At 54.8% G+C, this 57,671-nt stretch carries 47 protein-coding genes, 1 CRISPR repeat array and 1 riboswitch (1 of these 49 cut by a window edge); of the genes, 25 read left to right on the top strand and 22 right to left on the bottom strand.

Features of this window, described 5'->3' with window-relative positions; all coding sequences use genetic code 11:
• The 5 genes from metG to C814_RS07265 all read right to left on the bottom strand — a co-directional run.
• Positions 1–1,746, bottom strand: partial view of a methionine--tRNA ligase gene (gene metG, locus C814_RS07285; protein WP_016314988.1) — the 5' portion only. Its footprint begins 243 nt before the window's first position; 1,746 of the gene's 1,989 nt are visible here — the first part of the coding sequence; it begins with the start codon at positions 1,744–1,746; its stop codon lies beyond the left edge, outside the window.
• An 86-nt stretch (positions 1,747–1,832) separates the two neighbouring features.
• Positions 1,833–2,294 (bottom strand): ribosomal protein S18-alanine N-acetyltransferase, encoded by a 462-nt coding sequence (gene rimI, locus C814_RS07280; protein ID WP_016314987.1) that lies wholly within the window; start codon positions 2,292–2,294, stop codon positions 1,833–1,835.
• 39 nt (positions 2,295–2,333) lie between these two features.
• Positions 2,334–4,910, bottom strand: coding sequence for a DNA polymerase I (polA, locus tag C814_RS07275; protein ID WP_016314986.1), 2,577 nt, complete (start codon positions 4,908–4,910; stop codon positions 2,334–2,336).
• 453 nt (positions 4,911–5,363) lie between these two features.
• The gene (locus C814_RS07270) at positions 5,364–6,965 is read right to left on the bottom strand and encodes an ABC-F family ATP-binding cassette domain-containing protein (protein ID WP_016314985.1); all 1,602 of its coding nucleotides are present in this window, start codon (positions 6,963–6,965) and stop codon (positions 5,364–5,366) included.
• 241 nt (positions 6,966–7,206) lie between these two features.
• A complete protein-coding gene (locus tag C814_RS07265; RefSeq protein WP_016314984.1) occupies positions 7,207–7,680 on the bottom strand; it encodes a YfcE family phosphodiesterase in 474 nt (157 codons plus the stop codon).
• A 127-nt stretch (positions 7,681–7,807) separates the two neighbouring features.
• Here C814_RS07265 and C814_RS07260 point away from each other — a divergent pair, with 127 nt between their 5' ends.
• The 16 genes from C814_RS07260 (at position 7,808) to rfbC (ending at position 25,079) form a co-directional block, all read left to right on the top strand.
• Positions 7,808–8,059, top strand: coding sequence for a hypothetical protein (locus tag C814_RS07260; RefSeq protein WP_016314983.1), 252 nt, complete (start codon positions 7,808–7,810; stop codon positions 8,057–8,059).
• Positions 8,060–8,084: 25 nt separating this feature from the next.
• Positions 8,085–8,573, top strand: coding sequence for a hypothetical protein (locus C814_RS22010; RefSeq protein ID WP_016314982.1), 489 nt, complete (start codon positions 8,085–8,087; stop codon positions 8,571–8,573).
• Entirely contained in the window at positions 8,570–9,007 is a 438-nt protein-coding gene (locus C814_RS07255) for a hypothetical protein (protein ID WP_016314981.1), read from the top strand. The genes C814_RS22010 and C814_RS07255 overlap by 4 nt, the downstream gene beginning before the upstream one ends.
• A gap of 502 nt (positions 9,008–9,509) precedes the next feature.
• Positions 9,510–11,024, top strand: coding sequence for a flagellin N-terminal helical domain-containing protein (locus C814_RS07250; RefSeq protein WP_016314980.1), 1,515 nt, complete (start codon positions 9,510–9,512; stop codon positions 11,022–11,024).
• Between the two features lie 156 nt (positions 11,025–11,180).
• A complete protein-coding gene (locus C814_RS07245) occupies positions 11,181–13,061 on the top strand; it encodes a glycosyltransferase family 2 protein (protein WP_016314979.1) in 1,881 nt (626 codons plus the stop codon).
• Positions 13,058–13,837, top strand: coding sequence for a glucose-1-phosphate cytidylyltransferase (rfbF, locus tag C814_RS07240; RefSeq protein ID WP_016314978.1), 780 nt, complete (start codon positions 13,058–13,060; stop codon positions 13,835–13,837). Before C814_RS07245 ends, rfbF begins: the two co-directional genes overlap by 4 nt.
• A 15-nt stretch (positions 13,838–13,852) precedes the next feature.
• Positions 13,853–14,929 carry an NAD-dependent epimerase/dehydratase family protein gene (locus tag C814_RS07235; protein WP_016314977.1) on the top strand — a complete coding sequence of 359 codons (1,077 nt, stop codon included), beginning with the start codon at positions 13,853–13,855 and terminating at the stop codon, positions 14,927–14,929.
• Complete coding sequence (locus tag C814_RS07230) at positions 14,926–16,164, top strand: UDP-glucose dehydrogenase family protein (protein ID WP_016314976.1); 1,239 nt, start codon at positions 14,926–14,928, stop codon at positions 16,162–16,164. The genes C814_RS07235 and C814_RS07230 overlap by 4 nt, the downstream gene beginning before the upstream one ends.
• 19 nt (positions 16,165–16,183) lie before the next feature.
• Entirely contained in the window at positions 16,184–17,497 is a 1,314-nt protein-coding gene (locus C814_RS07225; RefSeq protein ID WP_016314975.1) for a glycosyltransferase, read from the top strand.
• 43 nt (positions 17,498–17,540) lie between these two features.
• Entirely contained in the window at positions 17,541–18,956 is a 1,416-nt protein-coding gene (locus C814_RS07220; RefSeq protein ID WP_161910027.1) for a glycosyltransferase family 2 protein, read from the top strand.
• A gap of 26 nt (positions 18,957–18,982) precedes the next feature.
• Entirely contained in the window at positions 18,983–19,927 is a 945-nt protein-coding gene (locus C814_RS07215; RefSeq protein ID WP_016314973.1) for a glycosyltransferase family 2 protein, read from the top strand.
• Positions 19,928–19,938: 11 nt separating this feature from the next.
• Positions 19,939–21,099, top strand: a complete 1,161-nt coding sequence (locus tag C814_RS07210; RefSeq protein ID WP_016314972.1) for an FkbM family methyltransferase — start codon at positions 19,939–19,941, stop codon at positions 21,097–21,099.
• Between the two features lie 14 nt (positions 21,100–21,113).
• Complete coding sequence (locus C814_RS22005; RefSeq protein WP_016314971.1) at positions 21,114–22,499, top strand: radical SAM protein; 1,386 nt, start codon at positions 21,114–21,116, stop codon at positions 22,497–22,499.
• On the top strand, positions 22,496–23,566 hold the full coding sequence (gene rfbG / locus C814_RS07205; RefSeq protein ID WP_016314970.1) for a CDP-glucose 4,6-dehydratase: 1,071 nt from the start codon (positions 22,496–22,498) through the stop codon (positions 23,564–23,566). Before C814_RS22005 ends, rfbG begins: the two co-directional genes overlap by 4 nt.
• A 2-nt stretch (positions 23,567–23,568) precedes the next feature.
• A complete protein-coding gene (locus tag C814_RS07200; protein WP_016314969.1) occupies positions 23,569–24,504 on the top strand; it encodes an NAD-dependent epimerase/dehydratase family protein in 936 nt (311 codons plus the stop codon).
• Positions 24,501–25,079: a dTDP-4-dehydrorhamnose 3,5-epimerase gene (gene rfbC, locus C814_RS07195; protein ID WP_016314968.1), complete on the top strand. Its 579-nt coding sequence runs from the start codon at positions 24,501–24,503 to the stop codon at positions 25,077–25,079. The genes C814_RS07200 and rfbC overlap by 4 nt, the downstream gene beginning before the upstream one ends.
• 105 nt (positions 25,080–25,184) lie before the next feature.
• Here rfbC and C814_RS22000 read toward each other — a convergent pair whose 3' ends face one another.
• The 8 genes from C814_RS22000 to C814_RS07155 all read right to left on the bottom strand — a co-directional run bounded on the left by C814_RS22000 (position 25,185) and on the right by C814_RS07155 (position 35,616).
• Positions 25,185–26,141, bottom strand: coding sequence for a DUF975 family protein (locus C814_RS22000; protein WP_016314967.1), 957 nt, complete (start codon positions 26,139–26,141; stop codon positions 25,185–25,187).
• Positions 26,142–26,279: 138 nt separating this feature from the next.
• Complete coding sequence (locus C814_RS07185) at positions 26,280–28,052, bottom strand: aminopeptidase P family protein (protein ID WP_016314966.1); 1,773 nt, start codon at positions 28,050–28,052, stop codon at positions 26,280–26,282.
• A 72-nt stretch (positions 28,053–28,124) separates the two neighbouring features.
• The gene (locus C814_RS07180; RefSeq protein WP_016314965.1) at positions 28,125–29,591 is read right to left on the bottom strand and encodes an ABC transporter permease subunit; all 1,467 of its coding nucleotides are present in this window, start codon (positions 29,589–29,591) and stop codon (positions 28,125–28,127) included.
• Positions 29,584–30,684, bottom strand: coding sequence for an ABC transporter permease subunit (locus tag C814_RS07175; protein WP_016314964.1), 1,101 nt, complete (start codon positions 30,682–30,684; stop codon positions 29,584–29,586). The genes C814_RS07180 and C814_RS07175 overlap by 8 nt, the downstream gene beginning before the upstream one ends.
• On the bottom strand, positions 30,677–32,290 hold the full coding sequence (locus C814_RS07170; RefSeq protein WP_016314963.1) for a sugar ABC transporter ATP-binding protein: 1,614 nt from the start codon (positions 32,288–32,290) through the stop codon (positions 30,677–30,679). Before C814_RS07170 ends, C814_RS07175 begins: the two co-directional genes overlap by 8 nt.
• Before the next feature lie 215 nt (positions 32,291–32,505).
• The gene (locus tag C814_RS07165) at positions 32,506–33,729 is read right to left on the bottom strand and encodes a DUF3798 domain-containing protein (protein WP_016314962.1); all 1,224 of its coding nucleotides are present in this window, start codon (positions 33,727–33,729) and stop codon (positions 32,506–32,508) included.
• A gap of 95 nt (positions 33,730–33,824) precedes the next feature.
• Positions 33,825–34,922, bottom strand: a complete 1,098-nt coding sequence (locus tag C814_RS07160) for a M20/M25/M40 family metallo-hydrolase (RefSeq protein ID WP_016314961.1) — start codon at positions 34,920–34,922, stop codon at positions 33,825–33,827.
• Positions 34,923–35,238: 316 nt separating this feature from the next.
• Positions 35,239–35,616 (bottom strand): MmcQ/YjbR family DNA-binding protein, encoded by a 378-nt coding sequence (locus C814_RS07155; RefSeq protein WP_016314960.1) that lies wholly within the window; start codon positions 35,614–35,616, stop codon positions 35,239–35,241.
• A gap of 245 nt (positions 35,617–35,861) precedes the next feature.
• On the opposite strand from C814_RS07155, the gene C814_RS07150 reads away from it, so the two are divergent.
• Together C814_RS07150 and C814_RS07145 are read left to right on the top strand one after the other, a co-directional pair.
• Complete coding sequence (locus C814_RS07150; RefSeq protein ID WP_016314959.1) at positions 35,862–36,917, top strand: FIST N-terminal domain-containing protein; 1,056 nt, start codon at positions 35,862–35,864, stop codon at positions 36,915–36,917.
• Between the two features lie 13 nt (positions 36,918–36,930).
• Positions 36,931–37,869 carry a methyl-accepting chemotaxis protein gene (locus C814_RS07145; RefSeq protein WP_016314958.1) on the top strand — a complete coding sequence of 313 codons (939 nt, stop codon included), beginning with the start codon at positions 36,931–36,933 and terminating at the stop codon, positions 37,867–37,869.
• A 149-nt stretch (positions 37,870–38,018) separates the two neighbouring features.
• Here C814_RS07145 and glyA read toward each other — a convergent pair whose 3' ends face one another.
• From glyA to C814_RS07100, 9 genes are all read right to left on the bottom strand, one after another.
• On the bottom strand, positions 38,019–39,269 hold the full coding sequence (gene glyA / locus C814_RS07140) for a serine hydroxymethyltransferase (RefSeq protein ID WP_016314957.1): 1,251 nt from the start codon (positions 39,267–39,269) through the stop codon (positions 38,019–38,021).
• A 109-nt stretch (positions 39,270–39,378) separates the two neighbouring features.
• Entirely contained in the window at positions 39,379–40,776 is a 1,398-nt protein-coding gene (gene lpdA, locus C814_RS07135; protein WP_016314956.1) for a dihydrolipoyl dehydrogenase, read from the bottom strand.
• Between the two features lie 176 nt (positions 40,777–40,952).
• Positions 40,953–41,954 carry a lipoate--protein ligase gene (locus C814_RS07130; RefSeq protein ID WP_016314955.1) on the bottom strand — a complete coding sequence of 334 codons (1,002 nt, stop codon included), beginning with the start codon at positions 41,952–41,954 and terminating at the stop codon, positions 40,953–40,955.
• A 249-nt stretch (positions 41,955–42,203) separates the two neighbouring features.
• Positions 42,204–43,640, bottom strand: coding sequence for an aminomethyl-transferring glycine dehydrogenase subunit GcvPB (gcvPB, locus tag C814_RS07125; RefSeq protein WP_016314954.1), 1,437 nt, complete (start codon positions 43,638–43,640; stop codon positions 42,204–42,206).
• Complete coding sequence (gene gcvPA, locus C814_RS07120) at positions 43,631–44,953, bottom strand: aminomethyl-transferring glycine dehydrogenase subunit GcvPA (protein WP_016314953.1); 1,323 nt, start codon at positions 44,951–44,953, stop codon at positions 43,631–43,633. Before gcvPA ends, gcvPB begins: the two co-directional genes overlap by 10 nt.
• A gap of 4 nt (positions 44,954–44,957) precedes the next feature.
• Positions 44,958–45,335: a glycine cleavage system protein GcvH gene (gene gcvH, locus C814_RS07115; protein ID WP_016314952.1), complete on the bottom strand. Its 378-nt coding sequence runs from the start codon at positions 45,333–45,335 to the stop codon at positions 44,958–44,960.
• Positions 45,336–45,387: 52 nt separating this feature from the next.
• A complete protein-coding gene (gene gcvT, locus C814_RS07110; protein ID WP_022788193.1) occupies positions 45,388–46,473 on the bottom strand; it encodes a glycine cleavage system aminomethyltransferase GcvT in 1,086 nt (361 codons plus the stop codon).
• A 163-nt stretch (positions 46,474–46,636) separates the two neighbouring features.
• A riboswitch (glycine riboswitch) is annotated at positions 46,637–46,722 on the bottom strand.
• A 142-nt stretch (positions 46,723–46,864) separates the two neighbouring features.
• On the bottom strand, positions 46,865–47,875 hold the full coding sequence (gene yiaK, locus C814_RS07105; protein ID WP_016314950.1) for a 3-dehydro-L-gulonate 2-dehydrogenase: 1,011 nt from the start codon (positions 47,873–47,875) through the stop codon (positions 46,865–46,867).
• A gap of 247 nt (positions 47,876–48,122) precedes the next feature.
• The gene (locus C814_RS07100) at positions 48,123–49,109 is read right to left on the bottom strand and encodes a LacI family DNA-binding transcriptional regulator (RefSeq protein WP_016314949.1); all 987 of its coding nucleotides are present in this window, start codon (positions 49,107–49,109) and stop codon (positions 48,123–48,125) included.
• A 262-nt stretch (positions 49,110–49,371) separates the two neighbouring features.
• Between C814_RS07100 and C814_RS07095 the strand changes: the two genes are divergently transcribed.
• The 7 genes from C814_RS07095 to cas2 all read left to right on the top strand — a co-directional run bounded on the left by C814_RS07095 (position 49,372) and on the right by cas2 (position 57,038).
• Positions 49,372–51,531 (top strand): CRISPR-associated helicase/endonuclease Cas3, encoded by a 2,160-nt coding sequence (locus C814_RS07095; protein WP_016314948.1) that lies wholly within the window; start codon positions 49,372–49,374, stop codon positions 51,529–51,531.
• Positions 51,532–51,545: 14 nt separating this feature from the next.
• Positions 51,546–52,199, top strand: coding sequence for a type I-C CRISPR-associated protein Cas5c (gene cas5c / locus C814_RS07090; protein WP_016314947.1), 654 nt, complete (start codon positions 51,546–51,548; stop codon positions 52,197–52,199).
• On the top strand, positions 52,196–53,986 hold the full coding sequence (cas8c, locus tag C814_RS07085) for a type I-C CRISPR-associated protein Cas8c/Csd1 (RefSeq protein ID WP_016314946.1): 1,791 nt from the start codon (positions 52,196–52,198) through the stop codon (positions 53,984–53,986). Before cas5c ends, cas8c begins: the two co-directional genes overlap by 4 nt.
• Entirely contained in the window at positions 53,983–54,873 is an 891-nt protein-coding gene (gene cas7c / locus C814_RS07080) for a type I-C CRISPR-associated protein Cas7/Csd2 (RefSeq protein ID WP_016314945.1), read from the top strand. Before cas8c ends, cas7c begins: the two co-directional genes overlap by 4 nt.
• A gap of 1 nt (position 54,874) precedes the next feature.
• Positions 54,875–55,525, top strand: coding sequence for a CRISPR-associated protein Cas4 (gene cas4 / locus C814_RS07075; RefSeq protein ID WP_022788192.1), 651 nt, complete (start codon positions 54,875–54,877; stop codon positions 55,523–55,525).
• A gap of 180 nt (positions 55,526–55,705) precedes the next feature.
• Positions 55,706–56,737, top strand: coding sequence for a type I-C CRISPR-associated endonuclease Cas1c (gene cas1c / locus C814_RS07070; RefSeq protein WP_016314943.1), 1,032 nt, complete (start codon positions 55,706–55,708; stop codon positions 56,735–56,737).
• A gap of 10 nt (positions 56,738–56,747) precedes the next feature.
• The gene (cas2, locus tag C814_RS22750; protein ID WP_016314942.1) at positions 56,748–57,038 is read left to right on the top strand and encodes a CRISPR-associated endonuclease Cas2; all 291 of its coding nucleotides are present in this window, start codon (positions 56,748–56,750) and stop codon (positions 57,036–57,038) included.
• Positions 57,039–57,230: 192 nt separating this feature from the next.
• Positions 57,231–57,670: direct repeats of the CRISPR family, unit length 33 nt; unit sequence GTCGCGCTCCTCGCGGAGCGCGTGGATTGAAAT.
• Position 57,671: the final 1 nt, after the last annotated feature.

Raw genomic sequence — 57,671 nt, 5'->3', positions numbered from 1 at the left:
TTTGTCCGCCTTGGGCACCGGCTCACAGGCGGTCACCTTCGCTACCCGCAGCTGCACCTTGGCAAAGTCGTCGATTGTAATGAGCGATGCCACCCCTTCGGCCGGCTGGGGCTGCTCCTTTTTGGCAGGAACAGATTTTTTCTCCCCTTTCGGCGCTTTCTCCACTGCCTTTTCTTTGGAGGCTTCCAGCGCGGCAAGCTCTTTGGCCACGTCGATCCGCGGGAACAGTCCTTCGCCCTTGTGGACGGCCACATCCGCGGGCAGCAAACCATAGGTCCCCGCCGACTCATAATTTGTGATTCCTGCATCCGCACCGATCTGCTCGAAGATTTTCGGCGCAGTGGAAGGCATAAACGGGGTGAGCAGGATGCCCGCGATCCGGACACACTCGAGCAGATTGTAAAGCACCGACGCGAGCCGTGGGCGGTTGGCCTCGTCCTTGGCGAGCACCCAGGGCGCGGTTTCATCAATATACTTGTTGGTGCGGGACACCAGCTTGAAAATCTCGATCAGTGCGTTCTGGAACGCAAATGCTTCCATCTGGGTTTCATAATTCTGTTTGAGGGATTTTGCAATCGCGATCACCTCATCGTCGAGCGGTTCCGCATGACGCTCGGCGGGCAAGGTCCCATCAAAATATTTCCCAACCATCGCAGCCGAACGGGAAACCAGATTCCCCAGGTCGTTGGCAAGGTCGGCGTTGATCCGGGTAATCAGGCTTTCATTGGAGAACAGTCCGTCCGAGCCGAACGGGAACTCCCGCAACAGGAAATAGCGGATCGCGTCCACCCCGTACCGCTCAACCAGCACCACCGGATCGACCACATTGCCCTTGGATTTGGACATTTTGCCCCCCTCGAGCAGCAGCCATCCATGCCCATAGACCTTTTTCGGCAGCGGCAGATCGAGTGCCATCAGCATCGCCGGCCAGATGATCGTGTGGAACCGCATGATCTCCTTGCCGACAAAGTGCACATCGGCGGGCCAGTACTTCTCAAAATCGTGGTACTGCTCATTGCCATAGCCGAGCGCAGTGATATAGTTGGAGAGTGCGTCCACCCAGACATAGACAACATGCTTCGGATCAAAAGTGACCGGGATCCCCCATTTAAAAGAGGTGCGGGAGACGCACAGGTCTTCCAGACCCGGCTTGATGAAGTTGTTCACCATCTCGTTCAGGCGGCTCTGCGGCTCCATAAAGAGCGGGTTTTCTTCGTAGAGTTTGACCAGCCGGTCGGCAAATGCAGACAGCTTGAAGAAGTACGCTTCCTCTTCCGCATCGATAACCTCCCGCCCGCAGTCGGGGCATTTCCCGTCCTTGAGCTGGCTCTCGGTCCAGAACGACTCGCAGGGGGTGCAGTATTTACCCTTGTAGGAGCCTTTATAAATATAACCCTTGTCGTAAAGCGTTTTGAAGATTTTCTGCACCGACTCCTGATGGTAGCTGTCGGTCGTGCGGATAAACCGGTCGTTCGAAATGTTCAGCAGCTTCCAAAGCTCCTTGATGCCCGCAACCACCTGATCTACATACTGCTGTGGGGTGACGCCGGCAGCTTCTGCCTTCTGTTCGATCTTCTGCCCATGCTCGTCGGTACCGGTGAGGAACAGGACGTCAAACCCCTGCATCCTTTTATAGCGCGCCATGACATCTGTTGCAACGGTGCAGTAGCTATGCCCGATGTGCAGCTTGTCCGACGGATAATAGATCGGTGTTGTAATATAAAATGTTTTTCCCTGACCATTCATCTGGAAAGTCCTCCTTAGCAGGCTTTTTGAACGCCGCTGAAATAGAATAATTTAGTATACCATAGTTTTCCGAAAAAGAACATACCCTATCGCGCGGAATCTGCCGAATTTCCCGACAGGAACAGGGTCATCAGCACCGCGTCCTCCTGCGGCGCTGTGTAAAACCCTTTCCGCCTGCCGACCTCCTGAAACCCGAGCTTCCGATAGAATGAAATCGCGGCAAGGTTTCCTTCCCGCACCTCCAGTGTTACAAACGAGAGCCCGTGTATCTGCGCATCTTCCAGAAGGGTCCGCAGCAGGGCGGTCGCCACGCCCTGACGACGGAACGCCGCATCCACCGCCACATTCGCGATATATCCTTCGTCCAGCACTCGATGCATCCCGGCATATCCGGCCAGCCGCCCCCCTTCGGATGCGGCCCAGAAAGCCGCGCGCGGGTTTTCCAGTTCCTGCGCCAAGGTGCGTTCGCTCCACGGCTCGGAAAAGCACTGCCGTTCGAGCGCGGCAACAGCCGAAACCTGTCCGGCCTCCATCCGGGCGATCTCCATCCTATCCCCCTCTTTCTCATCAGCTCTCCGAAAAAAACGCTATTTCGCAGCCAGCCAGTTGTCGCCCACGTTGGTATCCGCCTCGAGCGGCACCTTGAGCTGGATCGCATGTTCCATCTCCTCCTTGAGGATGATCGTAGCCAGTGTGATCTCTTCCTCAGGCGCCTCGACCAACAGTTCGTCGTGCACCTGAAGGATCAGCCGGGCGCGCATCTGTTCCTTTTTCAGCCGCTCAAACACCCGGATCATCGCGATTTTGATGATGTCTGCCGCGGTTCCCTGAATGGGTGTGTTCATCGCGACCCGCTCCCCAAATGCCTGCGTCACCTTATTGGACGCGGCCAGCTCGGGCAGATACCGCCTCCGTCCAAACAGCGTTTTGACGTAGCCGGTTTCCCGCGCGGAGCGGATCGTCTCTTCCATATAGCGTTTTACCCCGGCGTAGGTTTCCAGGTATCCTTTGATATACCGGTCGGCCTCGGCGACCGTCACCCCGATGTCCTGCGAGAGGGAGAACGCCCCGATTCCATAAACAATACCGAAGTTAACCGCCTTGGCCCGTGAACGCATCTCGGGCGTGACCATCAGTTCGGGAAGCCCCATCACCTGCGCAGCAGTGCGGGTATGGATGTCCTCCCCACTGCGGAATGCCTCGATCATCTGCGGGTCGCCCGAGATATCCGCCAGCACCCGCAGCTCGATCTGCGAATAGTCCGCGTCGATCAGCCGCCAGCCTTCCCGCGCTTTGAAGAACGCCCGCAGGCGGCTGCCCTCTTTGGTGCGCACCGGGATGTTTTGCAGGTTGGGTTCGGTCGAACTGATCCGTCCGGTACGGGTTTCAGTCTGTTGGAAGGTGGAGCGCACCCGTCCATCCGGGCCGACCACCTTGAGCAGTCCGTCCACATAGGTCGATTTCAACTTGGACAGTTTCCGGTATTCCAGAATCAGCTCAATGATCGGATGTTTTCCCCGCAGCGATTCCAGCACATCCGCATTGGTTGAATAGCCGGTTTTGGTCTTTTTTTTGGCGGGCAGACCGAGATCCACGAACAGCACATCCCCGAGCTGCCGGGGGGAATTCAGGTTGAACCGGCTTCCCGCATGTTGGAAAATCCCTTCCTGAAGCGACTCGATCCGCCCATCCAGTTCTTCGCCATACGCCCGCAGCGCATCACTGTCAAGCGAAAAGCCTTCACACTCCATCACCGCTAAAACCTGTGCAAGCGGCATCTCAATTTCATGCAGCAGCTTCCCCTGCTCATGTGCGGCAACCTCCGCTTCCATACGGTCAAAAAGTGTGGGGATTGCTGCGGCCTGCGGCGCAAGTTCTGCATAGTCCCCCAGCAGTACCCCTTCAACCGGCGGTGCAGGGGTTCCGTACTGCGCCGCCAGCCGGAGCGGATCATAAGCTGTACTGGTCGGACTGAGCAGATATGCGGCGAGTTCCCCGTCAAAGGCGATCCCGGCCGGCTCGATCTGGTTCCGGTATCCAAATTTGTAGAGCGGCTTGCTGCTCCAAACCCGAAGCGGCAGGCCCGACCGCAGCAGTTCCGGCAGCTCGGTTCCCCGTGTCAGATAGAGCGTTCCGCCGCACCATGCCGCCAGCGCGGATGGCTCCCCGTCTGCATCCATCCGGACCAGCAGATCCGCCTTTCCATCCTGCGTGATGATCTCCAGAAGGTTATCCGGGTCACAAACCGCCCGCACCGGCTCCAACGGCTCGGCAGCTTCTGCCGGGACGGTCGAACCATCGATCTTCCAGCGGTCCTGCATGGTGAACATCTCCAGCCGCGCGAAGAGCGAAGCTGCTGCGGGATGGTCGACTTCTCCGCGCAGATAATGGGCCGGTTCGGTGTCGACCGGGGCCTCACAACAGATTTTGGCAAGGGCGCGGCTCATATACGCCGAATCTTTGCCCTCGGACAGCTTTTTACGCACCGCAGGCTTGAGTTCCAGTTCGTCGAGGTGGTCATACAGAAAGTCCAGGTCCTGATACTGTTGGATCAGACTACATGCTGTTTTTTCTCCAATACCTGCTACTCCTGGTATATTATCTGATGCATCCCCCATCAGCGCTTTCACATCGACCAGCTTTTCGGGCGTCACGCCGTATTTCTCCCGCACCGCTTCCGTGTCATAGAAGGTCGAGGATGCCTGGCCCATTTTGGTGGTGGCCAGCCGGACGGTCACATGCTCCCCGACCAGCTGCAGGCTGTCCCGATCCCCGGTCGCGATCACACAGTCGTTCCCTGCGTCCCCACACGCTTTCGCCAGCGTGCCCAGAATGTCGTCCGCTTCGTATCCCTCACATTCGACAATGACATAGCCCAGCGCCCGCAAAAGGTCCTTGAGCGGCTGTAGCTGGGAGGCCAGCTCGTTGGGCATCCCTTTTCGCTGGGCCTTGTACCCCTCGTACATCTTGTGCCGGAAGGTTGGGGCGCGCAGGTCGAATGCACAGGCGACCGCATCTGGCTTCACCTCGTCGGTCAGCTTGAGCAGGATATTTAAAAAACCATAGATTCCGTTGGTAAATTCCCCGTTTTTGGTGGTGAGTGCCTTGACGCCGTAATAGGCTCTGTTCAGGATGCTGTTCCCGTCGATTGCCAGCAGCTTCATCTTGTTCTCCTTTCAAACGCAGTATGCTTTGGACCGTAATTGCATCACTGCAAGCACCGGAGCAGCATGAAAGCCGGCAAGGCCGGTTTCACACTGCACAAAGCGCTGCTGCAAACAGTCTTAGAACCTGTATTCATAATCAGGGGATGCCGGATGGGCGAGGGATTTTACTGCCCTGCGAGGCGAAAAAACACAGGCAATACTTTGTGTATTGCAAGATTTTTCAACGCGGCAGGCCGGCAAAAGACCCGCTCAGACGGTATCAAATGGTTGTGAATACGGGTTCTTATTGTTCGATCTGTGTTTATTATAGCATGTCCCGCCCGTAAAAAACAGTCCTCTTCCGGCGAATCAAAAAAGGATGCCTTTCCGTATCGGAAGAGCACCCCCAAGAGCCGCCGCCCGAGGAATAGAACGAGGGGGCTTTTCCATCTGCAAAAAGCCCCCCTTTTGTCATTTTTCCTGTGATTTTTTATACTCCAGGTATTCATCGAACGTCATCATCCGGTCGGTAATCGTTCCATCCGCGTGAATTTCAATGATCCGGTTGGCGATTGTCTGGATGAACTGGTGATCCTGTGAGGAGAAAAGCAGGTTGCCCGGGAAATCGGTCAGGCCGTTGTTGACCGCAGTGATCGACTCGAGATCCAGATGGTTGGTCGGCTGGTCGAGCAGCAGCACATTTGCGCCGGTAAGCATCATCCGGGAAAGCATACACCGCACCTTTTCTCCGCCCGAAAGCACTTTGACCTGTTTGTACACGTCGTCTCCTGAAAAGAGCATTCGTCCAAGAAATCCTCGCATGAACGTCTCGGTGTCGTCGGGGGAGTACTGCGCAAACCACTGGAGCATAGTCAGTTCACTGTTGTTGAAATATGCGGAATTGTCCTTGGGGAAATAGGAGAAGGTTGCAGTCTGCCCCCATTTGTAGCTGCCGCTGTCTGGTTCCAACTCCCCTGCCAGAATCCGGAACAGAGCGGTCTGCCCCTGCTCATTTTCGCCGACTAGCGCGATCTTGTCTCCACGATTAACAAGGAATGAAACGCGGTCGAGCACCCTGACCCCATCAATCGTTTTGGATACCTCTTTGACCTCCAGGATGTCCTTGCCCACCTCGCGGTCAGGCTTGAAGCCGACCCATGGATACCGCCGCGAACTGACCGGTATTTCGTCTACGGTGAGTTTTTCAAGAAGCTTGCGGCGGGAGGTAGCCTGCTTGGACTTGGACTTGTTCGCCGAAAACCGCGCAATGAAGTTTTGCAGTTCTTTGATCTGGTCCTCCCGACGTTTGTTCTGGTCCTTGAGGATCGACTGCATCAGCCGGCTCGACTCATACCAGAAATCGTAGTTGCCGACATACATCCGGCACTGGTTGAAGTCGATATCCACAATGTGGGTGCAGATCGTATTGAGGAAATGCCGGTCATGCGAGACGACAATCACCGTACCGGGGAAATCGAGCAAAAAATCTTCCAGCCAGTCGATCGACCGGATATCGAGGTTGTTGGTCGGCTCGTCGAGCAGCAGGATGTCCGGCTGCCCGAACAGAGCCTGTGCCAGCAGCACCTTGACCTTTTCCCCGCCTTTCAGCTCGCCCATCGGGACGCCGTACAGCTCGGTGGAGATGCCAAGCCCTTGCAGCAGGCGCCCGGAATCCGCTTCGGCCTCCCAGCCGTTCATCTCGGCGAACTCCCCTTCCAATTCGGCGGCAAGCTCCCCGTCCGCATCCGAAAAGTCCGGCTTTTCATAGAGCGCGTCCTTCTCTTTCATCACCTGATAAAGCCGCGGGTTGCCCATGATGACCGTATCAATCACCGGGTAGGCGTCATACTGGAACTGGTCCTGTTTGAGCACTGAAATCCGGCATTTTTCCGGAATGGCCACCTCTCCTGTGGTTGGTTCCAGCTCTCCCGAGAGGATTTTCAGGAAAGTGGATTTTCCCGCACCATTTGCGCCGATGATCCCATAACAGTTGCCGGGGGTAAACTTGAGGTCCGCCCCTGCGAACAGCTTGGTCCCGCCGAACATTAAACTTACATTGCTGACTGTAATCATAAATTCCTCCGGTTTGGTATTTCAATCATAAAACTACGCAGATACAAGGGGCTTTTTTTCTTGCAAAAAGCCCCCTCTTGCCACCCTCCGGGCGGCAATTCACCCCAAAAAGGCGCTTCTCAGGATAAAGCGTTCCGCGCTCTGCGGAGCGCGGCCAAAGGCTCTGCTTTTGGAAACCGCCACCTTTGAAAAGGTGGACGAAACTTTTGGTTTTTATTTCTTTCGTTTCAGCCGTTCGATTTTACAGTTCGTTGACGAAGCAGACGATCTCCTTTTCGGTAATGTCGATCACCCCATAGCTCGGGTTGTTGCCGCGGGGCATCCCCAAGCTGCCGGGATTCATCAGATGGATGCCATCCCGATAGGTACAGAGCGGGACATGGGTATGCCCAAACAGCACGACGTTCGCCCCGACCTCCTTTGCAGCATCCAAAAGGCCGTCCAGATCGTATTTTACGCTGTACATATGCCCATGTGTATAAAAAATCTTGGCGATTCCACAGGAAAAGCACCCTGCCAATGTCGCTTCTACCCCAAAATCGCAGTTTCCACGCACATTCAAAAATTTGTGGTTCGGGTAGAGGGTGACAATCTGCGAAAATTCACTCGCACCATCCCCCAGATGGATAAAGATTTCCGCATCCTGATGCTTTTGCACCAGCTCCTGAATGGCGAAAAAATCGCGGTGGGTATCCGACATCACAATGATCCTCATTCTTCTCTCTCCTCCAATCTCCGCTCCTGAGCGGAGCAAACAGGGCGAATTCCCTGTCACACTTTTGAGAATATCTGCTACTAATATAACATACTATGAATTGAAATGAAACAGGCGGTGAATCAAATTGGGCAACAATTTTAACATTTCCCCCGATCAGATGGACTCTTTGATGCAGATGGCCAGCCAGAAGATGGGAACCGATCCGCAGAAGCTCAAGGAGCAGATGCAGAGCGGCAACATGGATGGTTTGATGCAGAATCTGACCCCCGGCCAACAGGCGCAGATCAACAATCTGATGAACAATCCTGCCGCGATCGAAAAACTGATCGCAAGCCCCAAGGTGCAGATGCTGCTGAAAGGGCTGATGGGGAAATAACCAGCCGGATAAAGGGAGGCTTTGTATGGAAATGGACGATCTGAATTCCACAATCAGCTCGATCCTTGGTGATCCAAGCAAGATGGAGCAGCTCCGCCAGGTGGCGCAGTCGCTGGGCATCAATACCGGAGGTGCAGAACAGTCCCCTCCGGCGGGCGGGGAACAGCCGTCCGGCGGGGGGATCGACCCGGGCGCAATCGCGTCCATCCTGCAAAACTTCCAGAACGCAGGCGGAAACTCTGCCGCAGCGAACGCCGGGAATGCGGGAAGCGCAGGCACAGGCGCGCCAAACCTCGACGCGGTCTCGAAGATCGCGGGGATTATGGGCACCTTTAACCAGAGCGACAAAAATATCGACCTGCTGCGCTCGCTCAAGCCGCACTTTTCGGAGACGCGTGCAGGAAGGATTGACGATGCGGTGCGGATCATGCAGCTGATGCGCGCATGGCCGGCACTGCGTGACAGCGGACTGCTCAGTGGGCTGGGCAGCCTTTTGGGAGGTGGCCGCAGATGATGCGCTGGAACAGCACAAAGACCTACACCGAAGAAGACATGCTCCGGATGCAGCAGGAAGCTGTGAACCGGGTGCATGAATTCCAGGCGCGGGCGCAGGTGCCAAGCTTCTACGGGGAGGAAACGCCGATCGGTGAGCTGCCCGCAGCCCCGCCGGTGATCGAAGCGCAGTCCCGGGTGGTAGAAGAGCCGGAGCCGCCCGCCAGCGCTCCCACAGAACAACCGCAGCCTCAGCCGCAGCAGGCCCAGCAGCCGTTCCCGCAGCAGAACCTGCCGATGCAGAACCAGATGCATCCACAGGACCCGATCAAGGGCCTGCTCGACCGGTTCAGCCTGGACAGCGAAACCCTTTTAATTATGGGTCTGATGTTTGTCCTTTATAACGAGAAGGCGGACAATACCCTGCTTGCCGCACTCGCATACTTATTATTATAGGCACAATTCTGGCTTTCACAAACAAAAAAGGTTCGTCAGCATAGTGCATCTGGCGGCAAAAGGGGGCTTTTTGCGGGAGAAAAGCCCCCTCGTGTTTTTCTCCCGGCAAAAAACTTACATAATCTGTTGTAATATGACGCAATGTGACACAGGCCTTTTTTGCATATATTATAACATAGTTCCATATAAATCTCAACGTTTCCGCCCACAGATAAAGGAAAAATTTTTTTTGCGGGAAGGGGTTTAGTTTTGGGCGCGGCGTGCGAGTATCAGAGATAGAAGGGCCTGAAAAACCTGAGACAACCAAATCAGAAAGGTATTTTCCAAGGTCGCTTTTTACTTCCGGCAAGAGGCCGGGCGCGCTGGTGCCCAAGAGGGGCGGGGCGTTTGAAAATATGGTTTTCGGATTCTCTGTGCCGCGGAGCAGGGAATCTTGAAAATAAATATTTATTTTCAACGGACACAATGGATGGTGTCCGCGTAATTTCAAGGAGGTATCACCATGGGAATGGTAGTAAGAAGCAACATTATGGCAGTCAACTCTCAGCGTCAGCTGGGCATGAACAACAATCAGGTTTCCAAAGCTCTTGAGAAACTGTCCTCCGGTTATCGTATCAACCGCGCGGGCGACGACGCTTCCGGTCTGGCGATCTCTGAAAAGATGAAATCCCAGATCAAAGGTCTCGACACCGCTTCGTTGAACGCCCAGGACGGTATTTCTGTCGTGCAGACCGCTGAAGGTGCGCTGACTGAGGTTCACAACATGCTCAACCGTATGACCGAGCTGGCTACCCGTTCGGCGAACGGCATCAACGCCGACCTCAACCGTGAGTCGCTCCAGCAGGAGGTTGACAAGCTGAAAGAGGAAATCGACCGTATCTCCGAGTCCACCAACTTCAACGGCATCAAACTGCTCGACGGTTCGATGGCGACCGGCGTTGGCTCGACCAAGGTTCAGAGCGGCCTGGCTGGTGCTGCGATGAGCGGGGTTACCGCTTCTGGCGGTAGCGCGGCTTCTCAGGCGGCTTCCACCTACAAGTCCACCGGTCTGACCGCGGGCGACAGCTCGTCCCTCGAGATCAAGTATATGACTGCGGACGGCAGCATCAACACGATCTCGGTCAGCGTCACCGACGCCACCAAGCTGGATGCTGAGGTTTCGACCGCGCTTAACGCGAACAAGGATTTCAAAGAGAATGCTACCCTGACTCTGGCCGCCGGTTCAATCACCTGGGCTGGCAAGGATAAGGGTGAGACTCACTTCAAGATTCTTGAGGTCTCCCAGACGGTCAACGGCGTTGCACTCACCTCGGGCGATACCGGCGTTGGCGCGGTTACCGCTGGTGTTGACGACACCTTCGGTATTGATTTCTCAGGCGCAACCGCAGGTTCCAAGAACTACTTCGAGATCGACGGACAGAAGTTCCAGCTTGTCAAAGACGGCGCTGAGGCTGACCTCGGCTACACCGCGATCTACACCCAGGACGGCCTTGTCGCCAACAAAACTGCGGCAGAGCGTGTCGCGAGCCAGCTCCGCGAGAAGGGCTACGATGTTAAGGTCGATGGGAACACCGCAACCCAGCTCAACTTCAAGAAGGGCGACGGCAGTGCTGCTGCGGGCGGCTTGACCCTCCAGATCGGCGACACTGCGGATCACTACAACAAGATCAACGTCGGCGTCAAAGACATGAGCTGCAAGGGCCTGGGCATCGCTTCGCTCGACATCTCGACCAGACCGGGCGCGGCTGACGCGATCGACACGATCCGCAACGCGATCGACAAGGTTTCCGAGCAGCGCGGCGTCCTGGGTGCAACCCAGAACCGTCTCGAATACACCATCAACAACCTCGACACCGCGTCGGAGAACCTGCAGTCGGCCAACAGCCGTATCCGCGACACCGACATGGCGAAGATGATGATGGAGTACACCAAAGTCAACGTTCTGACCCAGTCCGCTCAGGCGATGCTGGCTCAGGCAAATCAGCAGCCGCAGAGCGTGCTCCAGCTGCTCCAGTAATTTCACAGCTTCTTTGGAAGCGTCTCATTTCCAATGGAAAGGGACAGACGGGCAGATTGTCTGTCTGTCCCTTTCTCTGTTTAAGACTGCTTGGAGATCGGAAAACAGCTCGTTTCCCGGTTTCCAAACAACCTGAAAAAGGAGGCTGTGAAAGGTTTGAAAGCACGCGTAAAAGCACGCGAGGGGCAACTTTGCCTTTCGATTGGCATGATCGTAAAAAACGAGGAGGCAATCCTCGAGGAATGTTTGCAGGCGCTCGAGCCGCTGCGCAGGGCGGTCCCCAGCGAACTGATTATTGCGGACACCGGTTCGACCGACCGCACAATGGAAATTGCGGAAAAATATGCGGATACCCTGTTTCAGATTCCATGGAGCGGGGATTTTGGCGCGGCCAGAAACGAAACCCTCGACCGCGCACAGGGGGAATGGTTCTTCTATATCGACGCGGACGAGGTACTTGACGCCGATTGCGAAGCGCTGATTCATCTTTTGCAGAGCGAGGAAGCGAAAAAATATCAGACGATTTCCATGATCCGCTATGAATATGCCGACAGTACCCGCAAGGAGTTTACCACCACCTATTATATGCGGATTCACCGCCGGATTCCGGGGAACCGGTTCGCCAGAAAGATACACGAAACCCTGATCGCCTATTCCCCGATCGTCCAGCTCCCAACTTTGGTGCACCACAGCGGCTATCAGAAAGAGGTGTTCCGGGAAAAACAGTTGCGTAACCGTCCGCTGCTCGAACAGGAGCCAGGCCCGATGACTCCCCGGCGGCTGCGGGAGCTTTCGGATACCTACGCGTTCGATATTCCATGGGAGGCGGACAGGAAAAAGGAGCTGCTTTATCAGGCGATCGAGATGGAATCGCAAGACAAGAGCCTGGGGATGTATCCATCGGTTTATACGTCACTGGCGAATCTTTGTCTGGCTTTGAAGGAATACGCTGAGGCCGAGCGGATTGCCAAGCAGTATCTTAACGGGCGTGCAGGGAAGCCCCCTCTCATGTCGGATATGGAGATAAATTACATCTTAGGGCTTAGCCTGCACAACCAGGACGCTTTTTCTCGGGCGGTTGCGCCGCTCAAACAGTATCAGGCGCTCTATGAGCAGTACCACGCCGGAAAGCTCTGTACGGAAGATGCGGGCAGCGTTACATTGGCTTCGGCGGGAAAAGGCGAGTGGATGCTCACCAACTTCCTGCTGGCGTTCGGCTATGCCAAGCTGGGGGAATACCAGACAGCGCGCGCCTACCTCGACCGTACCGACCGGAAACTGCTTCTCCCAACCCATTGGAAATTATCGGCAGCGGTGGACGTCATTTATGCCGCCGAAAGCGGTGACGTTTCCCGTCTGTGGGAAACCTGCCATTGGTTGCAGCAGCTCCCCAGCCGGGAACCGCTGGTGGAATCCCTACAGCTTTTCGCCCAGAACGCCGGGCAGCTTGCGCCCGCCTTTGACCGTTATTTTGAGGAATTCCCCGCCCCGCCGAAAGACCCGGGCGTCTGCCGCGCCCAGCTCCAGCTGATTTCCACCCTCTGGGACGTCTCGGACAAGAACCTGCTCGAGGAGCTTTTCCCGTTGGTCTGCCGGTATATCCGCTGGGATGCCCAGTTCTGCCGGCTGCTGTTGCGTCGGGAGGTCTGCACGCCCGAAAACCGGTATCTGCTGCCGGGTGAATATGCCTTTATGCTGGATGCCGAACAGGCGCTTGCGCTCTATGACCGGCAGGATCGCGAGGGGTATTTCTGCGCCTTGCAGGCCCTGCTGAAACAGTATCCTGAGCGCAGCCGGGAGATTTCGGTGCTGCTCTCCCCCATCGACGAGAGCCGCGAACAGGAGCGGAAAAACCGTGAGGAGTTCGAATCTCTCGCACAGGCGGTGAAAACCGCATTTTATAACGCCTTGCAGGATGGAAAACAGGAGGAAGCACAGGAAATCCTGTCCAGATACCAGCAGCTCAACGGGGACGATCCCGAGCTGGCTATGATGCGGATTATGATGGTTCAGCCGCAAGGAGGGGCGCTCTCATGAAAGTAGTCATTCTGGCGGGCGGTCTGGGGACCCGGATTTCGGAGGAAAGCCATCTGCGTCCCAAGCCGATGATCGAGATCGGCGGGTTCCCGATCCTCTGGCATATCATGAAAATCTATTCCCATTACGGGTTCAATGAATTTGTCATCTGCTGCGGCTACAAGGGGTATCTGATTAAGGAGTATTTCGCGCAGTATTACCTGCACTGCTCGGACGTGACCTTCGATTTTTCCGACGGGAACCGGATGACCATTCATAATAATATCGCGGAACCGTGGAAAATTACACTGGTAGACACCGGCCTGCACGCGCAGACCGGCTGCCGGATCAAGCGTGTGCAAAAATATATCGGGGACGAAACGTTCATGATGACCTATGGCGACGGTGTTTCCAATATCGACCTCCATGCGCTGCTGCACCGTCACCGCGATTCCGGCAAGGTGGTCACCCTTACGGCGATCCAGCCGGGCGGACGGTTCGGTGTGCTCCAGCTCGACCATGCCACCGGGAATGTCGATGGGTTCAAGGAAAAGGCCAAGGAGGACGGTGGCTGGATCAGCGCCGGCTTTATGGTGATGGAACCGGAAGTCTTTTCCTATGTGAAAGACGAGGAACCCTGTGTCTTTGAGCGGGAGCCGCTCGAGCAGCTCAGCCGTGAAGGGAAATTGGGCGCCTATGAGCATACCGCCTTCTGGCAGTGCATGGATACCCAACGGGACAAGGGCATGTTGGAATACCTTTGGGGAAACGGGATCGCCCCATGGAAAGTCTGGTAAAGAGAGGAATCTGGAATGACGAAAATTGTTCAGGAAGATATACAGCGGATTTATGCGGGGCTTTCGGATGCCGAGCGGCGTACCCTTTCCGGAAAAACCGTTCTGGTAACCGGCTATGCAGGCTCTTTGGGCTATCTGCTGATGCAGTTTCTGCGGGCTTATGGGGAATCCCTGGAGATTCCCCGCGTGATCGGGATCGATAATTTCCAGTTTGGCAGGCCCGTCTGGGTGGATGAACTGCGGGCAGACCCCCGTTTCCAGCTGATTGAGGGGGATATTACTGTCTGCGGCCTCTCCCCCGCTGCCGATGCGCAGATCATCCTGCATATGGCGTCACTGGCTTCCCCAGTCTACTACCGGCTGCACCCAATCGAAACGATTGATGCGGATGTGATCGGGCTGCGGCGGCTGCTGGACTTCTACAGGGACCGGGAAATCTACAGCCTGCTGTTTTTTTCTACCAGCGAAATTTATGGGAATCCCGCGCCGGATCAGATCCCCACGCCGGAAACCTATTTCGGCTATGTCAATACGTCCGGCCCCCGCGCTTGTTATGACGAGTCCAAACGGTTTGGCGAAACCCTCTGCTATAACTATCACCATCAATACCAGATGCCGGTCACTGTCATCCGCCCGTTCAACAGCTTCGGACCCGGCCTGCGCACCAACGATCAGCGGGTTGTGGCCGATTTTGCGAGCAATGTCCTCAACAAGGAGGATCTTGTTATCTATAGCGACGGAAAGGTCACGCGGACGTTCTGCTATGCTTCGGATACGGTCACCGGTATGCTGAAATGTGCGCTCTATGGCGCTTATGGGATTTTCAATATCGGTTCGGACCAGGAGGAGCTTTCGGTCGCGGGTCTTGCACAGGTTTATCGTGAGGTAGCGGAAAAACAAACCGGCTACAGCGGTCAGATCTGCTACCGTACCCACAGCGATATCCATTACCTGACCGACAATCCGCAGCGGCGGTGTCCGGACCTCTCCCGCGCCAGAACGCTGCTCCACTACGCTCCGCAGATTGACACCCGCCATGGGGTCGGCCGTTATCTGGAGCATCTTCTGGAAATGGAGGAATCACGCATATGATCTCGGTATTTGGGCTTGGTTTCGTGGGATTGACCACTGCGCTGGGGTTCGCACAGCTGGGATTTCAGGTGTACGGTGTGGAGAAGAGCTTGTCCAGACGACAGATGCTCCGCGAAAAAACAATCCCTTTTGCAGAACCATCCCTGCGGGAACAGCTGGAAACGCATCTTGGAGGACCGTTCCAGCTTGTGGATTCGGTGCAGGAGGCGGTAGAAAACAGTGGGATTGTCTACTATTGCGTAGGAACCCCCTGTGGGCCGGATGGGGCGGCGGATTTGACCGACCTGTTCGCGGCGCTGGACGAGACAATGCAATACAAGCAGGAGGGAGAAAAACTCCTGCTTGTGATCAAATCGACGGTCCCACCTGGAACCGTCGAAAACCGCGTCCTCCCTTATCTGGAAGCACAGGGTTGGAAGAATGGCGTAGATTTTTCCCTCGCCAACAATCCCGAATTCCTGCGCGAAGGGCACTGCTGGGAAGACTTTATCCACGCGGACCGGGTGGTGATCGGCTGCTCGGATGACTGGTCGGAACAAAAGCTCAGGATGCTTTATGAAAAACTGGGCGCTCCCGTATGCGCTGTCTCATGTTCCACCGCCGAATTTATCAAATACCTGTCCAATAGTCTGCTGGCCACGATGATCAGCTATGCAAATGAGATGTCCGAGGTTGCCGAGCGGATCGGTAAGATTGATACTGCCGAGGCTTTCCATATCCTACATATGGACCGGCGCTGGGCAGGTGCAGAGATGGCGTCTTATGTATACCCGGGCTGTGGGTACGGTGGTTACTGCCTGCCCAAAGATACCAAGGCACTCTACGCGCTGGCAAACAGCATCGGGCTGCAGCTGCCGCTTTTGGGGAGTGTGATCCAAACCAACGAGCAGATGCCGGAAGTCATCGCCAAGCGGATCATGCAGCGGGTTTCCCAGGAACAGCAGGTCGGTATTCTGGGACTGTCGTTCAAGCCAGGCTCCAATGATGTCCGGGACTGCACCTCCGCTAAGGTGATCCGGCTGCTTCTGGAGCATGGCTATCGGCGGATCATCGCCTATGATCCCATCGCAATCCCCGAGTTCCAATCCTGTTACCCGCTGGACATCCAGTATTCCGATTCTCTGGATGAAATCTGTGATCGTTCGGACAAACTGGTGATCCTGACCGGCTGGCCGGAATTTAAAGCGGTAAAAGCGGGTACCCCGGATAAGGTGTTAGATTATCGTTATCTTTGATAAGGAGAGGGCAAACTGTATGCGTCAGGCCAAGGCTGTTTTTATGATGGTTGTCTACGATACGCCCGAGAGCTGGCTTCGTCAGGCAATCGAAAGTGTTTTGCATCAGACCTGTCCGGACCTGTACTTCCTGATTCAGGATAATGGTTCCACCGGTCAAACCGCTGAAATCCTGCGGGAATATGCCGGCAGGGATACGCGGATCGTCTTATTCCGCAACGAGGTAAACAATGCGATGACGCCGGAGGAAAACGCAGCTTGGTGGAACCTGGTCTGCCGGTATACCCTTGAGCTGGAAAGCGAATATTTCGCCGTTCTGGATTCGGACGACAGCTATGCGCCGGATTTTCTCGAGGTGATGTACCAGATAGCAACCGAAAAACAGGCGGATCTCGTTGTATGCGGCACCACAATGGTAGATGAATCCGGAGAAAAAACACTGCGGGAACGGCTTCCGCCTGCACTCGCGCTGGAACGCCGGGAGATGTCTGCAAGCCAGTTTGCGCAGGAATACGGCTCCTTTCGTTCGGTATGGGGGAAGCTGTTCCGCGCTTCCCTTCTCTGGGAGTATGGCAATGGATTTGCGCAGGCCGCTTCCCAACAGGTTCGTAACGGTGCGGATACGTTCTGTATCCTGTATCTGATGCGCAAAATCACCCGGTTTGTTTCGGTCCCCAAAAGCTTGCATACCTACCGGATTCGAAACGCTTCGGTCTATCAGGGCACACAGGGTGAGCTGTCTCCCAACCGCGTCCGAGAGGGGGAACAGCTTTTTCTTGCAGCGTGCCAGACTGCTAAATCGTATACTTGCCTAAATTGGGAGGCCATGCATTTTCTGTACGATGTATACCATTATCATATTCACGACCTGCTCGCCTCCCTTCTGGATAATCCCAGCATGTCGCCGGAGAGAAAGGTATCCTATTTTCGTACAGTGCTGGACGCGCCGCTGTTTGCACAGATCGGTGAAACCTCCAACAGGATGGTGTGGCTGGTGGATCAGATGCTCCTGCGGCTGTTGACACCTGCCCCGCCGCTTCCGCTGGAATACTGTTGTTCCCTGCTCCATCGGAAGGACTCCGCCAAGCAGGATATCGGTAAAAGGCAGCTTCTGGAGCTTTTGGACAGGGATGCGTGGGAACAGGCCCGCAGAGTCGAGGCCGCGTTGGTGGTACAGTGCCCACTGGATGAGGAGCTTCTTTATCTGCGCCTGCGCCGAATGGCAGACTGCGGCGAAGATTGGGAAAATGCCCGCTATGCCGCACAGATTGCCCGGCTGCTTTATCCTGAGAATACGGCAATCGGAAAGCTGGCCGAAAGTTTGGAGAGCTGATAACGAAGAAGGAGAAGTTTGAATGGGTAGAAGGAAAAGGCGTATGCAGGACGCAAAACGTCCATTATTGAGCATCTTTGTCTCTGTATATAATCTGGAGAGCTATATTGAACAATGTCTGGACAGCATTTTGCAGCAACCGTTTCAGGACTATGAAATTTTACTGTTCGACAACGGGTCGGTCGACCGCAGCATTGAAATCTGCACAGGCTACGCGCAGAGATATCCCGACAAAATCCGTTATTACAAGCTGCCTCTTCCCACTGTGGTTGGCCGTCCCCACCATCTGGCCTGCACAAGAATGCGGGGGCGCTATTTTATGCAGATAGATGGCGATGATTATCTGGCATCCGGCGCCTTACAACAGATTTCAGATGCTATTCTGAAACATCGGCCGGATATTGTAACCGGCTCTTTCGTTTCCGATGTTGAGCCGAATGCAATTAATAGAAATGATGCCATATTTGAACCTGAAAAAATTAATGATGTCCCTTATGAAGATGCTGTTGCATATCTATCTGAGCTTCCTCAATTTCATATTGCACCTTGGCGCTATATTTTAAAAAGACATATTATTCCTAAATTTGCAACCGGTAAAAGTCGGCTTCATCGAAAAAAAAGAATCAATAAAAAGAGGCAGATTCTTCGCAACAAAAACGACATCCCGCTATACTGTAAAAAACGTTATAATTGGAACCTAAGTGTACATGGAGAAGCCAAACTGATTGTCACCATTTTTGAAAGCGGCCAAAGTATCTACTTTCTGGAAAAACCTTTCTATGTTTACCGGCAAAGAACCGGCAGTATTTCCGCCCTTCCCCTCTCTATGCTTTCGGGAAATCTCCTGGCCGGGGCCAGGCTTCTTACGATCCTGTGGATTGTGAAATGGAACCGATGGGAAAAACACTCTGCATTTCGGAACAAAATATGTATTGAATTTATGGAGCTGTATCGCCAACTCTGTTTTTTAAATACCAGCTATGAAGAGAGCCAAATGGCTGAAGTGATTCGGGCTTACAAGAAGTCTCTGCAACATCTCAAAAATTGTGACACTACCGAATTGCATGCACTCTACGAACAAATCCAGTTGCTTGGAGCGGAACGTGGCCTGGCCTCTTACAGAGAGCAGCAAACGGAAAAACTAATGGTAGGTTGCAAAGGATTTTGCGGAAAGTCTGTCTATGTTTTTCCCACAGGATTTTGTGGGGAAGCGACAGCCGAACTTCTGGCTATCCAAGGTATTTCCGTCACCGGATTTTTGGATAATGATCCTTCTAAAGATGGAATTACTATTCGCGATAAGACATGCTGTATTCCTCAAAAATTGCGGGGATACACTGACAAAGAAAAAAAGAACACTGCGGTTATAATCGCAACCTCTTATCCGAAGCTTTCTCCTGCTCTACGAGACCAGCTTGTAGGAATAGGAATCCCTGAGGAAAATATTTATATACGTTAACAGAATGGATGCTGCGGAGGAACAATATGAAGGCAAAAATGACTGTGATTATCCTTACCTATAACCGGGCAGAGATGTTAAACCGGGCAGTGGACAGTGTTCTTGCCCAGAGCTTTCAGGAATATGAGCTGCTGCTGATTAACAATGGCTCTACCGACAATACCTCCTCCATCTGCAATGCCTATGCGGAAAAAAACAATTCGGTCCGGGTGTCCACATTGCCTGTCAATCAGGGAATTTCCGCAGCCAGAAACTTTGCCCTGGACCAGGTGCGGACAGAGTTCTGCATTTTCATTGATGATGACGATTTTATCGAACCGGATATGCTCGCACATCTTTATGGCATGGTGCAGGATTTTCAGGCCGATATTGCGATCACAGGCTGTGTAGACGAATATCCGGATGGACGGATTGTTCCCAAATATCAGTATGACGAGCGCTATATTCTGAATCGGGAAGAAGGCGTTTCAGAGTTTTTAAAACGGGAAAAATTCCACACTTCCCCTGGCACAAAACTATTCCGTTACCGCCTGTTTGATGGCATCCGCTTTCCGAAAGGCGTGCTGATCGACGACATTCATACCATCTATAAATTGTTTGTCGCAGCCAGCCGGACGGTTGTGCAGGGGATACCGGACTATCATTATTGTAAACATGTCGGAAATGCTACTGGTTTTCTTTCCGGATCACTTTTGCGTCCGGAAGTTTTGGAAGATTATCTCAATATGCAGGAAGAGCGGATCGCCTACATCTCCGAAAAGCTGCCATCTCTGACGGAACAGACGGTCTACGCAAAATATTCCTATCTGATTTCGATGGTCGAGCGGATCGAAAAGGGGGAAGCGGAACGCTGTGAAGCGTATCTAATCAGAATGAAGAACACCCTGCGGGAGAATGCGGACCGTTTTCTGCAAATGAAATGGGTCACCGAACGCGAGCGCAGGTTAATGGCACAATATGTTTTGCATTAGGAGGAAGCCATATGCCGAAACTTATCCAGTTTGATGGGACAAATTTATACTGTGATGGTGTTCCTGCCAACACCCCTGATGAAATCATTTCTCACTATTATAAAAACAACCTGAAAGACAGGCCCCTCATTATTTATGGCGCAGGGGAACTAGGAAACTGGTATTTCAAGGAGATGAAACGGCTCCAAATTCCGATTGCAGCGGTTTGTGATACCCATAAGGCGGGGGAGTCCCTTCCCAATGGAATGGGAAAGATACAGTCTCTTTCTGAAGCGCTGGAAAAATATCCTTCTGCTTTTATCATCATCGCTTCCTTTTCTTTTTATGATGAGATAAAATCATCTATCCTATCCGATCTGCCAGAAGAGCGGATTTTTTCTCTTCATGATCTTCTGTTGACTTATCGGCCCATGAGCGTCGGAAGTGCATATCGGAATTATCTGATCGAGCATCTGGACGCATTTAACTGGTTGGCAGATAATCTGGCGGATGATTTATCCCGTAAAACATTTCGTGAAGTCATCCTAGGAAGAATCAACGGGGATATCACCTGTTTTCGTCGGATCACACAACCTGATGAGTATTTTCCAAGTGATCTTATCCAACTTCAAAAAGATGAGGTATTTGTAGATGTTGGCAGTTATAATGGGGATACCATCCAAGTTTTTCTGGAAAAATCAAATAGGAACTTTAAAAAAATATTTGGATTCGAACCGAATAAGGAACAATTCGATCAAATTCATAAAATCCACGCAGATCTGGTTGCACAAGGCCGTCTTGTTCTTTTTCAAAAATGCCTTTGGAATTGTGCGGAAACCCTTTATTTAGTAGAAAATGGAGCTGGGTCTTATCTAACCACTGAAACAGATCAAAAGGACTTTGTTGTGGAGGCCACTGCTTTGGATGACTGTATCCTGGAACCGGTCAGCTTCATTAAAATGGATATCGAAGGTTCTGAATTAAAAGCATTGGAAGGCTCCAAAAATCTAATCTGCAAATACCGTCCTGTACTGGCGATCTGCGTCTATCACAAAAAAGAGGATTTTGTAGAAATCCCTCATTATATTCATAATCTGGGATTAGAGTATCGATACTATTTGAGACATCACAGCGACTATGTGGATCAAACTGTATTTTATGCGGTTCCCATCGAGCGGCTCAAACACATCTAAAAGGAGGCTATTTTATGCGTTCACCAAGTGAGATGCGCATTATTGAAATCGATATTACCAATGCCTGTATCCATCAGTGCTCTAATTGCACGAGATTCTGTGGGCATCATAAGACTCCCTATTTCATGGAATGGGAGATGTTTAAAAAGAGTGTGGACTCCCTTCTCGAATATGGGAGATGCATTGGAATGATGGGTGGAGAACCTACTCTGCATCCGCAGTTTGAACGGTTCGCGCGTTATCTAGCAGAAGTCTATCCTGGACAGCACCATGTCCCCTCCAGTAATCAGCCGCTTCCTGTTTTTTCTAACTACATCCGGGATAAAAACTATCTGCAGCACGAATGCCTGAACCGGCATAAAGGCCCCGGCTTGATGAGTGCTACCAGCAAACGATACTTCCAGCATTTTGATCTGATTCAAAAGCTCTTCAGCTATCAGAGCATCAACGACCACAACAATCCCAGCCTGCACCAACCGGTTCTGGTCAGCAGGAAAGACCTTGGGATTCCCGATGAAAAGTGGTTTCCTATGCGGGATAACTGTTTTTTCCAGAACCAGTGGAGTGCTTCGATCACACCAAAAGGGGCTTTCTTCTGTGAAGTTGCGGGTTCCCTGGATATGCTGTTTAACGGGCCAGGCGGCTGGAAGGTGGAGCCGGGCTGGTGGAAGCGTACCCCGGATGAATTTGGCGACCAGCTGCAATGGTGCGAACTCTGCGGCGGCGCGTTATTCCAGCAGGGCAGGCTGGCGAGTGAGGAGATTGACGACGTCTCCCCTTCCCTTCTGAAAAAGCTGGAGGAGGTCGGCAGTCCCAAGCTCCGACGGGGAGCGGTATCGGTCCTGCAAAATCTTATGGGATACGACGGTCAAGAGATGCCAAATACCCGGCGTCGGTACCTCAGTGACTTTACCAAGCGCGTTTCAGCGTGCAATCAGGCCATCTATCCCGACGGGATTTCCACGATTCTGCCTGCCCTAGACTGTGCGTTCGGCGCGCAGATGAACCAGGCGCTTGCACAGGCCGAAACGGGCTGGGTGTATCTGCCTGAAGCCCCGGAATCCCACCTGGATGAACAGATGGCGGAGCGTCTGAAACAGGTGGTTTTGAATCCGGAAGTGCTTTACCGGATTGACAAAGAAGGCGAATCCGGCTGGCTGTTCCATCGGCGGGCCAAAGCGCTCCGTCAGGCAGGCTTTGACGGAATCGCCCACTGTGTTTCCAGGGAGGCATTCCTTGCTTTTTGGCCGGAGGAACAGGGCTGTGTGCTTGCCAGTGCGTTTGACCAGTTCCAGAATCCGGACTTAGAGGTCTGGGCCGCATATGCACAAAGCACCGCAGCCGAACATCAGGATGAGATCGAACGATGCCTGAAAAAAATTCGGAGTGATTATCAATGAAGAAAGCGATCGATCGGGACTTTTACAAAGGAAAACGGTTCTTTGTCACTGGGCATACCGGCTTTAAGGGAAGCTGGATGTGCAAGGCTTTACAGATGCTGGGGGCGCAGGTCTGCGGATACGCGCTGGAGCCGCCCACAGAACCCAGTCTGTTCCGAATGTTGGAACCCGGTGCAAATATGGAATCCATCATCGGGGATATCCGGGACAGCACCTCCCTCAAGCAGGCTATGCTGCGGTTCTCCCCTGACTTGGTGATCCATATGGCTGCCCAACCGATCGTACGGGAGGGGTATCGAAATCCGGCCTATACGTATGAAACCAATGTGATGGGTACCGTCCATCTCCTGGAGGCTGTGAGGGAATGCCCGTCGGTGCGGTCATTTTTAAATGTGACCACCGACAAGGTTTATCTGAACCGGGAATGGGAGTGGGGGTATCGCGAAGAGGATACGCTGGATGGATACGACCCCTACTCTAACAGCAAAAGCTGTTCGGAACTGGTAACTGCTGCCTACCGCCGTTCCTTTTTCTCCGGGGAGGGATGTCCCGCGATCTCGACCGCCCGCGCTGGCAATGTGATCGGCGGCGGGGACTTCACCACCGACCGCATCCTTCCAGACTGCTTTCGGGCGGCTTCACAGAAAAGTCCTGTGTCTGTGCGGAATCCCCATTCCTGCCGGCCTTACCAGCATGTACTGGAACCCGTCTTTGCCTATCTGCTGATTGCGCAGGAGCAGTACCGCGATAAAAAACGGTTTGAAGGCTGCTATAATGTCGGCCCCAATCTGGAAGACTGCATGGAGACCGGAGACCTCGTGGACCTGTTCTGTGCCTTATGGGGAGATGGCCTGCACTGGAAATCCCAGCAGGACAGCAACGAGCCTCACGAAGCTAACTTTTTGCAGCTCGACCACTCCCGTATCTCATCCGTTTTTGGCTGGCAGCCCAGGTGGGACATCTCACAGGCCATGCGCAAAACCGTAGAATGGTACCGTGTGTACCTGAATGGCGCCCCTGTGGAGCCGCTAATGGAACAACAAATTCGAGAATATATGGAAATTTGAGTATGAAAAAAGCGATTATAACAGGTGCCAGCGGGTTTCTTGGCGGATGGCTCCTACAAGAACTGTCTGCCAGAGGTGTCCAGACAATCGCTGTCCTGCGGGAGGAAAAAAGCTGCGAATGGGTAAAAACGCATACACCCGGCACCCAGACCCTCATCTGCCCGCAGGAGCAGATCCAGACGCTGCCGGACCTGCTGCCAGACTGTGATGCGGATGTCCTTTTCCACCTCGCATGGGAAGGTTCCACAGGGGCAGAACGTGCAGACACCACCCTGCAACTGAAAAATGTACAACATACACTCGATACAGCCAAAGCCGCCGCCAGCTTGGGATGCAGACGGTTTGTGGGGGCGGGCACGCTGGCCGAGCTGGACTGCAACAGTTATATCCCGCTGGATGGCTCTTCCCCCAACCCAGTAAGCTGTTATGGTACCGCGAAGATCACCGCACACTACATGAGCAAAGCCGTCTGTGGGCAGCTAGGGATCGACCATCTCTGGGCCTGTATTTCCAATACTTATGGCGCCGGAAATAAGACACAGAATTTTGTCAATTTTGCGGTCCAGACGATGCTGTCCGGAAAACCGGCCAATTTTACCAGTGGGGAGCAGATGTACGACTTTGTACATGCCTCCGATGTGGCACATGCACTCTTCTGTATTGGGGAATCCGGACAGAAAAACCATACTTACTATATCGGAAGCACAAAACCCGACCAACTCAAACGGTTCATCGTAAAAATCCGGGACGCCGTAGACCCTTCCATCCCGCTGCATCTCGGGGCAGTCCCGTTCAACGGCGTCAGCCTGCCTGCATCGGTGTTCGACTGTTCGAGCCTGTGCAGGGATACCGGGTACAAGCCGCGCGTACCCTTTGAAACAGGCATCCGTGAGGCTGTTGGCTGGCTCAGGAAACAGAAAGAGGAGGGGAACTTTTGACCCGCAAGTTTTCGTTTACAACCACCGAGATTCCGGGTTTGACTCTGATACAGGCGTTCTGCGCGGAGGATGAGCGTGGATACTTCCTGAAAGACTACTCCCGCGAACTCTTCGAGCAGAATGGGATTTCCCACGACCTTCAGGAAGTCTTCTATACCCGCTCACACAAAGGCGTCATTCGTGCACTGCATTTCCAGCGTGAAAAGCAGCAGCCTAAATTGGTCCGGTGCATCGTTGGCAGGATTTACGATGTTGTTGTTGACCTGCGCATGGATTCCCCCATGTTCCAGAAATGGCTCGCGTTCGAGCTGGACGGGGAAACCCATCAGGAACTGCTGATCCCGGCGGGCTGTGCGCATGGATATCTGGTCCTGGAACCGTCCATCGTTTCCTATAAATGCTCCGAACGTTTTTATGCGGAGTACGATGACGGAATCCGCTGGAACGATCCCGAAATCGGGGTGGAATGGCCGCTGGAACGAGTCGGGAATCGGATTATCCTGTCTGAAAAGGACCAGAATTTACAGTCCTTCCGACAGTTTGCAGAACGCTATGGCGGTTTTCCATCGAACTGAAAACCGGTCCGCATCTGTAGACGGTTTCTTCACCTGCAAAAAATCCCTGATGGGATCAGAAAAGCCACTCGTTAAACGAGTGGCTTTCTTTTTCTGCCAAAACCGTCAACGCAGGAAGCCGGGCAGTTCTGTGCGATCGGAAAATCCCATTCCGAACGCCTTTTCCCGCAAAGCGGTATAAAGTTCCGCGTAGCTTGCCTCGATGTACGGCTGCAAAAAGATCCATCCGACACAGCAGCTCAACAGTGCAAGCAGATACCATCCAACAAACGAGAGGTCGAGCAGGAGCATCTTCCACTTTTCCCCGTGTGTCATATCGCGGCTCAGTTCAAACACCCGCTGCTGCGGAAGATCAGGGCGTTCGGAGAGGATATAAGGAACCATACGGTATTCATAATGCTTGATGATCGGGAGAATCGAACAGAGTATTCCGATCGCTGCAACCGGCAGGGCTGACAAAAAGACAGAATATGCGGCCACTGCTCCAAACAGGAACTCCATCACAAACAGAATCAGACAGATGACAACCAGCAGCGACTCCTCCACCAGGAGGACAGCCACGCCCAGCCCCAGCAGGGGACCCATATTCATCCACGAACTGCCATCCATCATCACCAGAAGAAACGATATGATAACCCCCGGAAGCCGGTTGAGAACCCTCCAGAGGAAGAGTTTGAGATCCCGCATAAAAAGAGTCAGGATAACATTTTTATACCGCTGCCCTCCGCCGGTAAAGGCAAAAAAGAGTTTTTCGAAGATGCTCGGCGCTTCCCGGCTTTCGAGAAAATAACGGTTCCTCCCCATCTCAACCGGGTTGCCCAAAAGGACCTTTGCCGCGAGAGAGAACAGTACCCCGATGGCCCCTGCCCCCAGAACCGCAGACCAGAATACCGGGTTGTAAAGGAGCTCTCCGTCCAAGTCCAGACTGCCGGAAACCCCTCTTGAGGTCCCCCCGGCAATACCGCCTACCAGGTTTCCCACCAGGCAGACGAGCAGCGCCATCCAGTAATACCGTCTCAGTCTGGATTTCGCTTCAGATTTGATCAATGCACGATTCCACATAGAAATCCCCCCTTATCTATATGATACCACAGAATAGCGGAAGATGACAGACCCACAAAGCGTTTTATTTCTTCGCAGCCCTCTTGAATGGACTGCCCCTCCCCCATCGCTGTACGGAACAGGTTCTACATGCGGTGGTCAGATCGGGCGGGTCGCTTCTCTGAGCCAATGCTGTTCCTCCTCGGTCAAGAACGGGCCGATCTGTTCGTATACCCGCTTGTGATAGGCGTTAAGCTGTTCACGCCCACGGGCGTCGAGCAGGGATGGATCGACCGCGTCCAGGTCGATCGGTGCGAGGGTCAGCGTCTCAAACCGCAGGAATCCATCTGTCTCCGCTTCGCGGCATGCAAGCTGATTTTCGAGCCGCACCCCAAACCGGCCGGGCAGATAGACTCCCGGCTCATCCGACACCACCATGCCAGGTGCGAAAGGGGCGGTATCGTTGCGGGCAGTGATCCGCCAGTTGAATCCAATCGGCGGTTCATGCACACAGAGCAGGGAACCGATCCCATGCCCAGTACCATGCCCATAGTCCAGTCCATTGGACCAGAGCGGGCCGCGTGCGAGCACATCCAGATGCCGTCCGCACACCCCAATCGGGAAAACCGCTGCCGAAAGGTTGAGCATCCCCTGTAGGACGAGGGTAAAGCACCGTTTCTGCTCGGCAGTGGCGGAACCGATCACGACAGTACGGGTCAAATCGGTGGTGCCTTCGAGATATTGTCCGCCTGAGTCAAGCAGCAGCAGTCCATCCGGCTCGACCGGTACATCGCTTTCGGGCGTCACATGGTAATGGACGATCGCCCCATGCGCTCCAAATCCGCTGATCGTGATAAAGCTCGGCCCCAGGCAGCCCTCCTGCCCGAGACGCAGCGTGTCGAGCTTCTCCGCAATCTGTGCTTCGGTGGGGTGCCCGCCCTCCATACCGGTTTTCAGCCAGCAGAGCAGCTTGGTCACCGCGACCCCGTCTTTTTGGTGGGCTTGCCGCAGATGTTCCAGCTGGACCGCGTTTTTGACCGATTTTCGCAGAATCGACGGGTTTTCCCCTTCGATGATCTGTGCCTTTGCCGCCTCGAGCCGCAGATAAAATGCGTAGCCGACCCGCTCCGGCATCAGCAGGACCCGTTTCCCCGAAAGCACCTGCTCCACCGTTTCCTGCGCTGCCTCATAGGGCAGGACTTCAACACCCAGCCGGTCGAGATGCGCCCGCACCTGTGCATCCAGCTTCGCAGGGTCGATAAAGAGCAGCGCGCGGTCGGGCAGTACTGCCAGATAAGCGAGCGCAACCGGGTTATAGGCGATGTCTCCCCCGCGCAGATTGAGCAGCCATGCAATGTCGTCCAAGGTCGCGATAAGGTGCGCGTCCGCGCGGGCAGCAACCTGCTCCCGCAGCCATGCGAGCTTTTTTTCCGCCGGCTCTCCGGCGTACCGCTCGGACAGCACCCAGACTGGCGCATTGGGCAGCGGCGGACGGTCTTTCCAAAGTTCCCCTGCGAGGTCGCGGTCGAGGAACCGCGCCTGCCCGCCGAGCGAATCGAGCAGTTCAAGCGCCTGCCGCGCGGTGAGGGTCCTCCCATCCCCGGCGAGCAGGCCGTCCGCCGGCATCCCCTCTTTCAGGTAATCCGCAACCGTCGGACTGTCCGAATGTCCGGTGTGGAACAGGGTGATCCCGCTTCCCGACAACTCCTGCTTTGCCTGCAAAAAATAACCCTCATCGGTCCAGAGCGCCGCCCGGTCAGGCAGTACCACAAGCGTTGCGGTTGTGCCGGTGAACCCAGTCAAAAAGCGCACCGTCTTAAACGCCTCACCGATGTATTCCGATGCGTGAAAATCTGAATTTGGGGCGATATACGCATCCACGCCACAGGATTCCATCTGTGCGCGCAGCGCCGCAAGCAACCGGTCTGACATAAAAATCCCTCCAAAAACAGCCGCCGGGGCGCATCTGCACACCCGGCGGCCAAACAGTTTTTTGAACCTTTTTTACTGTGCCGCCTCTCCCGCCGGGGAAGCACCTGCCGCAGCGTTCGCTTCGAGTCTGGGTTTGACGACCTTTTTCCACGCATGCATCGCGAGGGACATCGCAATAACGCCATACGAGACAAACACGCGGAAATATTCACCGATCATCGCGTTGCCGAACAGCTCTTTACCAGCCAGCGGCGCAACGATGAAGAGGGTGTGGAACAGGATAACGCCGATAATCGCCTGTTTATTGGTGGCCTTCTGTACCGAAGCGCCGCCAACCACCAGAGACGCGATCGCAAACTGTCCGACTTGGGTATGTGCGCCATAGGTAGAGAAGGTACCGACGTTCTGGAGGAAGATCAGCTGGCCCCAGCTCGCTAGGACGGTCGAAAAGATCATCGCAATAATGCGGGTCCGGTCAACATTGATGCCCGCAGCATTTGCCACAACGCGGCTCTGTCCTACTGTACGCATATTCTGCCCGAGCCGGGTTTTCATCAGCGCAGTGTTGAAGAAACAGAGTGCGGCAATGCAGAGATAGGTCAGCACCGGAAGCTGCACATAGACCAGCACATTATAGATCGCGGGCACATAGGTCAGCGCATAGAGCAGCGCTGCCGCGATGCAGGCCGCGATTGCGCGGTTGCGGGGCCAGTCGGTTTTACGCATCTTGCAGAGCGCAAACTTTACAGCCTGCCAGATGAGCGTCCCGAAACAGGCCAGCTCCACTGCATTGAGCAGGCGCAGACGGTCGGACGAGAGGAACCGCTCGACAGCCGGGATGAAGGTCAACGCATAGACCACCACCAGTCCAACCAGCGAGACCGCTGTCCGTTTCCAGTTGACCTCCTGTTTTTTGGCCAGCTTGACGACCGCCGAAATGACCGTCACAGCAACCGCAATATAGAACCCGAATTCGATGATGGTCAGCATCGGGACCGTATCCAGCGAGTACTTGATCGTGTCCTTGAGGTCGATCGTATTCTTGACGCCGACCCCAGTGGAAATCATCAGCTTGGGATTGTCAATCGGGATCACGCCGCCGAGAATGAAGAGGAAGAAGAGCTGGTAAAGGCCGTCGGTAAAGTAGCCAAGTACGAGGCCGCCGATCATCTCCGCGCCCTTCATGTTGTTGAACAGCTTACCCACGAGGTAGCCAAAAAAGACTGCCAGAGGGGTGGAGAGCAACGCAGTCAGCAAAAAGCCGCTGACACCCGTGAACCCCCAATGGGTGGTAAAGAAGATCGCGATCTGTGCCGCCATCGCGCCGATGACAATACCAAAGTTGAGTCCCAACCCCGCAAGAACCGGGATAATCAGCGCGAGCACAAGGAAGCTGTTGCGTGCAATACGGGTGAACAGCTCGCTCACAACAAAGTTCATCGACTGCCCGGAAGCAATGGTGCCGCCAATACAGAGGAATACGAACAGGACAACAACCTTGTTTTCGAACAGGAACGTGGTAATTTTGTTTTTAGTCACGGCTCTCACCTCCAGTCTGGGCCAGCGCATAGATGATGATTCCGTTCGAGATAATCAACCGCATGACCTCCGAGAGGTTTCCCTCGGGGATAAACAGGTTGATGACCGGAAGTCCCAGCGCCATAATGCCCTGATAGAGGAAAGTACCGATCAGAACATGCGAAATCTTTGCGCGGGTCGCAGATGCGCCGCCGATCAGCACCGCCGCAACCGAGGTAAAGCCCATCATCATCGGGCCGTTATACAGCTGCATGAATCCGAACCCCTGTGCATAGACGAGGATTCCCACCGCGGCAATCACTGTGGAAAGGGTGGTCCCGATCAACCGCATCCGGTTGACATTGATGCCCGAAGCCTGTGCAAACATCGGGTTTGCACCCGCCGCGCTCATCGCCGCCCCTGTTTTGGAACGCATAAACAGCCAAACCAGCAGGCACATCAGGAAAAAGAAGAGCAGCAGCCCAGTGGGAATTTCGACCTTGCCGAACGGCAGATTGATCGAAAATTTCAAGGTATTGTTCATGACTCCACTATAGGAGGACGCGAGCGAGATGGTGTTGCGCAGACCTTCGCCCGCATTGGGGAAGATCAGCTCCCCGCTTTTGAACGGCAGTATCGTCCACGCGATGTTCATAAAGGCGATGATCGAGAAGCCAACATAGGTGGTAACCGTCATCTCCGAGCCTTTGACCCGGTTGAGCAGCAATCCATAGAGCCAGCCGATGCCAGTGGAAAGGACAACGCCGATCACGATAGCGATCAGGACCGCGACCCACATGGCAAAGAGCGGATGGACGGCCACAAGGGAAGGCATCTCAGCAATCTTCCACTCAATGACAATCAGGCCGCCGAGCAGGCCGCCGACAATACCCATCGAGATACCGAAGTTCAGGCCGATGCCGCACTGGACCGCCGGCACCATCGCGAGCGCAAGCACCCCATACATACCCCAGCGGCGGATGATGTCGCTCACAATCTGCATCAGATCCATGCCAAATCCGCTGGCTGTGAACAACAGCAGCAGGAAAAATCCGCCAATGATGATACGGGGCAATCCGACCTGCCGCACAACCCCTTTGACATTGTCACGCATGCGCTCCGCCCCCTTTCTTCTTGTATGCGCCGGACATCGCAAGCCCATATTCCGCATCCGAGTCATCCGGTTTGAGGATGCAGGCGAGTTTGCCGTCCGAGATAATCGCGATCCGGTCGCTGATCGAACGCAGCTCGACCAGCTCGGATGAGACGATGATGACCGTCATCCCTTCCTCCCGGTTGAGTTTAACCAGATATTCGAGCACCAGCTTTTTCGCGCCGATGTCGATACCGCGGGTCGGCTCCGAGACAAACAGCACATCCGGGCCGAGGGTAAGCGCCCGCGCAAGGCAGACCTTCTGCTGATTTCCGCCCGAAAGCCGTCCCGCCGCCTGCTTGATGCCGGTGCAGCGGATGTCCAGGCGCTTGACCATCTCTTCCGACCATTCGTGCGCCTGTTTGCTGTCATAGAGACGGAACCAGCCGTATTTTTTCAGGAATTTGTTGTTGACCTGCATCGCAGAAAAGACGATATTCTGCTCAATGCTCTCCTCCAGCAGAAGGCCGACACCGCGCCGGTCCTCCGAGACAAACGCCACCCGGTGGTTGAGCGCCTCTCCCAGCCGCTTGAGGTTGAGGGTTTCCCCGAAAATCTGTACTTCTCCTTCGGCCGGATAAAGCCCCATGATCCCGTTGGGGATACCCAGTTTACCCTGACCGGCCAGCCCGCCGATCCCGAAAATCTCGCCTTTGCGGATGTCGAGGTCAACCCCTTTGACCGCTTCTCCCGGCATTGCGACCTGGAAGTTGCGCAGCCGCACCGCGAGGTCATCCTCCTTGATCGTGCGGCTGTCCTCGAGGGTATCGTCAACCAGCTTTTCTACCTTGCGTCCGATCATGAGTTCCGCAATCTCGACCACACTGCTGCCCGCAATCTCTTTGCGCGCAACGAACTCTCCATCCCGCAGGATGGTCATGCTGTCGGCAACCTCCATGACCTCGTCCAGACGGTGGGTGATGAAGATAATCGCGATCCCCTGCGAAGCGATTGTGCGCATCGCATCAAGCAGCCGCGCGGCTTCGCTTTCAGTGAGCACAGCGGTCGGCTCGTCGAACACAAGCAGCTGGATACCGGTCTTGTCGATCTCGCGGGCAATCTCGATAAACTGCATGTAACCGACCGGCATTCCCTTAACAAGGCTGTTTTCATCCACCTTGAGGCCGATCGTCTTGAGCGCCTTGCGGGCGTCCCGCGCCATCATGTCGAAATCGAGCAGCTCCATCGAACGGCCTGCCAGCCGGCTGAGGAGGGTGGGATGGCTGATCTCGCGCCCCACCTTGATATTCTCTGTGACGGTAAACCCAGGGATCAACATAAATTCCTGATGCACCATACCGATGCCCAGTTCCATCGCCTTGAGCGGCGTGTCGATCGTAACCTTCTCACCGTTCACCTCAACGCTTCCCTCGAACCCTCCGGTCCCATGAATGACCGGCATACCGAACAGGATGTTCATTAAGGTGGATTTTCCAGCACCATTTTCCCCCATCAGCGCATGAATCTCGCCAGGATGCACGCTCAGGTTGACTCCTTTAAGGACTCGGTTGCCGGAATATTCTTTGACTATGTTCTCCATTTTCAGGATGTAACGGGTAGGGTCCAATCCTATACCCCCTTTATGATATCAGAAAAAACTGTTTTGTTCGTAGCCCGACAGCCGGAAACATCCCGGCAGCCCGTCCTAAAAAGCGTTCCCCTCGCATGGACAGGTATGCAAATGGGAAACAAAAACAAACACAGCTCCGCCGGCATGCCGGAAGCAAGCCAACGGAGCTGCACACTTGTTTTCAGCGGGTTGCAGCCCGCATTGTTGCTGGATTAGAAGTTGACGAAGTCTGCAGTAACCAGATAGTGGTTCTTAACGGCAGCGCCATTCTCCTCGTGGTTGACAAGGGTCATCTCCATGCCCTCGGTGAACTCATTCGCGCACTCCTGAATGGTTTCGCGCAGGACAGCGTCATCAAGGACAACGCCATTGGTCTTGCCCTCAAGGACCTTCTTAGCGTACTCAACGCCGGCGGAGATGAAGAGCATGTTGCAGGGAACGCCCCAAGTGGAAACACGGCCCTGCATACCAGCCTCATTAGTTTTGGCCTGGAGCTGCTCCATCATGTAGCTGACATCCGCCTCATGGCCGGACATGTCGATATTCAGGGCAGCCGGGAATGCATGGAACGGGGACGGGCAGCACTGCAGGGTGTAGATCGCGCCTTCCTCAAAGACCTTACGGATCAGAGGCTCCTGCATACCGCAGTTGGTAGTGAAGAACACGGTGTCTTTGCCGTATTTCTCGATCTGGCGCGGAACATCCTCAAGGATGAACTGCTGTGCACCGGTGATACCGGAGTCGCCGGTCGGGTCGGGAGCGGTCACGTCAACCAGCTCGATGCCGTTCTCAGCGCAGTATTTTTTGAGGTTCTCGTGACGCGCAACGATCAGGGCATAGCTCATGTGGCGCGGGAACGAGTAGTGGATCATGGTCTTTGCGCCCTGCTTTGCAGCCTGGGGCGGGATGGTGATGCCGCAGCCCGGCTCGTCAACCTGCAGAACGATGTCCGCTTTCGGGTCGATAACGCCGGGGTCCTCGCCAGGGGTACCCGCAATGAAGATCATGTCCGGGCGGGTCTCACGCACCTTGTCGATCGCCGCAGAAGTACCGGGGATCGCCTGACACCAGACAATCGCTTTGACATCCGGGTCGGAAGCCATTGCGACCGCGTTGGAGATAACCGTCTCGGTCTCCTTGTCAAAGTTGTCGGGATAGGTCGAGGTAACGATCATATCACCGTATTTTTCTTTCATCTTGTTCGCCTGGGTGATCTCTTCATCGCCCTGCGAAGCAGTGCCAGTGATGATACCGATCTTGAAGTTTTCCGCCGGAGCTGCCGGAGCCTCACTGCCCGAGGACTCTGCCGGAGCTTCGCTAGAAGCCGCGGGCGCTGCCGGAGCGGAAGAGGACGCCGCCGGCTCAGAACCACGGCATCCTGCTGCACTAATCGTCATCAACGCAGCGAGTGCGAGACACATCAGTCTTCTTTTCATTCGTTTTATTCCTCCTTAATGCTTTTTGTGCGTATGCACTTATTTCAAACGCAAACCCTTTTCCCATAACAGGCTCGCGCAGAAACCATCCACAATCAGGTCTTGGTGAGCATCTCAACCACAAGGCTGGCGGTACGCTCCAAGTCGCTGACCGCAATCAGCTCACTCGTACTGTGCGCATTGGTCATGCCGGTTCCGACGTTCACCGCGTCGATCCCATTGGCAAACAGCCAGGTGGCATCGCAGCCGCCGTAGGTGCTTTTGCAGAACGGTTCGGCACCCAGCCTGCGGTAAACCTCAAACAGGTCGGTCACCAGTTTGCAGTCCTCCGGCACATAAAGTACGTCCGAATGACGGTCGAGCGAAAGCGTATATTGTGTACCGAACTTTTCACAGGCATCTTTGACCGCCTGTTCGGTCTCACGCAGATGCTTTTGAAGCGTTTCCTCTTCAAACGAGCGGATCTCCATATCAAAGGATGCCTGCGCGGGCACAACATTGGTTTTGCCCGGCGCGAGGAAGTTCGCCACATTCATCACGGTCAGCTCATCCACATGCCCGCAGGGAATGTGTGAAACCGCCTCAGCCGCAGCCTTGAGCGCATGAATTCCCTGTTCAGGGGCGACGCCCGCATGGGCGCTCTTGCCTTGGAAAGCAATATGCAAAACCACATTGGCTGGCGAACGGTTGACGACCGCACCGTTTGCGCTTGAGTCGAAAACAATCGCCTGTTTGCTGTGGAAAAGGCTGTAATCGGCATATTTCGCGCCGAGCAGACCCAGCTCCTCGCAGATCGAGAAGAGCACCTCAACCGGCCGATGAGCCAGCCCGCCTTCATGAAGCGTCTCGAGCGCTTCGAGGATGGCGGCAACACCAGACTTGTCATCCGCACCGAGGATCGTGTCGCCCGACGAACGGATTACCCCGTCTTCGATCACCGGGCGGATTCCCACACCAGGGGATACGGTATCGAGATGGGCGGAAAGAAGCAGCGGTTCCCCATCGCCGGGCAAAAACGCATAAAGGTTAAAACCATTGGAGCCGCATTTTTCTCCAACCTCCCCGCGTTTGACCTCAAGGCCAAGCGCAGACAGCTCCTGCTCGATCAGCTCGCAGAAACTGCGTTCGCTGCCGGATTCACTGGGACAGTTAATATAGCGTAAAAAGCGGTCGAGTAAGCGCTGTTTGTTCATGAGACGGTTCCTTCTCTCCCGGAAAAATTTGTTACATTCTGTTCACTGTTTGTTTATGATGAGTTATTTTATCACATCAAAGCGATGTTGTCTATCTCCATTTTCTGAAAAAGAGAACTTCCAACAAAATCTTCACTAATATTTCTCACATATTTCTCTCCAGAGCGTACTCTATAAAAGAACAATTTTGCCAATTATGTATTTGTTAGAAGGAACAAACCGTCATATTCCACAAATAATTTGGGTTTATAATATGCGATGGCAAAAAAATCCGCTTTTTCGGGAAAATGCAGGGATTTCCGGTCCTCCAGCAGGGCTAGCGTTTTTTTCGAGTCAGCTCAAAGCTGAGGTGCAGAAGGTCGAAAACCTGATCCTCAGGAAGGGAACCGTCCAGCAAAATCGTGATCCAGTTGGCTTTGTTCATATGGTAGGCCGGCCGGAACCCACGCTCATGCAACAGCGAGCCGATCAGGATCGGATCACATTTGACATCCAGAATATCCACCATACCTTCTCCCTCCAGACCAACTTTACATCTGGGAACCTCCAAAACCAGTGCATACCACTTCGCATTGTCTCGGTGCCTCAAAACGGCGTCCCGAGGGAATTTCATCCAGAGATATTCCGGCTGATCCCCGAACGCCTCCTCCGCATGGTTCAGAACCGCATCTCGGTCCGGACTTCTAAAATCCATCCTGCATCCCTCCTGTTTTTCATCATTTTATCGGATCGGCTCCAAAATGTCCAGCATAACGCCGCAGCCATACCACCAAATTTTCTCTGTATAGAAAGGAAACTCTTGACCATGTAATAGGATCGGAGTATAATGCAAGATGGACTTTTTTACGATCATACAATAGGATAAACATCCTCTAAAAGTCAGGATTTTATGATTCTTTCATTCATAAATTATACGCAACGCAGGAGAGGAGAACCGCAATGAAACAGTTTTTTGGGAGCAGCCAGCGCGGAGACTTGAAAGAGGCCGTCCGGGGGCTGCAAAATCCACAGCTGATTCTGTTGATGTCCAATCAAGAGCAGTTCGAAACACATGTACAGGAACTGGAAAGACTCTATCCCCGTGTCCCAAGCATCGGATGCATTGGCATGAGCTATGATACCAAAGTCGTGGAAAAGGGTGTCGGCGTGGTTGCCTTCTGCGAAGGTGTAAGCGCTGTAGCCAATGTGCTGGAGCAGGTGTCCACCATGCCGGTGAAATACATTGAACGGCTGCAGCGGGATGTCAGAATGGTAAGCGCGTCGCAAAAGGACACTATCTGCCTGGATTTCTGCTCAGGGAACGACGCTTGTGTGCTGACTACTATTTATACCGTCCTGAAGCCCCTGCACATTTCCTTGGTAGGTGGGACCGGAGATGGCGGAAAGGTTTCGGCAAACGGCCAGATCTACGAAGACGCGGTTGCTTATGCGCTGGTCAGGAACAACCATGGGAAGATAAAAGCCTATAAAGAGAACATCTACCACCAGATGGGCAACTACCGGTTCATTGCCTCCGCAACCGACAAGTCCAAATACATAATCGGGGCATTGAACGGACAGCCCGCGAAGCAGGTCTACCAGCGGATTCTCCACGTGAGCGAACAGGAAATCCTGACACAGACATTCAAAAACCCGTTTGGGAAGCTCAATGGGGGCGATACCTGCATCGTTTCCATCAAAGAGGTCAATGGCAGCGCATTGGCCTGTTTCCGGCAGGTGAATGATTCGGATGTTCTTGCCCTGCTGGAGCTGGGAGATTACCGGGCCATTGTAAAAGACACCATCCGCGCGATCCGTCAGGACTTCTCCAGAATATCGGCTGTCTTTTCGATCAACTGTTTGTTCCGTTACAAGCTGTTCAGCGAGGATAACTATATGCAGGAATACCTGAAGGAGATGGGTACGCTGGGCAGCCATGCCGGACTCGTGGGGTATGGGGAACATTTTAACAACCAGTTTATAAACCAGTCGATGTCTTGCGTTGTATTTGAGTGAAGGGGGAAGAGAGATGCTCTTTCTGAAAAAAAGCCCGGGGCAGAAACCGCCGCGCAAACAGGCGCGGGCAGAGAAAAATTTATATCCGCTGATCCATGTAACCAACAGTTTGAAAGACTATCAGCAGGAACTTGCCAAAAAGGAAGTGGATTCCCTCCGTGAGTTGGGGCTGATCAGCAGCTCCTTTAACAGCGTTTTGGGGGAAACTGAAAATTTCCAGTCCAGGCTGGAGGATTTCGGGAATCATTTTGCGAGTATCAGCCAGGTTTCGGATGAATTCACAACTGTAAAAACAGAGATTTCCGAGTCGGTGCTTCAGGCGCAGACAGAGGTGGAAGATCTGAAAAATGTCTCTCAGCAGGTGGAAACCCATTTCGGCGAGATGGGCAGCACCTTCTCCGATCTGCAGCGGGACATGGAAAAGATCAAACAGTGCATGAGCAAAATCATCTCCATTGCTGATCAGACCAATATTCTTGCCATCAACGCATCCATCGAGGCGGCCCGGGCAGGGGAACAGGGGAAGGGATTTGCGGTCGTTGCCACAGAGGTAAAAAAGCTGGCGGACGAAATCAAAGGCCTGGTCGCAGAGGTGGATTCGAGTGTCAAAGCGGTGGAGCATGGTACTGACCGGCTGAACGACAGCATCGTCACTTCGCAGCAGACGCTGGGCGAGAGCGTGGAAAAAGTCCGGGAGACATCCGAAATGTTCGATCGGATTATCAAAGCGGCGGATGGCGCTGCTTTTGTCCAGAGCGAAATTTCCGGTGTAATTGAAAAATCCCAGACATCCCTCTCGGCTGTCCGCAGCTTCTTTGAACGGATCAAGGATCGGTATCAGGAGGTCATGAAGCATATCGAGCGGGCCAGCACCCTGGGCACGACCAAAAGCGCCATGTTTGAGGATATTGACAATATGATTTCGCAGATCCCTCCCATCGTAGAGGAATAGCGGAAGCCTGAAAAAACAGAAGCCGGTTGACTGGAATCAACCGGCTTCTGTTTTTTATTTGAAATCTGCTTGCCTCTAGAAGTTTCGCCCGATACGGCTAAAACAGGATAACGGGCGCCTTTTCCGGGGAAAAGGCGCCTGACTGCTTTTTAATCGGTGTAGAGCGGATACTTCTCGCAGATTGCGGTGACGCCTGCGCGGATTTCATCCGCTTTGGTCTCGAACTCGGTTGCCGTCATCCGGATATATTTGGCAATCAGTGCCATCTCATCCTCTTTCAGGCCGCGGGTGGTAACTGCCGGAGTCCCGACACGAATTCCGCTCGTGATGAACGGGCTCTGCGGATCGTTGGGAATTGCATTTTTGTTGGCCGTGATATACACTTCGTCCAAACGTTTCTCCAGATCTTTGCCGGTGATTCCCATATCCCGCAGATCGACCAGCATGAGATGGTTGTCGGTGCCGCCCGAAACAAGCCGGAATCCCTCTTTGCACAGGCCATCGGCCAATGCGGCAGCATTCTTCACAATCTGCTGCTGGTATTCCTTGAACGAGGGCTGGAGCGCCTCCCCGAAACTGATCGCCTTCGCCGCGATAATGTGCATCAGCGGGCCGCCCTGTGTGCCTGGGAAGATCGCCTTATTGAACTGCTTGCCGAACTCCTCGTCACGGCAGAGGATCAGTCCGCCGCGCGGGCCGCGCAGGGTCTTGTGGGTGGTGGTGGTCACCACATCGGCATAGGGGATCGGGCTCTGATGGAGCCCAGCGGCGACCAGGCCCGCAATATGCGCCATATCCACAAACAGATAGGCTCCGACTTCCTTGGCGATTTCAGCAAACCGGTCGAACTTGATCTCGCGCGGATAGGCCGACGCACCCGCAACGATCAGCTTGGGCTTGCACTCTTTCGCGATCTCGAGTACCTTGTCATAGTCGATATAACCGGTTTCCTCATCCACGCTGTACGGCACAAAATGGTAGTACTTGCCCGACAGGTTGACAGGGGAACCGTGGGTGAGATGTCCGCCATGCGCAAGGTTCATGCCCATGACCGTATCCCCGGGCTGGATCAGCGCGAAATAGACCGCCATATTCGCCTGTGCGCCCGAATGCGGCTGGACGTTGGCGTATCCAGCGCCGAAAATCTTCTTTGCACGCTCAATCGCGATGTTTTCCACCACGTCAACGCATTCGCAGCCGCCATAATACCGCTTGCCGGGATAGCCCTCTGCGTATTTATTGGTCAGGACAGTGCCCATCGCCGCCATGACCGGCTCGCTGACGATGTTTTCAGACGCGATCAGCTCCAGATTGCGGCGCTGACGTCCACACTCTTTTTCAATCGCGCCGCCGACCTCCGGATCGTATTTGCTGATGAATTCCATCCATTCGTTCACCATAAGAAATTCCTCCTAACTCGGTTTTCTGTGCGGTACATCCGCCCCGCCTCATATGGGATGGGTCTATCATACGACGGATTACGCTCCCTGTCAATGCCGCAGCATCATTTTATCTGCGTTTTGGGGCTGCGTGCACCGCATGGCCCAGCACATCTTCGACCGCTTCGGTCACCGCCTCGTTGAAGGTTGGATGCGGGCGGATCACCGACGCGAGCTGCTCGAGAGTCATACCGCCCCGGATCGCGGTGCAGAGTTCACCGATCATGTCGGTTGCGCGGCAGCACATCATCTGTGCGCCAAGCAGACGGTTGGTCTGGCTGTCGAATACCACCTTGATAAACCCGCGGTCAGCCATCTCGATGACTGTTTTTCCGTTCGCGGACATGATGAATTTCCCTGTCCTGACCGGAATGCCTGCCGCCTTTGCGTCGGCTTCGGTCATGCCGACCGAGGCGATCTCCGGGTTGGTGTAGATGCAGGAGGGGACCAGCGAGAGGTCGGTCGAGGGCTGCTCTCCCGCGATCACAGCCGCCACATGCAGCCCCTGTGCCGACGCCACATGCGCAAGCTGGATATTGCCCTTCACCACATCACCGATCGCATAAATCCCCTTGACGCAGCTTTCAAACCGCTCGTCAACCGGGATTGCCCCCCGTTCAAGATGCAGGTCCAGCCCCTGCGCAAACAGCCCTTCGGTATTGGCGCGCCGCCCGATCGAAACCAGGACACCCTCCGCCTGCGCGGCCTGCTCCTTGCCCTTGACAGAAAAGGTGCACGTAAGCCCGCCTTCCGCCTGTTCGATCCGCTCGACCCGCGCGCCGGTAAAGATTTTCACCCCGCGCCGTTTGAGGATCATCGAAAGGTTCTGGGAAATCTCCTTGTCCATCGTGGGGAGGATCCGATCCATCGCCTCGACGATTGTAACTTCGCAGCCGAGCGCACCATAAACCGTCGCAAACTCGACTCCGATCACGCCGCCGCCGATAATCAACAGCTGTTTATAATCCTGCCCGCCGCCGGTCAAAAGCGCGTCGCTCGTGACTACCCCGGGCAGCTCCAGCCCCGGGATCGGCGGCCGCACCGGCTCGGAACCGGTCGCTATCAGGATGTTTTCGGCCTCAAGGACGGTATCCCCCACTCGGACAGTCCGGGCATCCTCTACAAGCGCCTTCCCGCGCACCAGCGTGATTTTATTTGCCTGAAACAACCCCTCGATCCCGCTCACAAGCTGGGAAACCACCTCGTCCTTCCGGGCGTGGATCGCTGGGAAATCGTAGGAAACCCCTTCTGCCCGGATTCCGAACCGCTCGCTCGCGCGGATCTGCTCGAGCAGCTCCGCCGAATGGAGCAGCGCCTTGGTGGGGATGCATCCGCGGTTGAGGCAGGTGCCGCCCACCGCCCTGTCCTCCACCACCGCAACCCGCAGCCCAAGCTGTGCCGCTCGGATCGCCGCCACATAGCCCCCCGGCCCTGCGCCGATGACAACCAGTTGATATTGCTCTGCCATTTCCTGTTCCTCTCTTTCGGTTTGCTCTAAGGACCTGTTCCGTATCTCGTGCGAGCAGGCTTTTTCTGCTGCAAAAATCCCCTTTGCCCCCTGCAAACGGCCATTCACCGGTGAATATGCCCCACAGAAGAAAGTAAGCCGCCTGCGGCCCGCGTCAACAGCCGTCCTAGGCGGCTCTAACCGGTGCACCGCTCCACGAGCAGCCTTTGTAAGTCCTGCACCATCCGTTCTGCACCGCTGTCCGGCTGCGGGAGCTGCCCCACCGCCTCCGCAAGCGGCGCCCCACCGTACCGGCACCCCTTGAGAAGCCCCGGCAGCGCGGCAACCAGCTCCTGATCCATCGCGTCGGAATAGGCCTGCACATCGGTCACGATCCCGCCGTTGACCGCAAATTGCAGGCAGACCTCCCCCCAATCATACCGTTCCGAAAGCTCGCTGGTAAATGGGATTTTTCGTCCGAACCGCCAATCCCACGAGCGGAAGGTCTCCTCCTGTCGGGAAAGCACCGCCCGGTCGAGCCGTTCCTCGGGGAATCGCTCCGGGGACAGCCCATAGACCTCCCCAAACGCCCCGGCCAGTGCCTGCCGCACCTGCTCGACCGTCACACCAGGGCGGAAATCTGTGAGATTGGCGACCCGGGCTTTCACCGAATCGACCCCTTTCGACCGCAGCTTTGCCGCCGAAACGTTGAGATAGGCCGACAGGCTGGCCTTATCCACGTCGATCAGGATGGTGCCGTGATGATAGCAGTGCCCGTCCGCGCGATAGAACGCATTGCCCGAAATCTTGCGCCCATCGACTGTGACATCATTGCGTCCGGTCTTTTCGGCGTGGATTCCCAGCCGGTTGACCGCCCCGACCAGCACTTCAAGCTGCCGGCTGACGTCATAATCCTCCTCGCGCACCAGAAAGGTAAAATTAAGGTTGCCGAGGTCGTGGTAAACCGCGCCGCCGCCCGAGAGGCGGCGGACCAGATGCCCGCCGTCTGCCTCGAGCTGTTCCATGCGGCACTCCTTCCACGCGTTCTGGTTCCTGCCGATCACCACCGTCCGCTGGTTCTGCCACAGGTAGAGGATGCACTCCCCCACCCCCACCGCTTCGAGCAGGCAGGCTTCCCGCGCAAGGTTTCTGTAAGGCAGGGTATTTCCGGTTTCATCCAGATAAATCCGCTCTATCATCCGTTTCCCTGCTTTCTTTTATTTTGAAACAAGGGTGCTTTTTACCAGTGAAAAAGCACCCTCTTGCCGCCTTTGGAGCAGCAAATAACTCGAAAAATGCCTCTTAGGACATGGTCCCCTTATTTCAGAACCCGTATTCACAACCATTTGACACCGTCTGAGCGGGCCTTTTGCCGGCCTGCTGCTTCGCCTTGCAGGGCAGCAAAATCCCTCGCCCATCCGGCATCCCCGGATGATGAGTCCAGGTTCTTACTCTGTAAATTGATAGCGCAGCTTCGGGTTGCGCGCTGCTCCCAGTTCATCCGGCCTGCGGATCGGTGTACGCACCGGCGCTTCATGCAGGCTCTGCGGGTCGGAGAGCGCTGTCTCGTAGATGCTGCGGAAAACCGCTGCCGCCTGATCGAGTGTTTCCTTCGACTCGGTTTCGGTCGGCTCGACCATCAGCGCTTCTTCCACGATCAGCGGGAAGTACATCGTCGGCGGATGGATGCCGTGGTCGAGCAGCGACTTGGCAATGTCCATCGCACTGACCCCGTTCTCTTTCTTGAGCTTCGAAAGGGACATAACAAACTCATGCATACACGGCCCATCATAGGCCATCTCATACAGGCCGGCCAACTCATGCATCAGATAGTTGGCATTGAGCACCGCGTTGGCGGACGCCTCCGGAATCCCTTCGGCGCCCAGCGTGAGGACATAGGTCAGCGCACGCAGCACCACGAGGAAGTTGCCATAGAACGCCTTGACACTGCCGATCGACTGTGCCGGGGTGTCAAACTGGCAGGAATCCCCCTCCCGCACCTGATGGAACACCGGCAGGAACGGCTTGAGCAGCTCCTTACAGCCGACCGGACCGGAACCGGGGCCGCCGCCGCCATGCGGGGTCGAGAAGGTCTTATGCAGGTTGAGATGGATCACGTCAAAGCCCATATCGCCCGGACGCACCATCCCCATGACCGCATTCAGGTTTGCGCCGTCGTAGTAGTTCAGCCCGCCAGCGTCGTGGATGATCCGGGTGATCTCAAGGATATTCTTGTCAAAGATGCCGACTGTGTTCGGATTGGTGAGCATCAGGCCCGCGGTGTCCTCACCGACCGCTGCACGCAGCTTTTCCAGATCGACACAGCCTTCGCTGTTCGAGGGGATGCTGACCACCTCGTACCCGACCATCGACGCGCTCGCCGGGTTGGTTCCGTGTGCCGCATCCGGCACGATGATCTTGGTGCGTTTTCGGTCCCCGCGCGATTCATGGTACGCCTGAATCAGCATCAGGCCGGTGAATTCCCCGTGTGCGCCCGCTGCGGGCTGGAAGGTCATCCCATCCATGCCGGTGATCTCGCAGAGCAGCTCTTCCGCCATGCAGAGCGCTTTCAGACATCCCTGCACCGTATGTGCCGGCTGGAGCGGATGGATCTTGGAAAAGCCCGGCAGGCCGGCCATCTCGTCGTTGATTTTGGGGTTATATTTCATCGTGCAGGAGCCGAGCGGATAAAACCCGTCATTGACCCCATGGGTGCGCTTCATCAGCGCGGTATAATGGCGGCTGATGTCCACCTCCGCAATCTGGGGAAGATGAAGCTTTCTGCCGCGCCGCAGCGCTTCCGGCAGTTCAGCGGCCGGGACATCCAGCCCTGGCAGGATCGCGCAGCCGCGGCCCTCTCTGCTCCGTTCAAAAATCAGTTCCATGTTGCACGCACCTCCTGGATAACCGATACCAGCCTGTCAATCTGCGCCTTGGTGTTCATCTCGGTGACGCACCAGAGAATACCGCCTTCGACCGGATAGCCTCCCAGAATCCCCTCGCCCTCCAGCCTGGAAAGCAGGGCCTGCGGGTCACCCGGACAGCCGGTGACAAACTCATGGAAAAACGGTCCCGTATAGGCCAGTTCAAACCCGCTGATCTTTCCCAGCTCCGCCGCCGCATAATGCGCCTTGGAATAGCACAGCTCCGCGACCTGCTGCATCCCCTGTGCGCCCATCGCAGTCATGTAGGCCGACGCGGTCAGTGCGCAGAGCGCCTGGTTCGAGCAAACGTTGGAGGATGCCTTTTCCCGGCGGATATGCTGTTCACGCGCCTGCAGGGTCAGTACAAATGCGCGGTTCCCCTCCGAATCGGTGGTTTCCCCGACGATCCGTCCGGGCAGTTTGCGCATCATCGCGCTGGTGCAGGCCATAAACCCGAGGTACGGGCCGCCGAATGAAAGCGGCATTCCGAGCGGCTGCCCTTCACCGACCGCGATGTCCGCGCCCGACTCAGCCGGGGTTTTGACCATCGCACAGGCAATCGGGTTGACCCCCATGACGTATTTGGCGCCCGCACTGTGCACCAGCTCCCCGAGGGCGTCCGCGTCCTCAAACTGGCCTAGATAGTTGGGCTGCTGGAGATAGAAACAGGCGGCCTTTGCATCCAGCATCGAAACCAGCGCGTCCTTGTCGGTTACACCATCCTTCATCGGAACGATCTCCACTTCCACATGCGCCGCGTGGCAGTAGGTCTGGATCGTGCGGATCACCATTGGATGTGCCGCCGCGGAGACCAGAACCCGGCCGCGTCTGCGGTCACGGCACATCGCAACCGCTTCCGCTGCCGCAGATGCCCCGTCATAGACCGACGCGTTGGAGACGTCCATACCGGTCAGCTCACAGATCATCGTCTGGTACTCGAAGATCGACTGCAAAATCCCCTGGCTGATTTCCGCCTGATAGGGGGTATAGGCGGTGACAAACTCTTCTTTGGAGGTCACGCTTTTAACGATCGAGGGGATATAGTGGTTGTAGGCGCCCGCGCCGCGGAAGATCACCGGGAACACCCGGTTTTCCGCAGCGAGTGAGCTCACCAGTTCGCTGACCTCAAGTTCGGATTTTCCCTGTGGGATATGAAGTGCTTTCAGCTTCATCCCAGCCGGGACGTTCGCAAACAGCGCGTCGATGCTGTCCGCACCGATCTTTTGCAGCATCTGCGCGCGTTCCTGCCGGGTGGACGGAACATAGCTTCCCATCTGCTTATTCCTCCTCGGCGCAGAACGCCTCATAAGCTGCCGCATCGAGCAGCTCTTCCTTATCAGAAATGCTGCCCACCTCGAACAGCCACGCCTCATAGGGCGACTGGTTGATCAGCTCGGGCTGGTCGAGCAGGTCCTCATTGATCGCGGTGACCTCCCCGGAAACCGGACAGTAGACGTCCGAAACCGCCTTGACCGATTCAACGTCTGCACAGGCTTTCCCCTTCTCGACTTCGTCCCCCACCTCCGGCAGGTTGACAAACACCAGTCCGCCCAATGCATTCTGGGCAAAATCGGTCAGGCCGACCTTTGCGGTATCCCCACTGAAGGCAACCCATTCGTGCGACTTGGAATAAAGCAGTTCTTTCGGTGTATTCATGATTATTTCCTCCTAATAATATGCTTTTTATGGAAAAACACAGATGTATTTATTATGCGCGTTTATAGAACGGAAGTTTGACAACTTCGGCGGCAATCCTGCGCCCGCGGACTTCAGCCTCCACCTGGGTGCCCGGCTCGGTATAGGCGATCTCGAGCAGCGCCATTGCGACCGGATGCCCCAGATACGGACAGTGGGTGCCCGAGGTGGTCTGCCCGATCTTCTTCCCATCCGCGTAGACGTCCGCATGTTCACGGATGATCCCGCGTCCGGTCACCCTCAGCCCTACCCGCTTGCGGGTCAGCGCGCCCTTGGCTTCGATCCCCTTCTTGCCAATGAACGCCTCTTTTCCCATCTTCACGCCAAAGCCCAGGCCGGTCTCGAGCGGGTCGATCGTTTCATCCATTTCATGTCCGTAGAGCGGCATCCCGGCTTCCAGACGCAGGGTATCGCGTGCGCCCAGGCCGCAGGGAATCAGCCCTTCCGGCTTTCCGGTTTCCAACAGCAGGTTCCAGAGCTTCGGGGCGTCCTCGTTCGAGAGGTAGATCTCGTATCCATGCTCGCCGGTATAGCCGGTCTGGGAGATCAGGCAGTCGAACCCGCCTACCTTCCCCTGCCGCACAAAGCTGTAATATTTCGCCGGGATATCCTCGGCCGACGTGAGCTTTTCCAGAATCGCTTTGGCGTTCGGCCCCTGTAGGGCAAGCTGCGCCACGCGATCCGAAATATCCTCAATCGTGCACTCCCCGAACAGGTGCTCCTTCATCCACGCGACATCTTTGTGGCGGTTGGACGCATTCACTACGATCAGATAGCTTTCCGCGGTAATCCGATAAACAATCAGGTCGTCCACCACGCCGCCATCCTCGTAACACATCACACTGTAGCGGACCTGCCCGTCATACATATTGGTAAAATCATTGGTCAGCAGGTGGTTCAGGTTCGCCAGCGCATCCCTGCCCTTATAGATCACCTCACCCATGTGGGAAACATCGAACAGCCCTGCTTTGGTGCGGACCGCCATATGCTCCTCGATCACGCCTGTGCCGTACTGTACCGGCAGCAGATAGCCCGCAAACGGGACAATCTTGCCGCCACATGCGGCATGGCAGTCATAGAGTGGTGTTTTCAGTTCCAACTTGCATCCCTCTTTCCTTTCCGATTTTGCTGCGCCATATAAAAAACGGAGACGTACTCGTTTTACCCGTAGTACGCCCCCGTCATTCATACCTGAAAGATTCTCCTCGCAATGAGGATTGCTTCTTCGGTGCCAGACAGCCTTGCCCAGCTTTCCAGAGTTTCGTCCGAATCCGGTTCTTTTGCCTGAGAGTTTATCGCGACTTCACCTTCGGCGCCGCATTGAAGCGGTCTCTCCCGGACCCATCTTCCGAAAAATATTCAGTTTGGTTACCGCTAGTATACCGGCTCCACCCGTTTTTGGCAACCCCCTTTTCAAAATTTCCGCAAAAAGACCAAATTTATTTTCTCTTTCCAGGCATTTTGAACAAATATGGGGATTCCAAATCTTTTCAGGCTTTCAAACTCTGGATCGTCTCCCAGACCTCCTCCAGAACCGGTACACCGTTTTCGATGTTTTCCCTGCGGGTCACCAGCTCGAGTTCTCCCGGATAAAAGATTTTTCCGCCCGGCGTGGTCGGTTCAGCCGTTTTGATGTCCTCCACAACCGTTTTGATGATGTTGTCGGTGAGCGCTGCAGTGTTCATATGCCTGGGATCAATCGCAATCATCACCTGTGACAGCCCAACTTCTTCGGTATATTTCCGGCCGATGTCGGTGACGGTGTTGGCCCCTGACAGGATCGCTGCCACCAGATCGAGCGCGATCGAAAGCCCGCTGCCCTTCCAGTAACCGATCGTCAGAACACGCTGGGTCTTTTCGATTTCGGCGGGATCGGTGGTGATGTTGCCTTCGCTGTCCCAGCCGCCCGGAACCGGGAGCTGTTCCCCTTTCATCCGAGCCATCTCGATCTTCCCATACGCAAACTGGCTCATCGCGCAGTCGATCACCACATGTTTTCCCTCGCTCTGCGGAACCGAGAGGATAAATGGGTTGTTTCCGATCTTTGCTTCCTTGCCGCCCCATGCCGGGGTATTGGGCATCGTGTTGGTCCAGCAGATTCCCACACAGCCCCGGTCCGCAGCCTGCCACCCATAGGCGCCGCCCCGCATCCAGTGATTGGTGTTGCCGATCGCCACGATGCCGATTCCATGTCCCTGCGCTAGCTCGCATGCCCGGTCCATCGCGAGTCGGGCGTTGGCATTCCCGAGGCCCATATGCCCATCCCAGCGCTCGAAACCGCCCATTTTTGCGGTGCACTCGGGTTTTGCTTTCCCATCTACCACCCCTTTGTCCAGGTAGCTGATGACCCGAGGGAACCGGTTGACGCCATGGCTATAGACGCCATCCACACTGGTATCCGTAAAATTCTGGGCGGCAGCCTCCGCAATCACCGGATCGACCCCACGTCCAAGCAGGATTTCCTGAAAGGTTGCCTTTAATTCCTGTGCCGGGATACGCATTTTGCAACACTCCTTCTTAAAAAATCATCTAAAATATCGTTCGCAGTTTTTATGAAAGCGCTTTTCTATAATCAGTATAGCAAATCTCTTTCAAAAGTCAAGATGCTCCTATTGCCCTTTCTCTAATTTGTCATAATTTATAATTTTAATGTTATTTCAAGCGTTTAAATAGTGCAAAAAGCTGCAATCCAATCAAATCTTTCGATTGGATTGCAGCTTTATTTTTAAAAAATATAAAAAAGCGCTTTTATGAGCTTCTTCCAAGCACAAGCTGCGGCTGCACCACCATAGAGGCATAATGCTCCCCTTTTCGGATCAGCGTCTCCAAAAGCTGCACACTCAGCCCTCCCACCAGTTCAGCTTTGTTGTCAACCGTAGTCAGCTCCGGTTCACAGACCTTTGCATAATCAGAGTGGTTGAAACCGGTCACCGCAATCTCTTCCGGCACCTTGATCCCCGCACATTTTAAGCCTTTGAGCACGCCAACCGCAGTCAGGTCCTCCCCACAGACGATCGCGCTGACCTCCACTTTCGAATCCAGAAGCCGCTGCACCGCCTGCATTCCGCCCTGTAGGCCAAATTCGGTCTCCCTGATATGCGACGCCCCGTCCAGCCCCAACCGTTTCATCGTTTCCAGAAAGCCGGCCTGCTTGCGCTGTGCGCTGTCAGTATCCATGTCCTTCAGATAAAAAATCTCCCGATGGCCCTTCTGGTAAAGGTGGTCAACCGCCAAGGAGATTCCCAAACGATCGTCCACCAGAACCGAGTAGCAGCCGGGCAGATTCAGCTGACCGTTCGCCACCACAACCGGTATATGCTTCAACAGGGACGCGACCCGCTCATCCAGCTCGATTCGGTTGAAGATCGAGCCTACCAGGACCACACCATCCACCTGCTTGCTGGTGACAACATCCAGATACTGTACCGCTTCTTCCAGGTCTCCGCCAGTGTTGCAAAGCTGGACATTATACCCCCGTTTGCTGAATTCCCGCTCAATCGTATAGGCAATACGCGCATACTGCGGCACCCGCACATCGACTGTCAGGATCGCCACTGTTTTCATCGATTTGGAAACCATCCCCCGCGCAATCCCGCTTGGGACATAGTCATATTTTTTTAGAATCTCCTCCACCTTACAGCGGGTCTCCTCATTGACATTCTCTTTCTTGTTCAATACCCGTGAGACCGTAGAGATCGAAACCCCGGCTTCTTTCGCAATATCGTAAATATTCATCTTTTTCCGCTCCTCCTGCTATGCAAAACGGTTGAAAGCCCTTTCAAAATTGTATCCGTTTTAGCGGCAGCTGTCAAGATTTTTGCAGAAGAACGAGCTGCCTCACCGATGGCACAAAACCGGTTGTTTCTTCTTGCTTTCTGTATGAGCCGACAAACATTTCTTGGAATTTTCGTCCAATATTCCTATTGAATTTGCACAAATAATTTTATTAAAATAGATTGTATAAAATGACAAAACTCGACAGATTGGTGGTGATTTTTTGGACTATATCGCTCACTATCGCGAACAGGACCAGGTTGCGCAAACGGTAAAAGAACATCTGGAAGGAACCGCACAGCTTGCCGAACGATTTGCAGCCCCTTTCCAGAGCAGCGAGCTTGCAGGGCTTTGCGCCCGGATGCACGATATGGGAAAATATTCCGAAGCCTTTCAAAAACGTATCCGGGGCGGGAAGCTGCGTCCGGACCATTCAACAGCCGGTGCGCAGGCACTTTTCCGGCAAAATCCGAAGATCGGAAAGCTGCTCGCTTATTGTGTGGCGGGGCACCATGGCGGGCTGCCGGACGGCGGGGATCAGGCCGATACCGAAGCTGACACCACTCTGGCAGGGAGGCTGCTGCGGAAACTGGAGCCTCACGACGCTTTTTTTACCGAAAATGACCTGCCCGCTATTCCCACGCGGCCGTTTGCGCTCCAACCCGCCTCCCGTAAGTCGATCGGCTTTACCCTTTCCTTCTACATCCGGATGCTCTACTCCTGCCTGGTGGATGCAGACTTTCTGGATACCGAGCGGTTCCAGTCGAATGGCACTATTGACCGGGAAATCCCCTCTGATCTGGAGCTGCTGTCGCATAGGCTCGACCAAAAATTAGAAACATTCGGGCACAGTGACCGGCCGATCGACCAGAAACGGTGCGCCATCCTGCGGGACTGCATCGACGCTTCCGTCCATCCACGCGGGCTGTTCAGCCTGACCGTACCGACCGGCGGCGGAAAAACCCTTTCTTCCCTCGCTTTCGCGCTCCGCCATGCCCTGAAAAACGGTTTGGATCGGGTCATCTATGTGATTCCCTATACCTCGATCATCGAACAGAATGGAGCTGTTTTTTCCGAACTATTGGGAGCGGAATCGGTATTGCAGCACCATTCCAACTTTGACTTTTCCGCTGACGACGAACACGGAATCCTGAAAAAGCAGAAACTTGCTTCCGAAAATTGGGATGTGCCGCTGATTGTGACCACCAATGTCCAGTTTTTTGAATCCCTCTTCTCCAACCGCCCCTCCCGCTGCCGCAAGCTGCACAACATTGCCAACAGCGTGATCCTGTTTGATGAGGCACAGATGCTTCCCACCGAATATCTGCGTCCCTGCACACAGGCGATCTCCGAACTGGTGCGCAACTACCGGTGTACTGCTGTCTTATGCAGCGCGACCCAGCCTGCGCTTGGCCGTTTTTTCCCTCCCAGTGCAATACAGGAAATCTGTAAGGATACCGACGGCCTTTACCGGTTCTTCCAGCGGACCCGGATGGTGCTCCGCGGAGAACTCTCAAATGACGCCCTCTGCGAGGAGCTGCAAAGGCTTTCACAGGTGCTTTGCATCGTCAATACCCGTTCCCATGCGCGGGCGCTCTATCACGCCGTTGGCGGCAGCGACTCTTTTCACCTCTCTACACTGATGTGCCCCATCCACCGCAAAGCGGTCATTGATGAGATCCGTCGAAGGCTGCGCGCAGGGACCGACTGCCGGGTCTTTTCCACCCAGCTCATCGAAGCGGGCGTGGACGTGGACTTCCCCGTCGTCTACCGCGCGATGGCTGGGATAGATTCGCTCGTGCAGTCGGCTGGGCGCTGCAACCGTGAGTACAGGCACTCGGTCGGCGATGTATTCGTTTTTGAACCGGAACCTGCCTACCAGCCCCGTTCACACTCCTTGCGGCGTCCGGCTGAACTGGCACGTAATATCCTCCAAAAGCATCCCGATCCCCTTTCCCTCGAGACGATTCACACCTACTTCACCCGGCTTTATGAGGTCTCCGGGGACGATAGCCTGGATATAAAAGATATCTGCCGCAAACTGGAAGCGAGTGTGACCGCATACAGTTTTCCCTTTGCTGAGATTGCACGATCGTTCGAGCTGATCGGGCAGGCTACCCGTCCGGTTGTGATCCCATTCGATCAGCGGGCTGAACAGCTCATCGCCAAACTGCGCAGCGGTCCCCCACAGCGCGACCTCATCCGCGCGATGCAGCCTTATACAGTTTCGGTCTATGAACCGGAATACCGGGCACTTCAGGCGGATGGGAAGCTGGAACAGCCCTGCGACGGATTGTCCATACTCGCCGACCCGGAAGGGTATCATCCGCAAACCGGTCTGATTCTGTCGGAGGGTTCCGGCGGACAGGGCATCTTTTTCTGAAAGGAAGTGGTCTTTTGGGCTATGGAATCAAGCTGGAAGTCTGGGGCGATTATGCGCTTTTCTCCCGTCCGGAGATGAAGGTCGAGCGGGTGAGTTACGACATAATTACCCCTTCCGCCGCGCGCGGTATTCTGGACGCAATCTATTGGAAACCTGCAATCCGCTGGGTGATCGACCGCATCCAGGTGTGCAGTCCGGTTGTTTTCACCAATATCCGGCGCAACGAGGTCAGCTCCAAACTCTCACACAGTACCGCCTGGTCGGTGATGAACGGTTCCCGAAAACCGCTCTATATCAACACCTCAGCGGACATCCAGCAGCGCGCTTCCCTGCTGCTGCGCAACGTCCGCTATCTGATCGAAGCGCACTTCGAGATGACCGACAAGGCCGGCGAGCGGGACGACGAGAAAAAGCACTATAATATTGCGCTGCGCCGGATGCGGGAAGGGCAATGCTTCCACCAGCCCTGCCTGGGCTGCCGGGAGTTCCCCGCACAGTTCCGGCTGGTCGAAGATGATCCGCCGGCCCCGCTCCCCGAAACCCGCGATCTGGGTTACATGCTCTACGACATGGACTTCAGAGATCCGGAAAATATCCAGCCGATCTTTTTCCGGGCGCGGATGGAGAACGGTGTGGTCGATCTGACCGACTGTGAGGTGGTACGATGATTCTGCAATCGCTCCTTCGGTATTACGAAATTCTCGCGGACGACCCCGAAAGCGGGATCGCGCGTCCGGGCTGGGCGTATGTCAAAGTTTCGCTGATCGCCTCCCTCTCCCCCGAAGGGGAGCTGCTCGGCCTGATCCCCTGTAAAATCCAGCAGCAGCGCGGGAAAAAGCTGGCCGAGGTCCCGCAGTTGATGCTGATGCCCGAACCGGCGAAAAAAGCATCAGGGGTGCGCGCCAACTTTCTTTGTGAAAACGCAGAATACGTCTTTGGTTTGGATACCAAAGGCAGGCCGGAACGCACCCGGAGATGTTTCGAAGCATTCCGGGAAAAACATCTGCGGCTGCTCGGATCGCTCGAAGTCCCGGAAGCCAGGGCGATCTGTAGATTTGTCTCCCGCTGGAACCCGGATACCGCCGCACAGCACCCGCTATTACAGTCCAGTCTCGATGATCTGGCTGCTGGAGCCAACATCGCCTTCCAGCTGGAGGGTGGCAGATTACTCCACAAGGTGCCGGAAATACAGGCAGCATGGGAAGCCGACCGGGAGGCTGGCAGCAGCACTGTGCGAGGACAATGCCTTGTCAGTGGGGAGCTGCGTCCGATCGCGCGCCTGCATCCCAGTATCAAAGGAGTGCAGGGGGCGCAGGCGGTTGGGGCTTCGATCGTCTCGTTCAATGCACGTGCCTACGAATCCTACGGTAGGGAGAATGGACAGGGATTGAATGCGCCGGTCAGCGAGTATGCCGCATTCGCCTACACGACGGTGCTGAACCGCCTGCTCGCCGGCTCCGCCTATCGGATGCGGCTCGGGGACGCAACCGTCGTCTACTGGGCAGAAGCGCCCGGCACCGCTTATCAGGAGGTCTCGCAGCTGTTTATGAATCCGCCGATGGATGAGGGGGGAACCAATGCGGTGCAGGACACCGCCACCGAATCTATGATTAGACGGGCGATCGGAAAGGTCGCTTCCGGGCTGCCGGTCGCCTCCGCTTTTCACCTTGATCCCAATGTGCAGTTCTGCATCCTCGCGCTCTCTCCCAATTCGGCGCGGCTTTCTGTGCGTTTTTTCCTGCGGGACAGCTTTGGAAATTTCCTGGAGCGGATCACCGCCCATTATCGGGACTTGCAGCTTGCACATGCACCGTTTGAGCCAGAGGTGTTCCCCCCATGGAAGCTGCTGGCAGAAACCGTTTCTCCCGCTTCCCGGGACAAGTCCGCTTCCCCGCTGCTCTCCGGCGCGGTGATGCGTGCGATCCTCACCGGCTCCCCTTACCCCGAATCACTCGCTTCGGCAATCCATCTGCGCATCCGCGCGGAACATGAGGTCAGTTATTACAAGGCGGCAATCTTAAAAGCCTGCCTTCTCCGCAAACGTCTCAAACCATCTGATCGGGAGGTATTGACTGTGTCACTCAATGAACAATCCACCAACAAAGCCTATGTGCTCGGGCGGCTGTTCTCCGTATTGGAAAAGGCCCAACAGGACGCCAGTCCCGGGATCAGCACCACCATTCGGGACCGCTATTTTGCTTCCGCCTGTGCCAACCCTTCTTCGGTCTTTCCAACCCTCCTACGGCTCTCAATGGCGCATATTTCCAAGGCAGAGTACGGCACGACCAGCTATAACAGGATTGACAGCCTGCTCGGCAAACTGGAGGTAACGGATGATCCGTTTCCGGCGCAGCTTTCGCTTGACGAACAGGGCATCTTCATCCTTGGGTACTACCATCAAAATCGTGCTAATTATGCCAAAGCTGAGAAGAAAGAGGAGGAACAGCAGCCATGAGTGAAGCCATTAAAAATCGATACGAATTTATCATCCTGTTCGATGTAGAGAACGGCAATCCCAACGGCGACCCGGATGCAGGCAACCTGCCGCGCGTCGATGCAGAGACCGGACATGGCCTTGTAACCGACGTTTGCCTCAAACGCAAGATCCGCAACTATGTCGAGACCGTAAAAGAGAGTACACCTGGTTTTCAAATCTACATCAAAGAGAACGTTCCCCTCAATACCAGTGACCAGAAAGCGTTTGCACATGAAGGGGTGGAGGAATCCCAGCTCAAGGAGCTGAAAAAAGACCGCCCTAATATTGATGCGGCGATCCGGGACTATATGTGCCGGGAGTTTTATGACATACGCACCTTTGGCGCGGTAATGACCACCTTCGTGAAAGCAAAACTAAACTGCGGTCAGGTACGCGGCCCGGTACAGATCGGTTTTGCGCGCAGCATCGACCCGATCTTCTCCAAAGAGGTGACCATTACCCGTGTTGCGATCACAACCGAAGAGGATGCACTGAAAAAAGGGACCGAGATGGGCCGCAAATACATTGTTCCGTATGCGCTCTACCGCGCGGAAGGATATGTCTCGGCCAACCTTGCCCGCAGATTTACCGGTTTCTCGGAGGAGGACCTGGAACTGCTTTGGGAAGCGATCATCAACATGTTCGAGCACGATCACTCAGCCGCGCGCGGCAAGATGGCGGTGCGGGAGCTGATCGTCTTCCGCCACGAGAGCGAACTGGGCAATGCGCCTTCCCACAGACTGTTCGATCTGGTGCAGGTGCACCGCCGTGAGGGCGTACAGGCTCCTCGGGCCTATACCGATTATGAGGTACGGATTGATGAGGCCGCAGTGCCGGCCGGCGTCACCTGTATCCGCAAGGTCTGACATGGAGTATCGGGAAGAAGACTTTCTCAGTCTGTCCGGATTACAGCATTTTTCCTTCTGTCGGAGACAATGGGCGCTGATCCATATTGAACAGCAGTGGCAGGAGAACCTTCGCACCGTCGAGGGGGCTCTTCTGCACCAGAAAGCCCACGGCCCATTTGTCACCGAGAAGCGAGGCGATCTGCTGATCTCCCGTGGGATGCCAGTTTTCTCACGTTCCCTCGGGGTCAACGGTGTATGTGATGTGGTCGAATTGCGTGCCGCTCCGGATGGTGTGCCAATCGCCGGACGGGACGGACGCTATCTGCCCATGGCAGTAGAGTATAAACGCGGTTCCCCGAAAGAGGACGATTGCGACCGGCTCCAAGTCTGCTGCCAGTCGCTCTGTCTGGAGGAGATGTTTGGATGTGAAATTCCAGAAGCAGCTCTCTATTATGGGGAAACTGGGCGCCGTACCCGTGTTCCCTTGGGAGAAGACCTGCGCTGTCGGGTGCGGGAGATGCTCAATGAAATGCATATGCTGTTTTCCCGCCGGTACACCCCCAAGGCCAAGCCTGCAAAACACTGCAACGCGTGTTCCCTGAAAGAACTTTGCTTACCCAAACTTTATCGGAAAAGCTCGGTCCAACCCTATCTCCAAAGATATTTATGATTGAAATGCCCCAAAAGGATCCAACCATTTTTTTGCGGCAGCGGCCTTTTGGACGCAGTCGCAAAAGGCCGCTGTTTCACATCACATGATCAACAAACACGCTGCATACTTGCAGGCAATACCTGCCGCTCAAAAATAAAGTCATTTTTTAAGCAGGCTGACCATATAGGAGGAACCATCATGAGAAAGCTGGGCAATACCCTTTATGTTACCCTGCCGGACGTCTACCTGTCTCTGGACGGGGAAAACATCGTTGTCCTGCAAGATGGTAAGGAAGTGAGACGGATTCCCCTGCACAATCTGGAAAGCATCCTGGTGTTTGGCTATACAGGTGCAAGCCCTGCCCTGATGGGTGCCTGTGCCCGGCGTGGAATCGCGCTGTCCTTCTTCACACCCAGTGGGAGGTTTCTCTCCCGGGTGACCGGGGAAGGTCACGGAAATGTGGTACTTCGCAAAACCCAGTATCGCATTTCGGATGATGAGCAGCAGAGCCTTGGGATTGCGCGGTCATTTCTGTTTGGAAAGCTCCACAACTCCCGCTGGGTACTTGAACGGGCGATGAGGGATCATCCGATGCGTTTGGATGCCACCAAAGTGGATCGTGCTTCCGGATTTTTGAAAAATGCGCTGGGGCAGCTCTCCCAAGCGCAAAATTTGGAACAGCTGCGCGGTGTGGAAGGAGAAGCTGCTTCCCGCTATTTCTCCGTCTTTGACGAGCTGATCCTGCAACAGAAAGATTCCTTTTCGTTTTCGTCCCGCAGCCGCCGTCCACCTCTCGACCGAGTCAACGCGCTGCTTTCATTCACTTACTCCTTGCTAGCGCACGATGTTTCTTCCGCGCTGGAGTCGGTGGGTCTCGATCCTTACGTCGGGTTCCTGCACAGGGATCGCCCTGGCCGTACCTCCCTCAGTCTCGACTTGATGGAAGAATTCCGCTCGGTAATCGCTGACCGGTTTGTCCTGTCAATTATCAATAAAAAACAGGTCAAGGCAACCGGATTCACTGAAAAGGAGAACGGCGCAATCCTGATGGATGATGATACCCGTCGATCTGTCCTCAACGCATGGCAGCTCAGAAAGCAGGAGCTGTTGACACATCCATTTTTAGAAGAAAAAATACCGTGGGGACTTGCCCCGTATATTCAGGCGATGTTGCTCGCCCGCTATCTCCGCGGAGATTTGGATGGGTATCCCCCATTTTTCTGGAAGTAGGTGATCTCTATTGTTGGTATTGATAACCTATGATGTCAACACCCAGACATCAGCCGGACGAAAGCGGCTTCGTCAAGTAGCCAAACAGTGTATAAACTATGGACAGCGTGTCCAAAATTCCGTGTTTGAATGTCATATGGATGCCGCTCTTTGTCGGTCAGTCCAGCAAAAATTAATATCGCTCATTGACCCGGAAACCGATAGTCTGAGATTTTATTATCTTGGAAACCAATATAAAAAGAAAGTCGAACATATTGGAGCCAAAGCCAGTTTTGATGTAAACGATCCTCTGATTCTGTAAAATTCGAGTCCCGTTCAAACAGTGCGAATGTTAAGCACACAGAAAATCCTCTGGGATTCGCACCACAAATATTCCGTCTGCCATTCACAAACAAAAAGTTTTCTAACGGCTCCCTTTCTTTATTTATCTAAAAGACTCATAATATTCTATGTTTATCACAAAGAACGCTCTTCTGTTTTGTGTTTTTTTGCTGTCGCGCTCCTCGCGGAGCGCGTGGATTGAAATAATAACCGGGGCCAGAAATGGCACGCCGCGCCGGTCGCGCTCCTCGCGGAGCGCGTGGATTGAAATCGCCATTGTAATTGTTGGCTGCATGATCAGGATCGGGTCGCGCTCCTCGCGGAGCGCGTGGATTGAAATTACTACGATCGGAAGTGGTATGAAGTGCCCGTGGTGTCGCGCTCCTCGCGGAGCGCGTGGATTGAAATTGAACTGCGGAACGTTTGAGATTGACAGCGCAAAGGTCGCGCTCCTCGCGGAGCGCGTGGATTGAAATCCGCCTGCTGGACGGTGAGATCCAGATTATCCCCGTGTCGCGCTCCTCGCGGAGCGCGTGGATTGAAATTGGACGATATTATCGCCTATGCCGTGGTAACGGTGTCGCGCTCCTCGCGGAGCGCGTGGATTGAAATC

This window comes from Anaerotruncus sp. G3(2012), assembly GCF_000403395.2.
Lineage (GTDB): Bacteria > Bacillota > Clostridia > Oscillospirales > Ruminococcaceae > Anaerotruncus.
This window is presented reverse-complemented; position numbering and strand designations above follow the sequence as displayed.

What these genes read in the sequence shown, in the direction of transcription:
- polA (WP_016314986.1), bottom strand. Translation starts at nt 4,910, where the DNA reads ATGAAGCTGCTGGCAATCGACGGGAACAGCATCCTGAACAGAGCCTAT.
- gcvPA (WP_016314953.1), bottom strand. Translation starts at nt 44,953, where the DNA reads ATGGGAAGCTATGTTCCGTCCACCCGGCAGGAACGCGCGCAGATGCTG.
- gcvH (WP_016314952.1), bottom strand. Translation starts at nt 45,335, where the DNA reads ATGAATACACCGAAAGAACTGCTTTATTCCAAGTCGCACGAATGGGTT.
- C814_RS07250 (WP_016314980.1), top strand. Translation starts at nt 9,510, where the DNA reads ATGGGAATGGTAGTAAGAAGCAACATTATGGCAGTCAACTCTCAGCGT.
- lpdA (WP_016314956.1), bottom strand. Translation starts at nt 40,776, where the DNA reads ATGGCAGAGCAATATCAACTGGTTGTCATCGGCGCAGGGCCGGGGGGC.
- C814_RS07185 (WP_016314966.1), bottom strand. Translation starts at nt 28,052, where the DNA reads ATGTCAGACCGGTTGCTTGCGGCGCTGCGCGCACAGATGGAATCCTGT.
- yiaK (WP_016314950.1), bottom strand. Translation starts at nt 47,875, where the DNA reads ATGCGTATCCCGGCACAGGAATTAAAGGCAACCTTTCAGGAAATCCTG.
- C814_RS22010 (WP_016314982.1), top strand. Translation starts at nt 8,085, where the DNA reads ATGGAAATGGACGATCTGAATTCCACAATCAGCTCGATCCTTGGTGAT.
- rimI (WP_016314987.1), bottom strand. Translation starts at nt 2,294, where the DNA reads ATGGAGATCGCCCGGATGGAGGCCGGACAGGTTTCGGCTGTTGCCGCG.
- C814_RS22005 (WP_016314971.1), top strand. Translation starts at nt 21,114, where the DNA reads ATGCGTTCACCAAGTGAGATGCGCATTATTGAAATCGATATTACCAAT.
- gcvPB (WP_016314954.1), bottom strand. Translation starts at nt 43,640, where the DNA reads ATGGAACTGATTTTTGAACGGAGCAGAGAGGGCCGCGGCTGCGCGATC.
- C814_RS07220 (WP_161910027.1), top strand. Translation starts at nt 17,541, where the DNA reads ATGCAGGACGCAAAACGTCCATTATTGAGCATCTTTGTCTCTGTATAT.
- C814_RS07265 (WP_016314984.1), bottom strand. Translation starts at nt 7,680, where the DNA reads ATGAGGATCATTGTGATGTCGGATACCCACCGCGATTTTTTCGCCATT.
- C814_RS07225 (WP_016314975.1), top strand. Translation starts at nt 16,184, where the DNA reads ATGCGTCAGGCCAAGGCTGTTTTTATGATGGTTGTCTACGATACGCCC.
- cas1c (WP_016314943.1), top strand. Translation starts at nt 55,706, where the DNA reads ATGAGAAAGCTGGGCAATACCCTTTATGTTACCCTGCCGGACGTCTAC.
- glyA (WP_016314957.1), bottom strand. Translation starts at nt 39,269, where the DNA reads ATGGTGAACGAATGGATGGAATTCATCAGCAAATACGATCCGGAGGTC.
- C814_RS07165 (WP_016314962.1), bottom strand. Translation starts at nt 33,729, where the DNA reads ATGAAAAGAAGACTGATGTGTCTCGCACTCGCTGCGTTGATGACGATT.
- cas4 (WP_022788192.1), top strand. Translation starts at nt 54,875, where the DNA reads ATGGAGTATCGGGAAGAAGACTTTCTCAGTCTGTCCGGATTACAGCAT.
- C814_RS07230 (WP_016314976.1), top strand. Translation starts at nt 14,926, where the DNA reads ATGATCTCGGTATTTGGGCTTGGTTTCGTGGGATTGACCACTGCGCTG.
- C814_RS07150 (WP_016314959.1), top strand. Translation starts at nt 35,862, where the DNA reads ATGAAACAGTTTTTTGGGAGCAGCCAGCGCGGAGACTTGAAAGAGGCC.
- C814_RS22000 (WP_016314967.1), bottom strand. Translation starts at nt 26,141, where the DNA reads ATGTGGAATCGTGCATTGATCAAATCTGAAGCGAAATCCAGACTGAGA.
- C814_RS07160 (WP_016314961.1), bottom strand. Translation starts at nt 34,922, where the DNA reads ATGAACAAACAGCGCTTACTCGACCGCTTTTTACGCTATATTAACTGT.
- C814_RS07235 (WP_016314977.1), top strand. Translation starts at nt 13,853, where the DNA reads ATGACGAAAATTGTTCAGGAAGATATACAGCGGATTTATGCGGGGCTT.
- C814_RS07215 (WP_016314973.1), top strand. Translation starts at nt 18,983, where the DNA reads ATGAAGGCAAAAATGACTGTGATTATCCTTACCTATAACCGGGCAGAG.
- C814_RS07210 (WP_016314972.1), top strand. Translation starts at nt 19,939, where the DNA reads ATGCCGAAACTTATCCAGTTTGATGGGACAAATTTATACTGTGATGGT.
- C814_RS07100 (WP_016314949.1), bottom strand. Translation starts at nt 49,109, where the DNA reads ATGAATATTTACGATATTGCGAAAGAAGCCGGGGTTTCGATCTCTACG.
- C814_RS07200 (WP_016314969.1), top strand. Translation starts at nt 23,569, where the DNA reads ATGAAAAAAGCGATTATAACAGGTGCCAGCGGGTTTCTTGGCGGATGG.
- C814_RS07175 (WP_016314964.1), bottom strand. Translation starts at nt 30,684, where the DNA reads ATGCGTGACAATGTCAAAGGGGTTGTGCGGCAGGTCGGATTGCCCCGT.
- C814_RS07155 (WP_016314960.1), bottom strand. Translation starts at nt 35,616, where the DNA reads ATGGATTTTAGAAGTCCGGACCGAGATGCGGTTCTGAACCATGCGGAG.
- C814_RS07145 (WP_016314958.1), top strand. Translation starts at nt 36,931, where the DNA reads ATGCTCTTTCTGAAAAAAAGCCCGGGGCAGAAACCGCCGCGCAAACAG.
- cas7c (WP_016314945.1), top strand. Translation starts at nt 53,983, where the DNA reads ATGAGTGAAGCCATTAAAAATCGATACGAATTTATCATCCTGTTCGAT.
- C814_RS07130 (WP_016314955.1), bottom strand. Translation starts at nt 41,954, where the DNA reads ATGATAGAGCGGATTTATCTGGATGAAACCGGAAATACCCTGCCTTAC.
- rfbF (WP_016314978.1), top strand. Translation starts at nt 13,058, where the DNA reads ATGAAAGTAGTCATTCTGGCGGGCGGTCTGGGGACCCGGATTTCGGAG.
- rfbG (WP_016314970.1), top strand. Translation starts at nt 22,496, where the DNA reads ATGAAGAAAGCGATCGATCGGGACTTTTACAAAGGAAAACGGTTCTTT.
- C814_RS07255 (WP_016314981.1), top strand. Translation starts at nt 8,570, where the DNA reads ATGATGCGCTGGAACAGCACAAAGACCTACACCGAAGAAGACATGCTC.
- C814_RS07270 (WP_016314985.1), bottom strand. Translation starts at nt 6,965, where the DNA reads ATGATTACAGTCAGCAATGTAAGTTTAATGTTCGGCGGGACCAAGCTG.
- cas8c (WP_016314946.1), top strand. Translation starts at nt 52,196, where the DNA reads ATGATTCTGCAATCGCTCCTTCGGTATTACGAAATTCTCGCGGACGAC.